Below are 56,191 nucleotides of genomic sequence, written 5' to 3'. Positions count from 1 at the left end.
CGGCCGGGCCGACGTGGTGGGAGTGCTGCTGGAACCGGCGAGCGCGGAGGTGCGCAGCACCCCGCCGGCCGGTGCGACGCCCGGTGCACCGAAGAGCAGGCTCGGGCCGCCCCCGGCGCTCGCGGGCATGGTGGTCGGCCCGGACAATCCGGCCAGTCCGGCCGCCCCGCCGGCGAGCAGGGCCCCGCTGACCAGCGGGTCCGCGCCGGCGAGGGACGTGCCCGGCGCGTCGCTGGCGGCGCCCTCCGGCCCGATGACGACGACCGACGTGCCGCCGTCGTGGCCGGGAACGGAGTCGCCCCCGGCGGTCGGCCCAGGAGCCACGCCCTCGGGTGTCGCGATGGTCGCGTCGCCCCGGTGCGCGGTGAGACCGGTGGCGGTCGGAGCGCCGGACGGCGTCGTGCTGGACGGGCCGCTGCGTGGCGTCGGCCGATCGTCGTTGACCGTGCGCGGCAACTCCACGTCCGGCGGAGGCGGGTCCACCACCCGGTCGTAGGCGGAGAGGTCGTAACCGGCGGCCAGCTCGGCCACGAGGCTCACCATCCGCTGGTGGGCCTTCTCCTGCTCCTCCTTGTCCTGCTGGTGGCCCATGATGCCGCCGACCACCGCGCCGGGCAGGCCGAAGGCGGAGCCCTTGAGCACGCCCGAGATGGCCTGGTCGTTGTCGTCGGTCTCCTCGGGGCTCTCCGCCTTCTTGTGCGCGGCGCGCAGTTGGCCGGCCATCATGGTCAGACCCTGCTTGACGCCGGACATGCCCTCGCCCAGGGCGTCGGAGTGGTCGACGATCAGCGTCAGCCGCCGCTGGAACTCCCGGCCCGCCGGGCCCGTCCAGGTGTTGCCGAGCTTCTGGAGGTCGCCGCTCAACTCACGCCCGAGGCCGTCCAGGATGCCCTTGAGGGCGGCCCACTGGGCGGCGACCCCTTCGATCTGCTCCGGCTTGCCGACCATCACCGCGTCGTACAGCTCCTGGTGGCTTCGACCCTGGTAACGCTGGGTGTACTCAGACACGCCCGTCCCCCTTCGGCTGCAACGCCCGGTCGACCCCGGTCAGCGCCGCGGTGATGTCGGTGGCGTTGGCCGCGTTCCGCGCCTCGGCGGTGCGGTAGTTGGCGAGGATGGTGCCGGTGGCCTGCTGCGCCGCCTGCACCGCCTGCCGGAGCCGTTCGGCCTGCTCCACGTACGACTGGTGGACCTCGCTGTAGCGGCGCGAATTCTGGGTCGCGTCGTCGAACGAGCCCAGGGCCGGCGGAGTGCACTGCATCTCGGTGTTGAGCTTGCGCAGCACCGACTCGGCCTGACTCAGCCGCAACGCGAGGTGCTGGTGGAAGTCCTCAAGGGACAGCAGGTCGACTTCCGTACGCCCGGTCATGGCAACATCCCCGTCGTTCTGGTTGACAACCGTCAGCGGATCCAGGTTAGTCCACGTCCGCGAGCCGGGGCGACCCGTATGAACGGCTCAGTCGTCGGCGCCGGTCGATACCTCGAGGGCTCAGCCGCCGGTGCCGTCACTCGCCGGGGCGCTCGTGCCGGGCGTCGGCGAACTGGACTGCGAGGGCGGCTGCGACGGCGGGGTGGTCGCGCCCGCGTCACCCGGCGCGAACTGCGCGAGCGCGGACTCCTGGTCCAGGGTCGGCCCGGTCGGGATCAACGCGAGCAGCGAGCCGGGCACCGCCAGCGGGGTGACCCCGTCGTAGCCGAGGGCGGACCGCGCCTCGGGTGAGCCGAGCGGGTACCGGACACCCTGGGGGCTGATCAGGTAGACCGTCGTGCCGGCGGCGCCGGAGCCGCTGGTCCCGGCACCGGGTGCAGCCTGGGCCAGTACGCCCTTGCCGCCGGGCAGCAGTACCGACTCGGCCGTTCGCACCGCGTCCCGGGCGCCCTGGCGTACCGGCACCGAACCCGGCTCGGTGCCCGCCAGCTCCGCCGGCACCCGGTCGAAGACCTCCAGCGTGGTGGTCGGCGGGCCACCGGCGGTGCCCTCCCGGTACGTCGCGCAGAGCAGCGTCTGTCCGGCCCGGGCCGGATACAGGGTCGGCAGTGTCCTCGGCATCCCGTCCGCGTCCACCCGCTGCTCCGTCAGGAGACGCCCGGCCTGATCGGGCGTGATGTCGGTGATCCGACCGCCGCCACTGATGAGCAGCAGCGCGGTGATCTCACTGATCGAGACGAGACCCTCGCGCGCCAGCACGTAGTGCTGACCGGCCGCCTGGAAGACCTCGCCGATGGTGGCGGGCCGGCCGGCCACGCTCAACCCGCTGCGCTCACCCAGGCCGGGCAGCGACGGCTTGCGCAGCGGCGGCCCGGCCGGTACGGCGTTGAGCAGCTGCTGCCCGACCGGCAGTGGAGCGGTACCCGTCATCCGTAGCGCCGCGACGGCCTGGTCACCGCCCCGCACCTCCAGTCGGGAGTTGGCGGCGAGCAGGTGCCGCTGACCGTCCACCGTGACCAGAACCGCGCGGTCACCGAGCGGCGTGCCGCCGGGCAGCGCCCGATCGATCACGACGCGGGTGGTGGAGTGACGAGGGTCGACCGGGTCGGGCACGTCGCAGACCGACCACGGCAGACCCGTCAACGACTTGCGGTCCGGCAGCGCGTCCGGCGCTCCGACGATGCCGACGGTACGGCCGCGTGGCCGGTCCCGCAGCGACGCCTGCGACATGGTGCGCACCGTGGGGTCCGGTTCGTTCAGGATCAGCCGCGCGGAGGTGTAGTTGAGCGTCGGGTGCAGCTGCCCCTGGGCGTACACGTAGGTGGCGCCGGTCTCCCGCTCGATGACCAGCGTGTTCTCGTCCAGCGGCGCGGTGTTCCCGGTCAACTGGCCGTACGCGCCCACGCCGCCGAGGACCACCGCTGCGGCGATCACGCTGCCGATGACCGCCATGCCGAGCCGTCGCATCGGCAGGTTGGTGGTCTCCGGATCACCCGACAGCAGCGCGGAGACGATCCGGCGGGTGACGAAGCGGTACGCCTGCACCTGATCGCGGCGGGTCCGCATGACTTACCTCCGGCGGGGTGGATCCGCGACGATGTCCTCGGGGTGCCGTCGCGGGCTTCCCTACGATAAGGGGCCGACGGCCGGTCCTCGGGGCCACCGCCGGACCACCCCGGCTCAGGGCCGTACCGTCCAGGAGGGACAGTCAGCGATGACGCAGGTTCAGGCGCCACCCGCGGATGCCGTCATCAGGCCGTCCGGTGTTCCGGCGCGGGTCACCCCTGCGGCCGACCGGCCGGGCCGGGGGCGCATCGGTCCGGTGCTGGTCGGCCAGCTCGTCGTACTCGAGGTCTGTGCCGTCGCCGTCTGGGCCGCGACGGCCGGTCCGACCTGGGTGCTCGCGACGGTGGCTGTCGTGGCGGCGGTGGTCGTGCTGTCCGCGTTCGCCCGGCGCGGTGGTCGCTGGTGGTTCGAGGACGTGTTGCTGCGCCGCCGGATGCGTCGCCGTCGTGAACGGGCCGCCGCGGCCCTGGCCGGCGGGGCGGCCGCGGACCCTCGGCTGGCCGCGCTGGCGCCCGAACTGGGCGTGATCGAGCTGACCGACCGGGGCACCCGGCTGGGCATCGGGCAGGACGACCAGGGTTGGTTCGCGGCGGTCGCGTTGCAGCCGGCCACCGGTGCCGCGGTCGGCTCGGTGGAGGCGTCGACGGTCGACCGCGCGTTGCGGGTGCTCGCGGAGTTCTCGGCGCCGGTCTCCCGGGCCCAGGTGGTCGCGCACACCCTGGTCTGGTACCCGGCTGCGGGCGCGCCACCGGCCGCGCACCGGACCGTGTGGGTGGCGCTGCGGCTCACGGTCCGCGACGCCCGGGTCGAGACGGTGAGCCGGGGCGGCGGTCTGCCGGGCGTCCACCGCACGCTGGCTGCCGGGATCGGCCGGTTGGGCAAGGCGTTGACGGCGGCCGGGCTGGCCCACCGGCCGCTGGGCCGCGACGAGCTGCGCGCCGCGGTGGTCTCGGCGGCCGGACTGGACCTGGTGCCGGAGCCGCCGGCGGAGACCTGGTCGGGGTTGCGTGGCGGTGGCTGGACGCACCGCTGCCTGACCCTGCGCGGCCGGCCGGGCGCGCCACTCGGCCCGCTGGTGGACGCGATCACCGCCACGTCCGCGCCGTCGCACACGGTGGCGGCGGCGGTGTCGCCCGACGGGCGTGTGGCGGCCCCGCTGCTGCGGGTCGCGGCCATGGACAACCACGTCGAGGCCCTGGTCAAGGTCGTCCGGGACATGGCGCACCGGGCCGGTATGCCGGCCCGGTCGATGGACGGCCAGCACGGGCCGGGTGTCTACGCCAGCGCGCCGGTCGCCTCGGCGCTCGGCGGCGTCAGCCGCCGGCAGCCCCGCTGACCGTTCCTTCCGGGGCCCGTCTGGCAGGGGCATCAACCTGCCGCAGGAGGCGGGGAAGCTGCAGTCAGCAGCCCAGGAAATCTAGTCTCGAAAGGCTAGATTTTCTGGGCGGGGCCGGTTAATGTTGTCCCCGTTGACGACGAAGATCGGTTGAAGACGCCGACGTGACAGGCCGAGCGTCGAAGCAAGGCCCGGATGTTGTCGGGGCCCGCTCGGTGACCGCGGTGGAACCATCACCGCGTGCAAGACGGCACGTGCACGACAAGACCTTGACGTAACTCCAGGTCAGGGCAACCGCAGGCAGGGCCGATGCAATGTTCGGGGCTCCGCCTGATGCAGCAGGGATCCGCCGCACATGCTCGGGGCCATGAAGTCGCGTGGGCTCCGGCATCGACGGATAGCACGGTAGATGGATGAAAGCAGAGGAAAGGGAGGGTTTGACGCCGTTGGATCGCCCGCCGTCGGGACGTAGTTCCAGTTCCGCGGTGGACACCGTAATCACTTTGAACGCGAGGTGGTCTCCGGTCACGCTTATGCGATCCTCGCACCGCCCGCCGATAGCGGCAGGGTGCGGAAACGAGAACCCGACGAACCTGTCGGTAGATGGTGTATTCAACCCGTAACCCTGGGCCCCGGCGTGACACGCGCCGGGGCCCTCGTTCACGAAGAAGGAATCTATGGCCCAACCCGACGACATGCTCAACGATGACGACTACCCCGCTTACACCATGGGCCGCGCCGCCGAGATCGTCGGCGCCTCGCAGGATTTCCTGCGCCGCCTCGACGAGGCGAAACTGATCGTCCCGTTCCGCTCCGCCGGCGGACACCGCCGCTACTCCCGATACCAGCTGCGCCTGGCCGTACGAGCCCGGGAGATGGTCGACCACGGCACCGCTCTGGAAGCCGCCTGCCGGATCATCATCCTCGAAGACCAGCTGGAAGAGGCCCTTCAGCACCACCGCGACCACGTATGCCGCCAGCCGGGCGACGCCGCCTGACCCCCACGCTGCACGGTCCTTCTCGGGGTGGAGAAGGACCGTCTGCCGCCCCCGAAGGGCCGTGGGACCTACGGCAGCGGCTCGTCGAGGTTCTCGCTGGAACTACGGCCGTCCCGTCAGGGGCGCAGGTTGACGATCCAGTCGTACATGCCGCAGACCCAGACGGCGAGCGGCACCAACGCGATGATCAGCAGGATCTCGACGATGTCGAGCAGCCGACCCCACACCGGTGAGATCCGCTTGCCGGCGACGGACAGGCCGTAGATCAGGCTGACCACGGCCGCCAGCAGCAGCCCACCGAGGATCAGGCCGAGCCGGACCGCCAGCGCGCCGCCCGCGAAGGTCGCGGCGGCCGCCAGGCCCAGCCCGACGGTGCCGGCGAGCAGCACCGGAACACGCTGCGCCCGGCCCAGCAGCGGACGCGCCCGCAGCAGCGACAGCAGGGCCAGCACCAGACACAGCAGCACGGCCGCCAGCCTGCCGTCCAGGGTCAGCACCAGCTCCGCGCCGAGGACCAGCAACGACAACGTCCACAGCAGAGCGGTGAGGAACGCGTCGGCGCGGTCGCTGCGCTCGAGCACCCGCCGCCCGTCCACCGTCTCGCTGTCGGTCTTGAGGTCGTCCGGACCGGTGGGGATCGACGGCACCGGCAGGCGGGCCAGCCGGTAGGCCACCATCGGCAGCGCCGGCACCAGGCCGAAGGCGACGGCCGCCACCACCGCCGCACCGGCCGCGGCGTCGATGCCGAGGAGCAGGCACAGCAGCGCGCCCACGCCGGCACCCGCGCCGAGGCCGATCGCGGCGAAGAAGAGGGGGTACCGGTCGTCACCGACGGCCAGCACGGCCACCGCCCCGGCGACCACCACGGCGGTGGCCGCGAGGAGGACGTGTGGGCTGGCCAACTCGGTCAGCTTCCGGTCCCCGGCGAGCAGCAGCAGGCCACCGGTGCCCGCGTAGAGCAGCCCGGCCATCGCCAGCACCGAGCCCGTCCGGCTGTCGCCCATGGCCCGGGCGAGCACCGCTGCGCCGACCAGCAGCGCCACCGCGACCAGCAGGGCGGCCAGCGCCCCGGGCAGGTGCGGAGGGCCGGTGAACAGGGCCGCCACCGCGCCCGCGCCGAACGCCGCCGCGGCGAACAGCACGGCGAACGACCGGGTCGCGTCGACCTGCCAGGAGCCTGGCCGTTGCGTGGTGGCGGTGGCGACCGCGTCGACCACGTCGTCGAAGACGATCTCCGGGGCGGCGGCGGAACGCGGGTTGAAGTACAGCACTTCGCCGTCGCGGACACCGAGCTGCGCGGCGGTACGACCACCGTCCAGAGGGGCCGCGCCGAGGCGGGACAACGCCCAGCCGCCGTGCCGTACCCCGTCGTCGGCCAGGTCCTCCCCCGCGTAGCGCAGCAGGGTGGGCAGCAGGTCGGCCATCGGTACGTCCGACGGCAGCGCCAGGTCCATCCGGGTACGGGGGGCCACAATGGTGATCCGGCTCAGACCGCCGGTCGCCGACTTCGTAGCCACAGTGGCCTCCTGGTGTCCATCTACGATCAGCGGGCCGCGGCGCGACGGAGCGGGTGCACCGCGCCACGGCAGATTACCTACGATGACGGGCACGTACAGTGCCCACCCGCGAGCTTCGCGCCGCGTCGGCACGACGGCAGGGCCGCTTCTGGGGAGGAGACAGCCGTGAGCACGGTGGTGTTCCGCCGACCTCCGCGTCAGCCGGGGCCGGCGTTGCCGCGTGGCGAGGTGGTGCTGGAGTCCCCGCCCGAGCTTCCCGAACCGACACCGCGCGGGATGGGGCAGCTGCTCATGATCCTGCCGATGGTCTGCGGTGTCGGCGCGATGGCGTTCCTCTACGCCGGCCGGGGCGGCGGCATGATGACGTACGTCGCCGGTGGCCTGTTCGGTGTGTCGATGCTCGGCATGGCCATCGGCTCGCTCAGCAACGGTGGCAACGACAAGGCCGAGCTGAACGCCGACCGCCGCGACTACATGCGTTACCTGGCGCAGATGCGCAAGCGCACCCGTCGTGCGGCTGCCCAGCAGCGGGACGCGATGGACTGGCGGCACCCCGAGCCCGACGCGCTCTGGTCGATCGCGGCGTCCCGTCGGTTGTGGGAGCGTCGGATCACCGAGCCCGACTTCGGCGAGACGCGGATCGCAATGGGCCCGCAGCGGCTCGCCGTGGAAATCGTCCCGCCGGAGACCAAGCCCGTCGAGGACCTGGAGCCGATGAGCGCCATCGCGCTGCGCCGGTTCGTCCGCGCGCACACCACGGTGCCCGAACTGCCGACCGCGCTGTCGGTCCGCGCGTTCAGCCGGGTGGTGCTGCGCGGTGACCGGGAACCGGTGCTCGACCTGACACGGGCGGCCCTCGGCCAGCTCGTGACCTTCCACGCCCCCGACGACCTGGTGATCGCCGTGGTCGCCGCGCCCGACCGGCAGTCGGTCTGGGAATGGGTGAAGTGGTTGCCGCACGCCCACCACAGTGGCCGGACGGACGCCGCCGGAGCGCGCCGCCTGGTCTTCGCCAGCCTGGCCGAGGCCGAGGAGTCCCTCGCCGCCGAGCTGGCGGGACGACCCCGCTTCGCGGCCGAGGCGAAGCCGCTGACCACCGCGCCGCACCTCGTCGTGGTGGTCGACGGTGGCGAGATCTCCCCGACCTGCCAACTGGTGGGTCAGGGTCTGCTCGGCGTCACCCTGATCGACCTGTCCGGGACGGTGCCGCGCGACGCCGGCCGCTGGTTGCTCTGCCTGGACGCGGGCGACGGCAACGCGCTCGACCTGATCCGGGGCAATTTGACCTCGCGCCTCGGCCGTCCCGACCGGCTCTCCGCCGAGGCGGCCGAAGGGCTGGCCCGGCAGATCGCGCCGTACCGGCTGTCGCAGCAGCAGACCAGCAACGAGGAGCCGCTGGCCCGCAGCATGGAGCTTCCGGACCTGCTCGGCGTCGGCGACGCCGCGGCGGTGGACGTGCACCAGACGTGGCGGCCGCGCGGTCACCGTGACCGGCTGCGCATCCCGCTGGGTGTCGGCCCGGACGGCAACGTGGTCGAGCTGGACTTCAAGGAGTCCGCGCACGAGGGCATGGGCCCGCACGGCCTGGTCATCGGCGCGACCGGTTCCGGCAAGAGCGAACTGCTCCGCACGGTGGTGGCCGCGCTCGCGGTGACCCACTCGTCGGAGGAGCTGAACTTCGTCCTGGTGGACTTCAAGGGTGGCGCGACGTTCGCCTCGTTGGAGGCGTTGCCGCACACCAGCGCGGTGATCACCAACCTGGCGGACGAGTTGCCGTTGGTCGACCGGATGCGCGACGCGCTCGCCGGTGAGATGGTGCGTCGGCAGGAGTTGCTGCGGGCGGCGGGTAACTATGTCTCGCGGTTCGAGTACGAGAAGGCGCGTGCGGCTGGGGAGCCGTTGGCGCCCATGCCGAGCCTGTTGATCATCTGTGACGAGTTCAGCGAGTTGTTGGCCGCGAAGCCGGACTTCATCGACCTGTTCGTGATGATCGGCCGGTTGGGTCGGTCGTTGGGTGTGCACCTGTTGCTGGCCTCGCAGCGGCTGGAGGAGGGCAAGCTGCGGGGTCTGGACACCCACCTGTCGTACCGGATCGGGTTGCGGACCTTCTCGGCCGTGGAGAGCCGGATCGTGCTCGGCGTACCCGACGCGTACGAGCTGCCGAGCGCGCCGGGACACGGCTACCTGAAGACGGACACCAACACCATGCTGCGGTTCCGGGCCGCGTACGTCTCGGGGCCGTACCGGGCGCCCGGCCAGCAGGCCTCCGCGTCGCAGGCCCTCGTGCAGCGCCGGATCGTGCCGTACGGGGTCAACTTCATCCCCGCGCAGGTTCCGCAGGTGTCGGTGGACACCGCGCCGGAGCCGGAGCAGCCGGCCGACGGCAAGGCCGTGGCGATGCTGGACGTGCTGATCGAGCAGCTCAAGGGGCGGGGCCGACCGGCGCACCAGGTGTGGCTGCCGCCGCTGGCCGACCCACCGGGCCTGGGCGAGCTGCTCGGCCCGCTGGCCGTCGACCCGACCTACGGGTTGTGCACGGCGTCCTGGCCGGGCCGGGGACGGCTGACGGTGCCGGTCGGCGTGGTGGACCGCCCGTACGAGCAGCGCCGCGATCCGATGATGGTCGAGTTGGCCGGCGCGGGGGGCAACGTGGTCATCGTCGGCGGTTCGCTCAGCGGCAAGAGCACCATGCTGCGGTCGCTCCTGGCCTCGTTGGCGCTCACCCACACGTCCCGCGAGGTGCAGTTCTTCTGTCTGGACTTCGGCGGCGGCGCGCTGCGCAGCCTGGAACGGCTGCCGCACATGGCCGGGGTGGCCGGGCGACGGGACGTCGAGGCGGTGCGCCGCACGGTGGCCGAGGTGGTCGCGGTGCTGGACGACCGGGAGACACGCTTCGCCCAGCACGGCATCGACTCGGTGGCGAGCTACCGACGTCGGCGGGCTGCCGGCGAGTTCGCCGACGACCCGTTCGGCGACGTGTTCCTGGTGGTGGACGGCTGGAACACGCTGCGCCAGGACTACGAGGAGCTGGAGCAGACGATCACGACGCTCGCCAACCGGGGCCTCGGCTTCGGGGTGCACGTCGTGCTCACGGCGGTGCGGTGGGCGGAGATCCGGATCAACATGCGAGACCTGCTCGGCACCAAGCTGGAGCTGCGTCTGGGCGACGCCGCCGAGTCCGAGATCGACCGGCGTTCGGCGATGAACGTGCCGGAGAAGTCGCCCGGTCGCGGCCTGACCCGGGACAAGCTGCACTTCCTGACGGCCATCTCGCGGATCGACGGTCGGCGCGACATCGAGGACCTGAGCGAGGCGTCGGTCGCGCTCGCCGGGCACGTGGCGGCGAACTGGCCGGGGCGTCCCGCGCCGAAGGTACGGCTGCTGCCGCGCCGGCTGCCGGTGCCCGAGCTGGCGCGCATCATCGACCGGTCGGCGCCCGGCCTGCCGATCGGTGTCAACGAGTCGGCGCTCGCGCCGGTCTACCTGGACCTGGCGAACGAGCCGCACCTGACCGTCTTCGGCGACGCCGAGTGCGGCAAGACCAACCTGCTGCGGCTCATCGCCCGGGGCATCACCGAGCGGTACACGCCCGCCCAGGCCCGGCTGGTGATCGCCGACTACCGGCGTGGCCTGCTGGGCGCGGTCGAGGGCGATCACCTGCTCGACTACGCGCCGTCCAACCAGGCGTTCGCGCAGGGGCTCGCCTCGATCCGCAGCGCGCTGTCCAACCGTCTGCCGGGCCCCGACGTGACCACCGCCCAGCTGCGGGACCGCAGCTGGTGGAAGGGCCCGGACCTGTACATCCTGGTCGACGACTACGACCTGGTCGCCTCCGGCGGCAGCAACCCGCTGAGCGCCCTGCACGAGCTGCTGCCGCAGGCCCGGGACATCGGCCTGCACCTGATCATCACCCGCCGGGTCGGTGGCGTGGCGCGGGCGCTCTACGAGCCGGTGCTGCAACGCCTGCGTGAGCTGGATTCGCCCGGCCTGCTGATGTCCGGCAACCGGGAGGAGGGTGCGGTGTTCGGCACGTTGCGTCCGAGCCCGCAGCCACCTGGTCGGGGCACACTCGTGCGGCGGCGCGACGGTCAGCAGCTCATTCAGACCGCCTGGTCCGAGCCGGCCTGATCGAGCCGGCCGGGTGGTCCGTACGGGTCGTCCCACCGGTCCGATCCACCATCATCCATCGAGCCGCCCCGGTCAGGGCTGCGGTGGCTGGACGGATTCCGCTACCGTCTCTGGTGGAGTGTCCGTCGGTGGGGTGTTGCTGCCTTGCCGCGGGGGAGGGGCGCGGCAGAGCCGCCGCCACACAACATGACGGAAGGGTGTGAAGCATGGCGTTCGAGGTCTCAGCTGCGAGTCTGCATACTGCCGCGAGTGACGTGCGGTCCACGCGCAGCGAGGTCGACGGCGAGCTGAAGAAGCTGTGGAACGTGGTCGACGACCTGGCCATGGCGTGGAAGGGTCAGGCGTCCACGGGCTTCCAGTCGCTCATGACTCGCTGGAACGAGGACACCGTGAGTCTGCTGACCGCGATGGACAACATCGCGGACCTGCTCGACAAGTCGGGTACGACGCACCAGGTCAACGACGAGGAGCAGCAGCAGATGCTGGACAAGTTCCACTCTGCTCTCAACCCGTGATCCGTAGCCAGCAGAGGAGGAAGTCGTGACGATCAAGGTTGACTACGCGGTCCTCGAGAGCAGCAACCAGCAGATGCAGGCCATCTCGAAGACCATCGACGAAAAGCTGGACACGCTGCGGTCGATGCTGTCCAAGCTCGAGTGGGAGGGCGAGGACCGCACCGCCTACGAGCAGCACCAGGCGAAGTGGGACTCGTCGGTCCGGGACATCAACCGGATCCTGAACGAGATCGGTGGTGCCGTCGGCATCGCCCGCGAGAACTACGTCTCCACCGAGATGAGCAACTCCAAGGTGTGGGGCTGACACAATCACCGATGCGGCTCCGGTCCGGCTCGACCGGGCCGGAGCCGCATCGTGTTGGCGTCGGCGAGATACGGGAGAGCGATGCGTACGGGGAAGCCTTTCCGATCGACACGTGCCGTGGGCGCGGCCGCGCTGGCGCTGTGCGCCGCGCTGGCCCCTGCGGTGACCGTCGCGCCGGCGCCGGCCCGGGCCGCTGACACGGTCCGTGGCCTCCAGTGGTACCTGGACTACCTCAAGATCCCGGCCGCGCACCAGATCACCAAGGGCGCGGGTGTCGTGGTCGCCGTGGTCGACACCGGGGTCGAGGCCAGCCATCCCGACCTGCGCGGCCAGGTGCTCGCGGGGCACGGCACCAACGCCACGGCCGCCGCGGACGGCCGGCGTGACGACGACAAGGAAAAGGGCCACGGCACCAAGATGGCTGGCACCATCGCTGGGCGTGGTGGTGGCGCGATGCACGAGTTGGGCATCGCGCCGGCCGCGAAGATCCTCCCGGTCTCGGTGGGTGCCAGTTCGACGACCGACGACCTTGTTCTGGGCGTCCGGTGGGCCGCGGACAACGGTGCCGACGTCATCAATCTCTCGCTGCACACCGCGGACACGGCGGCGCCTCCGGAGCTGGTGGACGCCATCAACTACGCGTTGAGCAAGGACGCCGTGGTCGTCGCTTCCGCAGGCAACACCGAGCAGGGCGATCGAGAGGTCATGTCGCCGGCCAACATCCCCGGTGTCGTCGCCGTCACCGGATTCGACAAGCGGGGTGGCTTCTTCGCCGGCTCGGTGCAGGGCCCGGAGGCAGTCATTGCCAGTCCGATGGAGAGCATCATCGGGCCGGTGCCGAAGGTCGTCTCACCGAACGGCTACTCCCTCGGCAGCGGTACCAGTTCGGCGGGCGCCATCATCTCCGGCGTGGTGGCGCTGATCCGCTCGAAGTACCCGAAGCTCGACGCCCCCAATGTCATCAGCCGCCTCATCGAGACGGCCCGCGACGCCGGGCCGGCCGGTCGGGACCCGCAGTTCGGCTTCGGCCGGGTCGATCCGGTCGCCGCGCTGACCCGCTCGGTGCCGGCGGTGACGGCGAACCCGCTGTTGAAGGGCGAGGCGGCCGGACCGACCCGTGCCGGCGGCGCGACCCGACCGGGTGATGACGACGGCCCGGCGGTCGAGTTCGGCGTCTCGAACAAGGCCGGCGCGATCGTCCAGGCAGGGCTCTGCCTGGGCGTGCCGATCATCGGGTTGATCGTGCTGTTCGTGGTGCTGCGACGCCGCAGGCGGCGCACACCGCCGGCGGCCGTCGGTCCGTACCCGGGCGCACCCGGCATGCCGCCACCCGGCTGGCCCGCCAACCAACCGCCACCGACGGGTTACGGTCCGCCGCAGCAGCCCGGCCCGGGGTACGGTCCGCCACCGGGCCAGCCCGGGTATCCGCCGCCCGGTCATCCGCCCGCGCCGACCGCGGGCCAGTCCGGCTGGCCGGGCTCGGGCCCGCCGTCACCGGGCCCGCATCAGCAGTAGTGAGCGCACACCACCAGTCAGGGTTTCGGGGAGGGGACCGATGACGGACGACAGGACCACCCAGCCGGAACGGTACGTGAACGACGACCTCTACATCCCGGTTCCGGTGGGCGGGATACCGACGTCGGGCCTCGCCGTGACCGGCCTGGAACTCGACAACGTCAACCATGCCGCCACGCCGGAGGGCCTGATCGCCGCGCCCGGTGAGGCCGGCGTCAAGACCGAGTGGGACGCGACCAGCCTGGACTCGGCCATCACCTGGCTGGAGACCCACGCCGCGTACCTGAACAAGCTCTCCTACGACATGGTCGACATCCAGGACTTGATGGGTGGTGCAGCCAGCGGCGTGGCGGGCGGGGCCGGTGGCCAGCCGAGCCCGCTCGGGGGGTTCGACTGGGCGGCCCGGCTGGCCGCCAAGCACCAGGGGCTCTACCAGGGCACCGAGTCCGGTGTCCGGAAGCTGTCGCAGAGCCTGTACGACGCGGCGGAGGCGCTGCGCCAGGTCAAGCAGAACTACGAGACGGCGGAGGAGCAGAACAGGATGTCCGCCGCCGAGATGCAGCGTGTCTTCGGCGACGTGGCCGGCAACGGCGACGGACGCTAGGACGGGGGAGGACGGCAGATGGGCCTGAGCTGGGAAGAGATGTGCCAGAAGGTCGTCATCGACGGCCGGCCGGGTGACGTGGAGAGCGCCGCCCTCGGTTGGGAGCAACTGCTCAAGAATCTCAACAACGTCAAGCAGAGCCTTGAGTCCAACATCAAGGATCTGGGCACGACCTGGAAGGGCCCGGCGTACGAGGCGTTCAAGGGCCACGTCGACCAGATCTCCAAGGACACCGGGCAGATCGTGGCGGACGCCGAGAAGGGGACCGGTATCGTCCAGTCGCTCAAGACCGCCGCCGACAAGCTCACCGCCGCCCAGCGGGACTTTCCGATCCCGGCGACCTGCGTCAACGACGTGCTGGAGGCACGCAACGCCAAGCTGACCCTCGGCGTCGGCTTCTTCGAGGCGAAGGTCTCGCCGGACTTCCTCGGCTGGTTCGACCCGGTGACGGCGATCGCCGACTGGATCAACGACCAGTCGGACGACGCGGCCCGGGTCTACGAGCAGGTGAGCGGCGACTACCAGTCCATTGCACCGGGCACGCCGGGGGAGGCGAAGCCCCTTACGACGGTCGATCCCAAGAACGAGATTCCCAATCTGGACAACGGTGGCGGCGGTGGCGGCGGTGGCGGCGGCGTGCCGAAGCTCGGCGGCGGTGGCGGCGGTGGCGGCCTGGGTGCCTCGCCCTCGATCGGCACCAGCGACCTGCCGGGCACCGGCAACCTGCCCAGCGGGTCCGGCACCCATCCCGACCTCTCCGGCGGGTACGACACCGGCACGGGCGACTACCCGGGCACCGGCGGCGTGCCGAGCGTCGGTGGCGTGGACGACGAGTTCAGCAGCGGCCTCGCGGGCGCGGGCGGTGGCGGTTCGCCCGGGCTGGGCTCCGGCCTCGGCTCCGGTGGCCTGGGCTCCTCGCCCGGGCTCGGCGGCGGTGGTGGCGGCCTGGGTAGCGCCGGGGGAGGCGTCGGCGCTCTCGCGGGTGGCGGCGCGCTCGGTCGGGCGGTCTCCCCGGGCATGGGCCCGATGATGGGTGGCGGCGCGGCGGGTGCCGGTCGCGGTGGCGGCCGGGGTGCCGGTGGTCGGCTCGGCGCGGGCGGCAAGCTGGCCGGTGGCATGGCACCCGGTATGGGTGGCGTCGCCGGTGGTGGTGGCGCTGGTGCCGGCCGGGGTGGCGCCGGTCGTGGCGCGACGGGTGCCGGGGGGCGTGGTGCGGGTGCGCGCGGCGCCGGTGGCCTGGCCGGCGCGGGTACCGGTGCCGGTTACGGCGAGGAGGACACCGCCCGCAATACCTGGCTGGAAGAGGACGAGGACGTGTGGGGCGCGGACGGCGGCGGCACCTCCGGCATCCTGCGCTGAGCGCTGCGGCACGGCGCTGGTGTGGTCGACCGCATCAGCGCCGTGACCGGGCTCAGCCGGCGACCGGCTCGTCCGTGCGGCGGCCGGCACGCCAGCCGCGTCGGCGGCCCCGCGCCACGATCGGCCGAGTGATCAGCAGCAGTACGGTGAGCAGGGTGCCGACCACGGCTGCCCAGATCGCCGCGGTGCGTTGCCAGCTCAGCGGATCGGCTGTGGAAGCGGGCGGGGCGAGCGCGCCGACCGGCGGGTTGGTGCGGGTGCCCAGCAGGCTCGACACCGCCCGGTACGGGTTGACCACCCCGTACCCGACCTCGGCGTTGCGGCCCTGCGGCGGGTTGTCCGCCGTACGCTCCAGCCGGTCGGCGACCTGGTCCGGGGTGAGGTCCGGGTAGGCGGCCCGGACGAGCGCCGCCGCCCCCGAGACGTACGCGGCGGCGAAGCTGGTGCCACCCGTCGGCTCGGCGCGGTAGCCGGCCCCACCGGGCGCGGGGCCGACGATGTTGAGGCCCGGCGCGGCGACGTCGACGTAGCTGCCACTGACCGAGGTGCCGACGTGCCCGCCCTGCTCGTCCACGCCGGCGACGGCGATGACGCCCGGGTAGGCGGCCGGGTACGCCGGCTTGTCCTCCTGTGTCTCCTGCCGGTTGCCGGCAGCGGCGACCAGGATCACCCGCTTGGCGAGGGCGCGTTCGACGGCCCGGGCCAGTTCGGGGCGGGGCAGGGTCACCAGGGACAGGTTGATCACGTCGGCGCCGTTGTCGACCGCCCAGTCGATGGCCGCGGCGATCTGCCCGGGCAGCGCCTCGTCGTTGGTGCCCTTGGCGTTGGGCAGCACCCGGATGGGCAGGATGCGGGCGGCCGGGGCGATACCGCTGAACGGCGCTCCGGTGCCGTCCTGGCCGGCGATGATGCCGGCGACCATCGTGCCGTGACCGGCCAGGTCGCACTGGCCTCGGTAGTCGGTCAGGTTGTTGAAGTCGCGCCCGGGCAGAACCTGGTTCTTCAGGGCGGGGTGGATTGCCGAGACCCCGGAGTCGATGACCGCCACCGTTACCCCGGCGCCTCGCGAGATCGGCCAGGCCGAGACCGGATCCAGCCGTTGCAGCGCCCACGGCATCTCCACGAGGCCGTCCTCACCGGGCGGGCCGCAGACGGGTGCCGCCGCTGCCGCCGGCACGCATGGGGCCACCACCAGGGTGATCCCGAGCAGGGTCGCGACGGTTCCAGTGAGGACAGCGCGGACGGTACGGCGGGGTGGTTCGGTCGCGCTCGGCGGCAGGCATTCGCGCACCCGCAGAGATTACCGCTGCGCCGCGTCGCGCAGCGGCCCGGCGACACCGGCCGACACCGCGGCGCACGACGGTCGTCAGGGAGTGTCGTCGCCGGGGGTGGGGGTGAACAGCGCGAGGAGGTCACCGACCTGCACCTCGGCCTCGGCGGGGTGCCGGAACCGGCCGGCGGGGTTGAGGGTGTACTCGTTGCGACGCCCGACCCGGGTGCGGTGCAGGTAACCCTCGGCCTCCAGGTCGGCGACGATGGCCTGGGCGGCCCGTTCGGTGACGCCCACCTCCGCCGCCACGTCACGGAGCCGGGCGGTGGGGTCGCGGGCGATGGCGAGCAGCACATGGCCGTGGTTGGTGAGGAATGTCCAGTTCCGGCCGCCTCCGGCCGTCGTGCTCGCCATCGTGGGGGGCCGCCTTTCCGGGTCAACGTATGAAATCTAAATCACGCATATCTTGACGCATCTTGCCGTGCGTGTGACCGTTGAGCGCGAGCCAGCGCCCGCCGCAGGCCCGGTTGAAAAGACCGTTGAGCAGGTCAAACGCGTGGAGACGAGGTGCGGGGATGAGCCGTTCCGGTACGCCCGGCGGGCAGCCGGGCACGCAGCGGACCGTCGAGCAGGCACCGGTCGCGACCGAGCCGGCCCGAGCGTACGCCGAGCTGGTCTCCGGCAACCGTCGCTTCGTCGCCGGCGAGCCGCGCCACCCCAACCAGGATGCCGGGCACCGGGCCGCCGTGGCGGACGGGCAGCACCCCTTCGCGGTGATCGTGGGCTGCTCCGACTCGCGGCTCGCCGCCGAGATCATCTTCGACCGAGGGCTGGGTGACCTCTTCGTCGTCCGGACCGCCGGGCACACCACCGGCCCCGAGGTGCTGGGCAGCGTCGAGTACGCGGTGTCCGTCCTCGGTGCCCCGCTGGTGGTGGTGCTCGGCCACGACTCCTGCGGCGCCGTGCAGGCGGCCCGCGAATCGGCGGCCACCGGCATCGCGCCCCCGGGACATCTCCCAGCGGTGGTCGACGCGGTGCTGCCCAGCCTGCGACGCGCCACGGCCGAGGGCGTGCACGACATCGACGGCATCGTCGACATCCACATCGCGCAGACCGTCGAGACGCTGCTCGGGCAGTCGCCCGTGCTCGCCGACGAGGTGGCGCGGGGGCGGTGCGCGGTGGTGGGGGTGTCGTACCGGCTCGCCGCCGGGGTGGTGCGTCCGGTGGCTGCCGTGCCGGCTGCGGCGGTGGCCGGCGCAAGCACGCCAGTCGCGCCCGCCGCCTGACACGCGACGAGGGCCGTCCCGCTCGACGCGGGACGGCCCTCGAACTGCTGGACGTCGGATCAGAGCAGCGACATGTGTACGTGGTCGGTGTGGTTCGACGGCCCGCTGTACGACTTCCAGCCGGTCGCCGGGAACCAGATCTGCCGGTTCCAGATCACGTAGTAGATGCCGAGCCGGTCGGCGTTGCGGATGAGGAACGCGGCCACGTTGTTGCCGTACATCCGGGTGTCGTCGTTGTGCCACGGGCTGAAGCCGCTCTTCTGCAACGACCAGTCACAGGCGCGACCCTTCGGGTGCTCGTACGGTCCACCGTTGCGGTGGCAGCCGACGAACCGGTTGAACCCGGCCCGCTTGACCTCCTTGTACGCGTGCAGCGTGCGCGGCGTGACGCAGCCGGAGGTGGTCGGGTCCTTCTCGCTGCACGACTGGGGCTTCCAGTCGCCGTCGGCGGTGCGACCCGGGCCGATCCGGGCGACCGGGGAGGTGGCGTCCACCAGGCCGCCGGTGAAGCCCTTTCCGCCGACCAGCGCGAGCGCCTTGTCCGCGTCGCGCTTGTCCTTCGCCATCAGCGCGGTCTGCTTCTGCTGCTCGCGTACCTCCGCGTCGAGCAACAGCTTGGCCTGCTCGGCGCGGGACTTCACCGCGTTGACCTCGGCGAGCTTCTTCTCGTTGACCATGTTCATCTCGTCGAGCGCGGCGGCCCGCTGGACGAACGAGTCCGGGGCGTCGGCCTCCAGCAGCATCGCGATCGCGCCGACCCGCCCGGTCCGGTACGACTGGGCGGCGATCTGCGCGACCTGCGGGGCCAGCGCGGCCAGGTCGGCGTTCGCCCGGTCGACCTCGGCGGCCAGTTCGAGCTGCCGCTTCTTGGACTTGTCCAGTTTGGACTTGGCCGCCACGTAGTCCCGGTTGGTCTTCTCGATGACGTCGGTGAGCAGCTTGGGCTCGTCGCCGTCCTCCTCGTGCCCGGACGGTGTGGGGGTCGTCGGGGCGGCGTGGGCCGGGAGGGGCCCGGCGAGCACGGTCAGCGCAGCGAACACGGCCACCACGGGCGTCAACCAGCGGCGTAGGGGTGCCGTCACAATCTTCCCTTCCGTCGACCGCCGACCGGGTTAGCTGACGGGTTCGGGGCGGAAGTGGCCCCTACCGCTGTCGCGGATTCACCCCAGGTACCTGGGTCCCCGGCTCGCCGGTTGGCGATTGGGCGGTGGCACCGCAGGCGCCGCTGCGCGCCTTCGTCGGTGACCGGCAGCGAGGTTACCCGAGAGTCCACCGCCTGAGCTACGTCCTGATGCCGACTAAAAGCGTCATTTCGCCATGGCGTTGAGTGACCAGTGACGCGGTTCTCAGGGCGGGCGCCCGATCCGGTCACGCTGAGGAGTGTCACCATGCCGTATCCGTGCTCCTGTTCGGCTCTGGCCACCCGATGGTGGCGGTGGATGGGGGTGTGTTCCGCTGTGGATCGGGCCGGTCGGCCCGATCCGACGGCGGGGAACTGAGAGCGGCGAGCGCCTCCGCGCGGTCCGCGCGGGGGCGCGGTGGCGGGGCGTCCGTCGTGGCCGTCGACCCGGCCGCGGTCACCACCGCGGCCAGCCCGGTGGTGAGGGGTACGGCGGCGATCAGGCCGAGCGTGGCGACCGCGCTGCGGACGATCTCCTGTGCGAGGAATTCGCTGGTCAGGATCTGCCCGATGGGGCGCGAGTCGGCGGTGAGCAGAAGCAGCAGCGGCAGTGACGCGCCCGCGTACGCCAGAACGATGGTGTTGACCGTGGAGGCGATGTGGGCCCGGCCGACGCGGGTGGCAGCCCGGTAGAGCTGTCGTCGACTCAGCCCGGGGTTGGCGTTCGCCAGCTCGGTGACGGTGGCGGCCTGGGTGACGGTCACGTCGTCCAGTACCCCGAGTGAGCCGATGATGATCCCGGCGAGCAGCAGGCCGCGCAGGTCCACGTCCGCCTGGAACATCGAGAGCGTGGTGGCGTCCTCGCTGCCGAAGCCGGTGAGGTGGGTGGCGGCCGTGGCGATGGTCGCGAGGACACCGGTGAGCACCAGGCTGCCCAGGGTGCCGAGGACCGCGACTGAGGTCTGCGCGGTTACTCCGTGTGTCAGGTAGAGCACCACGAACATGATCAGGGCCGCGCCGACCACTGCCACCAGCAGCGGTGACCGGCCCGCGCCGATGGCCGGCAACACGAAGGTGAGCAGGATGGCGAAGCTGGCGGCCAGGCCGGCGAGCGCGGCCAGACCCCGCCACCGGCCGAACGCGACGATGGCGGCGGCGAAGACCACCACGAGCCACACCAGCGGCGTCCCGCGTTGGTGCTCGGCGATGTTCCAGGTGCTGATGGTGGGATCGGTCGGATCGGTCAGCTCGACCAGGACGACGTCGTCGCCCACGTCGACCCGAGGCGCTCCGGGGCCGGCGGGGACGGGCGTGCTCACCTGCCGGTCGGCGCGCGGCCCGTCTTCGAGGAGTACGTCCACCGTGCCGCACGGCCCGCTGCTCGGCGTGCCCTCCGGGTTCGTCGAGGGCGGGCACGGTTCGGTCACCACCCGGGTCACCGTGCCGTGGTGGCGTGGCAGGTTCGCGCCACCGCCGTTCTCCGGTGCGCCGTCCCGTGGCCACAGCACCACGGCGGCGACGACGGTGGCCACGAAGAGCGGCACCACCGTCGCGACGAGGATCCGTCGTACCCGGGGCGGGGCGGGACGAGCGGAATGGCTGTGGTCCGAACCCAATGCGAGACTCCCAACGATCCGGTGCGGGGTACGTGCCGGCGGCCTGTGCGGTTCAGTTCCGCCGGACGAACGCGGGCACGAGCGCGTCGGTTCGCCACCCGACGACCCGGCGGGCACGGAGAGTGATGAAGCGGCCCGGTCGGCGCCGTACGGGGCCGCGCCGTGGCGGCGCCGTCGCCCGTCTCGGCGGCGGGATCCGGTGGGTCATCGCCGAACGATGCTAACCAGCGCGCCGGGAGGTCGCAGTTCGGGTGGACGTGTCGGGGGAGTCGAACCGGTGACAACGCCCCGGGCGCAGCGGGATGGTGGAGTCATGCCTGAGCCACCCACCGAGCACCGACAGCACGACGGGCACGACAAGCACGCGGGGCACGACAAGCACGCGGGGCACGACCCGGCCATGTTCCGCCGGCGGTTCTGGGTCTGTCTGGTCCTCACCGTTCCGGTGGTCCTGACCAGTGACCTGGTGGTGGACCGGCTCGGGCTCCGGGACGTGCCGGGTCGCTCCTGGGTGGGGCCGGTGCTCGGTTCGGTGGTGTTCCTCTGGGGTGGCTGGCCGTTCCTGGTCGGCGCGGTACGGGAGATCCGGGACCGCGCGCCGGGGATGATGCTGCTGGTCGCGATGGCGATCACCGTGGCGTACACCGCGTCGTTGGCGACCAGCCTGGGCGCCTTCGACCTGGACTTCTGGTGGGAGCTGGCCGCGCTGGTCACCATCATGCTGCTCGGGCACTGGCAGGAGATGAAGGCCATCGGGCAGGCCCGTGGGGCGCTCGCGGCACTGGCGGCGCTGCTGCCCGACGAGGCCGAGCGGGTGGCGGCGGACGGGCGGGTCGAGCGCGTACCGGTCGACGGGCTGCGGGTCGACGACGTGGTGCTGGTCCGACCCGGGGGTCGGGTGCCGGCCGACGGCCGGGTCGTCGACGGCGACGCGGAGTTGGACGAATCGATGATCACGGGGGAGTCGCGCCCGGTCGCCCGGTCGGCGGGCGATCGCGTGGTGGCCGGCACGGTCGCCACCGATTCGGCGATCCGGGTCCGTGTCGAGGCGCTGGGCGACGAGACCGCGCTCGCGGGCATCCAGCGCATGGTCGCGCAGGCGCAGCGCTCGGGCGGGCGGGCTCAACTGCTCGCCGACCGGTTCGCCGCCGCGCTGTTCTACGTGGCCGCCGGTACCGCCGTGCTCACCCTGGTGGTCTGGACCGCGCTCGGCGAGCCCGACGAGGCGGTGGTGCGTACCGTCACCGTGCTGGTGATCGCCTGCCCGCACGCGCTCGGCCTGGCCATCCCTCTCGTCGTGGCGCTCTCCACGGCGCTGGCGGCACGAAGCGGGATCCTGGTGAAGGACCGGCTCGCGTTGGAGCGGATGCGGTCCGTCGACGCGGTGCTGTTCGACAAGACCGGCACGCTGACCCGGGGCGAGCACGAGGTCACCGACCTGGTGACGGCCCCCGGGGTGGGCCGCGACGAGGCGTTGCGGATCGCCGCCGGCGTCGAGTCCGACAGCGAACATCCGCTGGCCCGCGCGATCGTGGCGGCGGCCGGGCCGGGTGGGCCGGCCCGTGCCGTCGGCTTCCGCTCGCTTCCGGGCCGCGGGGTGCGGGCCACCGTCGACGGTACGGAGTACGCGGTGGGCGGCCCGGCCCTGCTACGCGAACGGGGTGGACCGCTGCCGGACGAGCTGCGGGAGGCGACCGGGCGCTGGTCGTCACGCGGAGCCGTGGTGCTGTATCTCCTGCGGTTGCCGGACACGGTGCTCGGGGCGTTCGCGCTCACCGACGCGGTACGCCCGGAGGCCCGCAAGGCCATCGCCGAGCTGCGGGCGGACGGCGTCCGCACCATCGCCATGATCACCGGGGACGCGCGGTCGGTGGCCGAGTCGGTCGCCGCCGAGCTCGGCTTCCGGGCCGGGGTGGACGAGGTCTTCGCCGAGGTGCTGCCGGCCGACAAGGACAGCCGGGTGGCGGAGCTCCAGCGGCGCGGGCTGACCGTGGCGATGGTCGGTGACGGGGTGAACGACGCGCCGGCGCTGGCCCGCGCCGACGTGGGCATCGCGATCGGGGCGGGCACCGACGTCGCGATCGAGTCCGCCGGGGTCGTGCTGGCGTCGTCCGACCCGCGCGGCGTCGGGGCCGTGGTCCGGCTCTCCCGGGCGTCGTACCGCAAGATGCGGCAGAACCTGGCCTGGGCCGCGAGCTACAACGTGGTGGCGTTGCCGCTGGCGGCGGGGGTGCTCGCCGGGGCCGGGGTGGCGTTGAGCCCGGCGGTGGCGGCCGTGCTGATGTCCGCGTCCACCATCGTGGTGGCGCTCAACGCGCAGTTGCTGCGCCGGGTACGTCTGGGGTCTGTTCCGGAAGAATGACCGGGAGCGGGAGTGCGGCGCTCAGCCGCGCTTCATGAGCCGGCCGACGGCCGCCATCATCTCGGTGGCCATCTCGTCGGCCCGGCCCTCGGCCGCCCCCTCGTGCATGCAGTGCCGGGCGTGCCCGTCGAGCAGGCCGAGGGCCACCTTGTCGAGCGCGGCCTGGATCGCGGAGATCTGGGTGAGCACGTCGATGCAGTAGCGGTCCTCGTCGACCATCTTCTCGATGCCCCGGACCTGTCCCTCCACCCGGCGCAGGCGCGCGAGCAGTTGGTCCTTGCTGGCGGTGTACCCGCGGATCGGTGTGGGTGCGGTCATGGCGACGAGAATAGCGTACCCCTGGGGGGTATAGTAATGTCCGATCCTGCCGGCATACCCCCACCGGGTACCGGTACTACGAGAGGAGACGTCCGATGGTCGACACGACGTACCAGGTTCAGGGCATGACCTGCGGGCACTGCGTCAGCGCGGTCAGCGCCGAGGTGGGCGCGATCGAGGGCGTCCGCGACGTGCGGGTCGACCTCGCCACCGGCCAGGTCACCGTCAGCAGCGAGCAGCCGGTGGACACCGAGGCCGTCCGGGCTGCTGTCGACGAGGCCGGCTACGACCTCGTCGAGGCGTGAGCGGAGGTCCGCGATGACCACGGTGACCAGGCTGGGCGCGTTCGCCCTCGGTCTCGCGGCGGTCTTCGGCGCGGCGTACGGGGTCGGTCGGGTGGTCGACCCGGCCGACCCGGTCGCGCAGAGCCGGCCCGACGTCGCCCACACCTCGGGCCCCATCACGAGCGGCGAGGGGGCCGACCTCGTTCCCGGCGGGTTGCTCGTCTCCGACCGGGGCTACACGCTCCAACACCTCACCGCGCCCGCCGGCCAGTTCGCCTTCCGGATCGACGGCCCGGACGGTCGGCCGGTCACCAGGTACGACGTCGCGCACGACAAGCGGATGCACCTGATCGTCGCCCGACGGGACCTGTCCGGCTTCCGGCACGTCCACCCCGACCTCGCCTCGGACGGCACCTGGCGGGTCGCCACCCCGCTGGCCGGCGCCGGGCAGTGGCGGGCGTTCGCCGACTTCACCCCGACCGGGGGCGAACCGTTGACCCTCGGCGTGGACGTGACCGTCCCCGGCGAGCTGACCGAGCGCATGCTGCCCGCCCCGGCGGCCAGCACCACGGTCGACGGTTACACGGTCACCCTGGCCGGTACGCCGGAGCCGGGCCGGACCTCGGCGCTCACCCTGACGGTGAGCCGTGCCGGGCAGCCGGTCACCGACCTGGAGCCCTACCTGGGTGCGTACGGGCACCTGGTGGCGCTGCGTCGGGGCGATCTGGCGTACCTGCACGTGCACCCGGACGGGACGCCCGGCGACGGACGCACGCCGCCCGGCCCCGCCGTCACCTTCCACGCCGAGGTGCCCTCGGCCGGCGCCTACCGCCTCTACCTCGACTTCCAGCACGGTGGGCGGGTGCACACCGCCGAATTCACCATCGTGGCGGGCGTTGCCCCGGCCGCGACGGGCGAGCCGACACCGACCGGCGGGGCCGACCACGGCACCCCCGGGCACGGGCACGACTGACGGGAACGGACGATGACCACCACCAGCAGCAGACCGTTGCCCGAGGCGCCGAACCGGATCGAATTGGCGATCGGGGGGATGACCTGCGCCGCGTGCGCCGCGCGGGTCGAGAAGAAGCTCAACCGCATGGACGGGGTGAGCGCCACCGTCAACTACGCCACCGAGAAGGCGACCGTCCGGTACGCCGACGACGTCACCCCGGGCGACCTGATCGAGACCGTCCAGAAGACCGGTTACACGGCGGCCCTGCCGACGCCGCCGACCGCCGAGCCGCCGGCGCAGGATCCGCTGCGCGGTCCGCGTACCCGGCTGTGGGTCTCGGCGGTCCTGAGCGTGCCGGTGGTCCTGCTGGCCATGGTGCCGCCCTGGCAGTTCGACTACTGGCAGTGGCTCTCGCTGACGCTGGCCGCCCCGGTGGTGGTCTGGGGTGGGCTGCCGTTCCACCGCGCGGCCTGGACCAACCTGCGGCACGGCGCGGCCACCATGGACACGCTGGTCTCGCTCGGCACGCTCGCCGCGTTCGGGTGGTCGCTGTGGGCGCTCTTCCTCGGTGACGCCGGCATGCCCGGGATGACGCACCCGTTCCGCTTCGCCATCACCCGCGGCGACGGCGCCGGCAACATCTACCTGGAGGCCGCTGCCGGGGTCACGGTGTTCATCCTGGCCGGTCGCTACTTCGAGGCCCGGTCCAAGCGGACCGCCGGCGCGGCCCTGCGCGCCCTTCTCGACCTGGGCGCGAAGGAGGTGGCGGTGCTGCGGGACGGGGTCGAGACTCTGATCCCGGTGGACCGGCTTGCCGTCGGTGACCGGTTCGTGGTCCGCCCCGGCGAGAAGATCGCCACCGACGGTGTCGTCGACGAGGGCACGTCCGCCGTGGACGCGAGCATGCTGACCGGTGAGTCGGTGCCGGTCGAGGTCGGTCCGGGCGACGCCGTGGTCGGCGCGACGATCAACGCGGGCGGTCGGCTGATCGTCACCGCCACCCGGGTCGGCACGGACACGCAGCTCGCCCGGATGGCCGACCTGGTCGAGCAGGCGCAGAGCGGCAAGGCAGCGGTGCAGCGGCTGGCCGACCGGATCTCCGGGGTGTTCGTGCCGATCGTCATCGCCCTGGCCGTGGGCACTCTCGGTTGGTGGCTCGGCACCGGGGCCGGTCCGACCGCCGCGTTCACCGCCGCCGTGGCCGTGCTGATCATCGCCTGCCCGTGCGCCCTGGGTCTGGCCACGCCGACCGCGCTGCTGGTCGGCACCGGTCGCGGGGCCCAGCTCGGTGTGTTGATCAAGGGACCCGAGGTGCTGGAGTCGACCCGCCGGGTCGACACCGTCGTGCTGGACAAGACGGGCACCGTGACGACCGGTCGGATGACCCTGGTGGGCGTGGTGCCGGTCAGTGGCGAGGACCGCGCGGAGCTGCTCCGCCTCGCCGGTGCGGTGGAGGCCGCCTCCGAGCATCCGATCGCCCGGGCCGTCGCGGTGGCCGCCGCCGAAGCGGGCGAACTGCCCCCGGTGACCGGCTTCGCCAACCTCGAAGGGCTGGGCGTGACCGGCACGGTCGACGAGCGGGTCGTGTTTCTCGGCCGGGTCCGGCTGCTGCGCGAACGCGGTGTCGACGTACCGCCGGAGGTCGAGTGGGCCGTGCGGGACGCCGAGGCCGCCGGGCGTACGGCGATCGTCGCGGGCTGGGACGGGCGGGCCCGGGGCGTACTCGCGGTCGCCGACGTGGTCCGGCCGACGAGCCGGGCGGCCGTGGCGCGGCTGCGCGCCCTGGGGCTCACACCGGTCCTGTTGACCGGCGACAACACCACCGTGGCCCGGGCGGTCGCCGCCGAGGTGGGCGTGGACGAGGTGATCGCCGAGGTGCTGCCGGCCGGCAAGGTCGACGTGGTCAAGCGGCTCCAGGCGCAGGGCCGCTCGGTGGCGATGGTCGGTGACGGCGTCAACGACGCGCCGGCGCTCGCCCAGGCCGACCTGGGGCTCGCCATGGGCACCGGCACCGACGTGGCGATCGAGGCGTCCGACCTGACCCTCGTCCGGGGCGACCTGGACGCCGCGGTGGACGCCATCCGGCTGTCCCGGCGCACGCTCGGCATCATCCGGGGCAACCTGTTCTGGGCGTTCGGCTACAACGTGGCGGCCCTGCCGCTGGCGGCCGCCGGGCTGCTCAACCCGATGATCGCGGGCGCCACCATGGCGTTCTCGTCGGTCTTCGTGGTGGCCAACAGCCTGCGGCTGCGCCGCTTCCGTTCGGCCGCCGTGAACCTGTGACGGACGCGATGGTTGGACCGGCGATGACGGGGGTACCTCTGAGTTCGTAGCGACGCTTGCGATGGAGGTTGGCAATGGGATTCGACGACAAGGTCAATAACGCCACCGAGGACGCGGCCGGCAAGCTGAAGGAAGGCGCCGGTCGGGCCACCGACAACGAGCAGCTCGAGGCCGAGGGTCGTGCCGACCAGTCGACGGCCAAGCTCAAGCAGGCCGGCGAGAAGATCAAGGACGCCTTCAAGAGCTGACGTACGACGTAACCCGCACGCCGGGCCGGTGATCATCACCGGCCCGGCGTGCTGTCGTGTCCGGGGCACCGAACCCTGAGATCCCCCTGATTCCGTCTTCGTGCCGCGCCGCGGTGTCGCCGTACCTGCTAACTTCTGTTGGCATGTGCAAGGGCTGGTTATGAGCGCGGCTTCGCCGCCGACCGGCGACGACCTGGTCCGGGTGCTGGCCACGCTGGCCAACCCGCACCGGCTGCGGGTCGTCGCCGCGTTGGCCCGCGAGCGCGCGTACGTCAGTGGGCTGGCCCGGCAACTGGGCATCAGCCGCGCGCTGTTGCAGGTCCACCTACGGAAGCTGGCGGCGGCCGGACTGGTCACCGCCCGCATGGAGTTGTCGGAGGACGGGAAGGCCATGAACTACTACGAGGTGGAGCCGTTCGTGCTCACACTCACCCCCCAGGTAATCGCGGCGGCGATCGAGACGCTCACCGTGCCCGACTCGGGCGAGCAGCCGGAGGCGCGGTCATGAGCGAGCACGACTGGACCGAGGTGGTCGGCGCGTTCGGCGTGTTCGCGCTGCTGATCAGCGTGTTCAGCGTGACCGTCGTGCAGCTCGCCAAGACCCGGCGGGCCCGGTACGAGGCGAACCGCGCGGACGACTACCGCAAACTCGCCGAGACCGCCGCACAGGCGCAGGCGGAGAACGCCCGACTGCTCGCCGCGATGGACGGCCGGCTGGGCGGGATGGAGACCCGGATGACCACGCTCGAACGCGTCCTGCGCGAGGTCGACTGACCCGCGTGTCGAGGTCCCGGGCCGTCGAGCGGCCACTCGACGGCCCGGGTGCAAGCAGCGTCACCTCGCCCGCTGGGCGAGTTTCACCAGCAACGCTCCTTCGAGGAGAGGACAGCACTGCATGCTGCGCGTACGCAAATCCGGAGTCGGCTGGGCGGTGGCCCTGGCCCTCACGGCCGCCGGCCTGACCCCGGCGAGCCCGGCCGTCGCCCGACCCGCCATCGACTGGCACCCCTGCGCCGAGGACGCCCCGGTCCCGCCCGTCGGGGAGGCCCCGCCGGAGTGCGGCACCCTGACGTTGCCGGTCGACTGGAACCGGCCACGGGGGGAGCACTTCGAGCTGGCGTTGGCCCGCCGGGTCGCCACCGATCCGACCGCCCGACAGGGCACACTGGTGTTCGGTCCGGGCGGGCCCGGCGACAGCGGCGTCGACCGGGTGGTGAACGGTATGTCCCGGTTCAGCGCCGACCTGCGCCGCCGGTTCGACATCGTCAGCTTCGACCCGCGCGGCACCGGCGGCAGTCACCCGGTGCGCTGCTCCCGCGACCTGCTCGCCCGGCAGCCCCAGGTGATCGCCGACCAGGCACAGTTCGAGGCCACCCTGACCAACAACGCGTTGCTGCGCGCCGACTGCCGGGCCCGTACGGGCGCGCTCTACGACCACGTGGACACCACAAGCGCCGCCCGTGACCTGGACGCGATCCGTGCCGCGCTCGGCGAACGGCAGCTCACCTTCCACGGCAGCTCGTACGGCACCCTGCTGGGCGAGCGGTACGCCGAGTTGTTCCCCGATCGGGTGCGGGCCATGGTGCTGGAGGCCGCGATGGACCACAGCCTCGACACCCGCGCCTTCCTCGACACCCAGGCCGTCGCCGCCGAGGACGCGTTCGACCAGTTCCTCGACTGGTGTGCCCGGTCCGCCGACTGCGTGCTGCGTGGTCGGGACGTACGGGCGATCTGGGCCGGGCTGCACGCCCGGGCCGAGCGCGGCACGTTGACCGACCCGGACCGGTCGGGCGCCCCGCTCGCCCCCTTCGAGTTGAGCCGCCTCGCCCACAAGCGGCTCTACGAGACCGACCGTTGGCCAGGGCTCGCGCAGTGGATCGACAAGCTGGCGGGTGCCCCGACGCCGGGCGTCACCACGCTGGCGGACGACGCCGTGGTCCCGTACCCCTTCGCGGTCTTCTGCCAGGACTGGAGCCTGCCGGTCCGCGACTACCGGGAGTACGACGCGCATCTGCGCCGCAGCCAACGGCTCGCGCCCGACCTGCGCTACCCGCCGGCGCTGTTCGCCCTGGTCACCTGCCTGGGCACCCCGACGCCGGTCGCCAACCCGCAGCACCGGCTGCGGGTACGCACCGACGTGCCGGTGCTGATCGCCGCCACCGTGCACGACCCAGCGAGCGGCTACGCCTGGGCGCGCGCGGTGGCCCGGCAGTTGGGTCGGCACGGGGTGCTGCTCACCTACCAGGGTTGGGGCCACGGCAGCTACAGCACGAGCCCGTGCGTGGGGCGAGCCGTCGACTCGTACCTGATCGATCAGGTCGTACCCGCCCGGGGCGCGAGCTGCCCAGCGGTCGACCTGTGACGGGCGGGCGGCGCGGCGGTCACCGCCGCGTCGCCACCCGGGCGGCGCGCAGCTCCAGGTACCGCTGCTCGGGCAGGCTCGTGGTGCCGCGAGCCGCCGCCAGGTACGCCTCCCGCGCCGCCGCCGGCTCGCCGGCCAGCTCCAGCAGGTGCGCCCGGACGGCCGCGAGCCGATGGTGTCCGGCCGTACGCTCGTCGGCGTCCAACGGGCCGAGCAGAGCGAGCCCGGCCCGGGGCCCGTCCACCATGGCCACCGCGACCGCCTGGTTGAGCGTGACCAGCGGGTTCGGGGCGATCCGGCCCAGCAGCCGGTAGAGCGCGACGATCTGCCGCCAGTCCGTCTCCGCCGCCGTCGCCGCCTCGGCGTGCACGGCGGCGATGGCGGCCTGGAGCTGGTACGGGCCGGGCGGCGACCAGGTCAACGCCTCGGTGATCAGTGCGACGCCCTCCGCGATGGCGGCGGCGTCCCAGCGGGAACGGTCCTGTTCCGTCAGCGGGACCAGCTCCCCGTCCGCGCCCACCCGGGCCGCCCGGTGCGCGTCGGTGAGCAGCATGAGCGCCAGCAGCCCGGTGACCTCGCCGTCGTCGGGCAGCAGCCTGTGCAGGACGCGGCCCAACCGGATCGCCTCGGCCGTCAGCTCGGCCCGGTGCAGGTCCGGCCCGCTCGACGCCGTGTACCCCTCGTTGAAGATCAGGTAGAGCACTCGCAGCACCGTCCGCAGCCGCTCCTCCCGCTCGGCCGGCCCGGGCATGGCGAACCGCGCGCCGGCCGCCTCGATCCGCTGCTTGGCCCGCCGGATGCGCTGGCTCATGGTCGCCTCCGGCACCAGATGTGCCCGGGCGATCTGGGCCGTGCTGAGGCCGCCCACCGCGCGCAGCGTGAGCGCCACCTGCGCCGACCCGGCCAGCGCCGGATGACAGCAGAGGAACAGCAGGGTCAGCGTGTCGTCCGCGTCCGGCACCGCCGGCTGGGCGTCCGCCGGGGGCGCCACCTGGGCGTACGCCGGCTCGCGCAGCGCCACCGCGACCTCGCGCTGCCGGCGGGCGCTCTCGCTGCGCCACTCGTCGGTGAGCCGGCGGGTCGCCACGGTGAGCAGCCAGGCGCGCGGGTTGTCCGGTACGCCCTGCCCGGGCCACTGCGTCGCGGCGGCCAACAGCGCCTCCTGGACCGCGTCCTCGCATTTGTCGAACTGGCCGTGCCGCCGGACCAGCAGGCCGAGGACCTGCGGCGCGAGTGTGCGCAGCAGGTCCTCGACCGTCCGGTCGTCGGTCACATCTCCGTCCCGGCCTCGTCCATGATCGGGCGGACCTCCATCGCGCCGCCGAAACGCACGTCCGGCCAACGGGCGGCGATCTCGGCGGCCCGCTGCGGGCTGTCGCAGTCCACGGCCAGGTAGCCGGCGAACTGCTCCTTGCTCTCCATGAACGGCCCGTCGACGACCTCGGGGTGACCGCCGGCCAGCCGGACCGTCTGCGTCTGCGACGGGTCGGCCAGCGCCTGGCCGCCGATCAGCTCACCGGTCTCGGTCAGCTCCTTCATGATCTCGTCGACCTCGCCGAACAGGGCGGTGCGGTCCTCCTCGGTCAGGCTTTCGGTGAAGCCGGGCCGGTTCCAGATCAGCAACATGTACTTCACGGGGATGCTCCTCGGTTCCTGGTCGCGCCCCGGCCGGGGTGCGGCTCACCGGAGGGTCGGAGCCGTCACCCCGTTCCCTACCGCATACCGAAGAAGATCCCAGAAACGTCCGGCCGTGGCGTTCCCACGCCGGGCGGATCAGGGTCGGCCCGGCACCTGCCGAGGCGTGGAGCCGCCGCCGACGTCCAGGGACGCCCGGTCGGCGGCCGACGTGCCGGACGACCAGCCCTCGGCGTCACGCACGCTGAGCCGGTGCCGGGTCACGCCGGGGAACAGCGTCTCCAGCCGCTCCCGCACCGCCTCGCCCCGCGCGGCGAGCACCGGCAACAGCCGATCCGCCCCGGCCTCGGTCTGCCCCGCCGCCTCGGTCGCCGCGTCCGTGGCCGTGCGCAGCCGCTCACCGATCCGCAGCGCGAAGGCGTTGAGGAAGGACTCGTCCCACACCTTCGTCCGGCGGCCCGACCCCGGTCGACGCTCGGCCCGCCCGCGCAGCATCGCGGCCGTCGCCTGCACCAGCAGCGACGTGTAGAGCAGCTCCACCGCCACGAGGTCCGCCGGCCACCCCAGCACGGTGGTGAAGCCGAGGTCGTCGGACCAGATCGCCTCGCACCGGTTCGCCGCCGCCACCTCCTGCACGAGCAGCGCCTTCGCCCCGGCGTACGGGGTCTCTACGCCCAGACGCACCCCGCTCGGCACGTCGCCCCGCTCGGTGCCGGCGGCCAGCAGCGCCTCGTCGATGCTGTGCCGGGCGATCAGCTCCTGCGCCTTGCCGGTCAACGCCTCCGCCTCGGCCGGGAAGGTGGTCGACTCCGCCTTCGCCAGCAGCGCGCGTACCCGGTCCAGCATCGGCGACCCGCTGCGGGTCGTACCGGCGGCGCGGGGGAGCGCCGCTCCGGTCGAGCCCGGCGGCGGGCGCAGCACCGCGATCGGCGGCAGGCTCTCCACCAGCGCGAGTACGTCGACCGCCGCGCGCAGCGCGTCGACCCGGTCCAGCCCCTCCGCGGCCGTCCAGGCCGCCAACACCTCCGCGTCGAGGTCCCGGCCCCGGGCGGGCTTCGAGCCCTGGCTGGCGCTTGAGCCCTGGCCTGCGGCGTCCCGGCCCTCGGCGGCGAGCACGCGGAGCTGGTCGTCCCACCAGGCGGGGACCGGCTCGGCCTGCTCGCGTCGCTGCGCGGCCAGCGCGTCGCGGACCAGCCGGGCCGCGCCGGCGTCGAGCCGACGCCGGACGATCCGGTGTACGTCGACCGGCTGCCAGCCGCGCGGCCAGAGCCGTCCGAGGCCGCGAACCAGCCGTCGCGCCAGGGCGGCGTCCACCGCCGTCGCGCCGTCCGCCGCCCCGGTGCCGACCATCAGCCGGTCGAGCTGCCGTTCGGTCTGTCGTACGTCGGTGCCACGCACCGCCGCCAGCGCGTCGGCGACGAGTTCCTCCGCGTCCGGCACCGGCACCTCCTCGGCTCGGGCGGCCCACAGCGGCCCGCCCCCACCATGATCATGCCGTCCCCCACCCGAGACACCCCGAACGGGGATGTCCGGCCCCCGTCCGTGTGCGGTGATCAAGAGGTTGGCGTCACGGCGCGGCCGTTTACTGACGCCAACCTCTTGATCAACGTTGTGGCGGGGTGGCGGCCAGCGCGGCGGACAGTCGGCGGAGGAACGCGCGGATGTCGTCCTCGCTGTGGTGCGTCTCGGCCTGGTCGTTGAGCGGGCCCGACCAGCGCAGCGCCTGATCGATCGCTTCCCGCGTCTCGGCCCGGTCGCCCGGGTAGAGCCCGGCGTCCACCCCGTCGGCGACCCGGGTCACCACCGCGTCATCGAGCGCGCTGTCGAACTGGACCCCGTACAGGATCCCGTTGACGTGGCCCTTCCAACTGTCCGTACCCACGCGCGCTGACTTTACTGCCAGGCGGTCAGGATCTCCTCGACCGGCGACACGTCCCGCTCCGGATCGGGCGCCGGGATCGGCGGGTCCGTCGGCGTACGGTCGAAGCGCGGCGCCGGTGCCGGTTGCACCTCGCCGTCCACCTCGACGAACGTCCCCCGGGCCGCGTTGTGCGGGTGCCGGTGCGCGTCGCCGGGGGCGAGCACCGGGGCGACGCAGGCATCCCGCTCGGCGAAGATCGCCGTCCATTCGTCCCGCGTCCGCTCGGCGAACCGCTCGGTGAACCGCCTGCGCAGCTCGTCCCAGCCGCTCGGGTCGTACTGGTGGGGCAGGTCCGCGTCGGCGAGGCCGAGACCGGCCAGCAGTTCGCCGTAGAAGGCCGGTTCCAGCGCCCCGACGGCCATGAAGCCACCGTCGGCCGTGGCGTACGTGTCGTAGAAGGGCGCTCCTCCGTCGAGCAGGTTTCGCCCCCGCGGGGCCGTCCACAGGCCGGTGCCGAGCAGCCCGTGCAGGAACGAGGTGAGCAGCGCCGAACCGTCGACCATGGCCGCGTCGACGACCTGGCCGAGGCCCGAGCGCTCCCGTTCGAGCAGCGCGGCCAACACCCCCACGGCCAGCAGCATGCCGCCACCGGCGAAGTCGCCGATCAGGTTCAACGGCGCGTGCGGCCGTTCACCGGCCCGGCCCAACGGTTCCAGCGCTCCGGCGACCGCGATGTAGTCGATGTCGTGGCCGGCCCGGGCGGCCAGCGGGCCGTCCTGACCCCAGCCGGTCATTCGCGCGTACACCAGGCGGGGGTTGCGGTCCCGGCAGACGTCCGGGCCGAAGCCCAGGCGTTCGGCGACCCCCGGCCGGTACGCCTCGACCAGCACGTCCGCCCGCTCGACGAGGCGCAGCAGGTCCGCCACACCGGTGGGAGACTTCAGGTCCAGCGCGGTCAGCCGCCGGCCGCGCTGCAACGGTCCTCCGCTCGGCGCGGCCAGCCGACCGGCGCGCGGGCCACCCGGCCGGTCGACGCGCACCACGTCCGCCCCGAGGTCGGCGAGCACCATGCAGCCGAACGGCGCCGGCGCGAGACTGGCCAGCTCGACCACCCGTACGCCGGCCAAGGGTCCGCCCCTGCCGCGTGTGAACGCCTCAGAGGGCACGGGCGATCAGCTCCTTCATGATCTCGTTGGTGCCGCCGTAGATCTTCTGTACCCGGGCGTCGGCGTACATGCGGGCGATCGGGTACTCCGTCGTGTAGCCGTACCCGCCGAAGACCTGGAGGCATCGGTCGACGACCTCGCACTGCCCGTCGGTGAGCCACGACTTGGCCATCGCGGCCGTCGCCACGTCCAGGTCGCCACGCGTGTGCCGGACGACGCAGTCGTCCAGGAAGACCCGACTGACCCGGGTACGCGTCGCGCACTCCGCGAGCACCATCCGGGTGTTCTGGTGGCCCATCAGCGGCTTGCCGAAGGCGGTGCGCTCCTTGGCGTACGCGACGGTCAGCGTCACCGCCCGTTCCATGGCCGCCACCGCGCCGACGCCGATGACCAGGCGCTCCTGCGGGAGCTGCTGCATCATCTGGACGAAGCCCACCCCCTCGACGCCGCCGAGCAGGTTGGCCGCCGGCACCCGGAACTCGTCGAAGAACAGCTCGGCCGTGTCGTTGGCGTGCAGCCCGATCTTGGACAGCAGCCGACCGCGACGGAACCCCTCCGGTTCGCCGCCCACCTCGCAGACCAGCAGTGAGATGCCGGCCGCCCGCTGCTCGGGGTCGGTCTTGACCGCCACGATGACCAGGTCGGCCAGACGGCCGTTGGTGATGAACGTCTTCGCGCCGCTGACCAGGTAGTCGTCGCCGTCGCGGACCGCCCGCGTCCGCATCGCCTGAAGGTCCGAGCCGCCGTCCGGCTCGGTCATCGCGATCGCGCCCACCAGCTCACCGCTGCACAGGCCGGGCAGCCACCGCCGCTTCTGCTCCTCGCTGCCGTACGCCACGAGGTAGCCGGTGACGATGCCACTGTGTACGGCCAACCCGAGGCTGCCCTCCCCGGCGTACGCCTGCTCGTGCAGCACCACGGCCTCGTGGGTGAAGTCGCCGCCCCCGCCGCCGTACTCCTCGGGCACGGACGGGCCGAGCAGCCCAAGCTCACCCGCGCGCCGGTAGTGCTCGCGGTCGGGGTGCCCCTGCGCCAGCAGGCGTTCGGTGTGCGGCAGCACCTCCTTGGTGAAGAAGGCACGGGCCAGCTCGGCGAGATCGTCGTGTTCGGGCCGCCGCCAGGGCGCGGGGGAGCCGTCGGGCGTGGGCATGGCACCACCCTCGCGCCCTGTTGGCAGCATGTCAATAAGCCTTCAACGCCTTGATCCACTCGGGTTCCGCGAAGTCGGGCCATCCGTCCGAGCCGGACGCCCCGCCCTCCCGGAAACCGAGTCGATCACGCAACCAGGCTGGGTGAGGATCGTGCCATGGGAGCAACACCGCCGGCCCGGCTCGACGGAGCCCGGGTCACGATGGTCGCCAGCCTCGCGCCAGGGCAGTTGCCAACCGGGGCGACACGGCACTCCGTCAGCAACTTCGCGGAGGTCGTCGCCCATCTGGCGATCGCCCGCTACGACGAGGCCGACAACGAGTTCTACCTCTTCTATTGCACCCATGACTGGCAGGTCCTGACGGACACCTGGCATCCGACCGAGGCGAAGGCGGTTGCTCAAGCCGAGTTCGAGTTCGGGGACGTGACGTTCACGCGTCTGTGAGGGAGGGCTGCTAAGCCCGCACGCGACCGCACGGGGTGATCCACTCCAGGTTGGCGATGTGGCGGTATTCAGGCGATCGGATACGCCCAGGTCGGCGATCTCGTGTGGATCAGCCGCCGGATGGGTGCTACTCGGCCTCGTCGCCGTCGGTGGGACGCGGCGGGCGGTGCTCGGCGATCCACGCCTCCACGTCAGCACGCAGCCAGACCTTCATGCCCCGCAGCTCCTGGTAGGGCTTCGGAAAGCTCGGCCGCATCGCGAGCTGCTGGAATCGGCTTCGGGACACGTTCAGCCGTTGACCGATCTCGTACGGCCCCATCAGCTCGCCCGGCCCCTTGTCGCCCACACCTGGACATTAGTTCCGGGAAGTCGGGCCGTCCCGCCCGGCCGGACACCCCGCCCTCAAGGAAATCGAGTCGATCAGATGGGTGCTACTCGGCCTCGTCGCCGTCGGTGGGACGCGGCGGGCGGTGCTCGGCGATCCACGCCTCCACGTCAGCACGCAGCCAGACTGTGGTGCCGTGCAGCCTCTGAAATGGCGCGGGGAAGGTTGGGTAGCGGATGAGCTGGCGCATGCGGGTCCGGCTCACGCCGAGCAGGTCTTGCACCTCGTGCGGACCGACCAGTGGACCCGGGACTTCACCCATTACCTGACGGTAGGGCGATCAGGCATGCCAAATCAGGTCTACCTAGTTGCGCAGCCCTTCCGGATGGGTGAGGGTAAACGTGACGGTCCGAGAAGCGATCGGGTGGTGGCGCGGTGTGGCGAGAGATGGGCGCGATGGACCAGGCGACCGAGTTGGCGTGGTTGCGGGAGCGGGTCGGGGGACTGGAGACGGCGTTGCACCGCGCCCGGCGGGAGCTGTTCGACCTGCGGTGTCGGCTGACGTTGATCGGCCGGGTGGTGCAGGACGTCGACCGGGTGCAGCGCGCGCCGGGAGTTGCGGTCGGTGCGATCAACGCGGCGCTCTACTCCGAGACGTCAAACCTGCGGCACCTCGGCCGACACGTGGTCCGCCGTCGCCGGCAGCTGGTGATCACCTGATGCTCACCAGCTGCCGGGAACGCCCGCCGAACTGGTGAGCATCAAGTGATCATTGCCCGGAAGGTGCGCACGCCCCACCGCCTCCGCCGGGCGTCGGGGGAGACGGAGTCGAGACGGAGACGGTGGGGCGCGGGTCTCCTAGCGAGGATGCTTCGGCGGCGTCGGGAACTGCCGCAGCAGCACCGCCACCTCCTGGCGCAGGGCCCCGAGGTAGGGGTGGAAGGCGTCGCCGGGGCACTCGGTCGGATCGGCCCCGATGGTGGCCCAGTCGCGGTGGCCGGAGATGACGTCGACCTTGCCACTCGCTCCGCTGACCGGGTTGACGTAGTCGGTCCGGCCGGCGGGGGCGAGCCGACCCGCGGCGGCGAGACCCGCCAGGACGAACACCAACGACCGGTGCGCGGCGGCGCTGGGTTGGCGGGACGTGAACCGGCCCAGCAGGCAGATGCCGATGTTGCCGGCGTTGTAGCCGCCGACGTGCGCCGCGTTGACCATGAGCGGCCGGCCGTCGCCGCCGAGGCCCGGCCCGTACACCGGGAGGGGTCCCGGGTCGGAGTAGCGGCCCTCGTAGATCCGCCCTGCCTCGTCGATCAGCAGGTGGTAGCCGATGTCGCCGAACTCCTGCAGGACGCACTGGTCGTAGTAGATGGCTCGGACCGTCGCGTCCGGGTCCGGGTCCTCGTTGTGCTCGTACACGCCGCTGTGGTGGACGGTCAGCGTCTGCACCGGAAAGAACTCGGCCGGCCACAGTTCGCTGCCGTCGTCGGCGAGGCGCAGTGACTCGTCCGCGCCCCACCGGGATCGGGGCAGGTACGTCGGCAGCCGGCCACCTCGCGGAACCGGAAGGCTGTTCGTTCGCGGGTTGGCGATCGTCCTCCGGGGGCCGTCGACCATGTTCAGCTCGGCGACGGTGGCGTCGGAGCCGTCGGCGGTCTGCACCTCGTACGCGGTGGCGCCGTTGGCGACGACGACGTTCGAGCGGACCGCTGACCGGCCGCCGTCCCGGCCGTTCTGGCACGCGTTCAGCTCCTGCCAGTCGCTCCACCCCTTGCCGGTGCGCAGGCGTACCGCCGCTGAGGGGCCGTCGTGCCGGATGGACAGGTGGGTCAGCGGGATGGCCGGCGAGGTCACCACCGTCCTGCTCATCAGGCGACCGCGCCGGGCGGCCAGCGGAGATGTCACTTCGGCGGAGGTGGCCGGTGCTGCCGTCGCGGAGCCGGCGAACGTGCCGGCGGCCGACAGGCCCACCGCCGCGCCGGCCGCGCCGGTGAGGACTCGACGTCGAGAAACCACAGTGGTGCTCCCTTGCGTGGTGCGCCAGGCGTCAGCCGGCATGCCAGCCGTCGGCCCGGGCCGTGGTGCCCTGGCGAGTCCTGCCGACACATCGCCAGGATGGGGCACTACAGAGGCTAAAACGGCACTCTGGACTTTTGGTTTATTGCCACTGAAGAGCCGCACGAACTCGTTACCTAGCGTGATCATGGCGAGGGCATGGCTGGCCGGGCGCTGCCGCTAGGGTCGGGCAGATGAGTGTCGAGACCGCTCCCCGCCGCCGCCGGTTGGAGCCGGACGCCCGGCGCGGCCAGATCCTGGCCTGCGCGGTCCGCCTGTTCGGCGAGCAGCCGTACGCCGACGTGTCGACCACCGACGTGGCCCGGGAGGCGGGCGTCGCCCGAGGGCTGGTCAACCACTACTTCGGCACCAAGAAGGACCTCTACCTGGAGGTCGTCCGGGTCATGGTGACCATTCCGGAGGTCGCCCTCGAACGACTGCCCAAGGGTGATCTGCGGACCCGGGTCGACGCCAGCGTCTCGTGGTTCCTCGACGTGGTGTCCCGGCACAGCACCTCGTGGCTCGCGGCGGTCACCGCCCGGGGGATGGGCGGCGACGCCGACGTGGAGCGGGTGCTCGCCGAGGCCGAGGAGGTCGCCGCGGACCGGATGCTGGTCGCCGTCGGGCTGGCCGACGAGGCCGAGGACCACGAGGAACTGCGGGGGATGGTCCGGGCGTACTGCGGGCTGGCGACGTCCACCGCCCGGGAGTGGCTCCAGCGTGACGCGCTCACCCGCGCCCAGGTGCACCTGCTGCTCACCACCACGCTGCTGGCCATCGTCGAACAGGTCATACCGCAGGTCATCGCCGCCGAGCAGCCGATGCGCGAGGTCTAGCGCGTACCGCTCCTGGAATCAGGCCGCCCGGCGGTCGGTCCGCGCCGCCGGGGCGGCGTGCCGGTCGGCGGCCTGCGCGGGGTACGCCCCCGCGTTGACCACCCGCAGCGGCCGTTCGCCCTCGTCGGTGCCGAAGCGCCAGCGCGACGGCGTCGGCTGCCGCTGCGGGGCGGGCCCGCCGGGACGCAGCCCGGGGCGGGAGAGCAGCACGGTGATCAGGTAACCGACCACCAGGAAGCCGTGGCTGACCAGCCGCTCCCCGCTCACCGAGCCGGTGGCCAGGTCGTTGACCGAGAGCAGCAGCAGGGTGCCGACGAACGCGCTGAGCATCGGCAGCAGCCCCGCCGGTGGGCTGCGGCGTACCGCCACGAAGAGGAAGCCGGCCCCGACCGCCACGTTCCAGGCGGCCGACTCGTGCCACAGGTGCTGGCCCGAGGCGTGCAGGTGCTCCGCGGTCGCCCCCTTGCCCACCTGGGCGAGGCCGAGCACCAGTTGGACCGCGCCGAGCAGCCCGAGCGCCGCGCGCAGCCCGACGACCAGGGTGCCGTGTCCGGGCAGGTGGGGCCGCCACCGCGACCGGCGGGCCGCCGGCGCGTCGTCCACCCCGGCGGTAGCAGCGCCCGCCCCGGCGGTGGCAGCGCCCGCCCCGGCGGTGGCAGCGCCGCCGATGGCGGCCATGATCGCGTCGGTCCGGTCGGGGACATCGGTGACCAATCGGGTACGAACGCGGCGCGTCACCGCCACCGCCGTCGCGAACCAGGCCCGGCACTTGGCGCACTCGTCCAGGTGCCCCTGCGCCGCCGCGCGTTCGTCGGCGGTCTCCTCCCCGTCCAGCTGCGCGGACAGGATCTCCCGCCACTGCTCACACCCCATGTGTGGGTAGTCGGTCCGTGCGCCGCTCCGGTTCCCGGCAGTCGTCACCCGCTGTGAAATACTCGCCCGATCATGACGCGCTACGGCCTGCTGATCCTGCCCGCCACCAACCGGGTGTACGCCCGATCCGCCATCGACCTCACCCGGGCCGAGCTGGAGATCTTCGGCCGGTCGGCGCTCGACGGCCGGATCGGCGAGCTGGACACCGAGGTGGTCGGCGGCGCGACGTACGTCACGTTCGCGGCTGACGGGCTGACCGAGCGGGACCTGGCCGTCCTGGGCAACCTCTCCGCCGGGTACGCCCTTTTCGAGATCGTCGGTGACCTGCTGCGCCCGGTCGAGTGGAGCCGGCTGGACCGGTACGACGACGACCTGCTCACCATCCAGAAGTACGTGGGTAAGACCAACGAGCAGTTCACCAAGCTGCTGCTCAACGTCACCCTGCTCGCGTCGGACTGGGCCGGCGAGCTGACCGACCGCCGGTTCCGGGTGCTCGACCCGCTCTGTGGTCGGGGCACCACCCTCAACCAGGCGCTGATGTACGGCTTCGACGCGGCCGGGATCGAGCGCGACCAGAAGGACGTCGAGGCGTACCGGGCGTTCGTCACCACCTGGCTCAAGCAGAAGCGCGTGAAGCACCGGGTGTTGGAGTCGGGGCCGGTGCGGCGCGAGCGCAAGGTGGTCGGCCGGCGGGTACGCATCGAACTGGCCCCGACCCGCGAGGACCACAAGGCAGGCAACACGCAGTTGCTGGACGTGGTCAACGCCGACACCACCCGCGCGGGTGAGTTCTTCCGGCCGGAGACCGTCGACGTGGTGGTCGCGGACGCCCCGTACGGCGTACAGCACGGCAGTCGTACCGCCGACCAGGGCTTGTCGCGCGACCCGCTGGCGCTGCTCGCGGAGGCCGCGCCGGTCTGGGCGCGGGTGCTGCGGCCCGGCGGCGCGCTCGGCATCTCGTGGAACACCCACGTCGCGAGCCGGGACGACGCGGCGGCGGCGTTGGTCGACGCCGGCCTGACCGTGGTCGACGACGAGCCCTACCGCGCGCTGCGGCACCGGGTGGACCAGTCGATCATGCGCGACGTGCTGGTGGCCCGCCGCCCGGCCTGACCGCCCCCCGCCCCCCGGGTCGCCCCCCGACCACCCCTTCGGCCCCTTTGCTCTGCTTCAACCGACGCAACAGCGTCGGTGCCTCGCTGTCGCCTCCGGTGAAGCAGAGCAAAGGACGCGCAACTGCCCCCGGCCTCCCCGGCGCCCGCGCTGCTGTGCCGTGTTTCACCTGACCAGGTGCCGGTGTGAAAACCGCGTCAAGAAATGGTTCGGCACCGTCATGGTCGCGTTATGACCCGTGCCGTGTGACGTGCACGTGGGCTTTGCTTGCCCCGCGCGACCGGAAGGCGGTCGTGACGAACCTTTCCGGTAAGAGGAGTCAGCGTGTCTGACGTGGTGTTCGTGGTCCTCACGGTGGCGCTGTTCGCAGTGCTCGCCCTTGTGGTCCGGGCGGTGGAGAAGCTGTGAACGCGGCAAACGCGGTCGGTCTGGTGCTCGCGATAGTCCTGGGCGCGTTCCTGGTGTTCGCCCTGCTGTTCCCGGAGCGCTTCTGATGACCATGACAACAGCGGGCGTCATCTTCGTGCTGACGCTGGTGGCGGCGCTCGTCGCCGTCTACAAGCCGTTCGGCGACTACATGTTCCGGGCCGTCTCCGGGACGAAGCAGTCGCGCGTCGAGCGGGGGATCTACCGTCTGGTCGGGGTCAACCCGGCCGCCGAGCAGACCTGGGGCGTGTACGCCCGCAGCGTGCTCGCGTTCTCGGCCGTCTCGATCCTGTTCCTGTACCTGTTCCAGCGGGTGCAGAACCACCTGTGGCTGTCGCTGGGCTTCGACCCGGTGGCGCCGCACGGCGCGTGGAACACGGCGGTGTCGTTCGTGACCAACACGAACTGGCAGTCGTACTCGGGTGAGTCGACCATGGGCCACCTCGTGCAGATGGCCGGCCTGGCCGTGCAGAACTTCGTCTCGGCGGCGGTCGGCATCGCGGTGGCGGTCGCGCTGGTCCGTGGCTTCGCCCGCAGCCGCACCGGGCAGCTCGGCAACTTCTGGGTCGACCTGACCCGGATCACGCTGCGGATCCTGGTGCCGATCGCGGTCCTCGGGGCCGTCGTGCTGATGATCGGCGGGGTGGTGCAGAACCTGTCCGCCGGCACCGACGTGAGCACGCTGACCGGCGGGAGCCAGACGATCACCGGTGGCCCGGTCGCCAGCCAGGAAGTGATCAAGGAGCTGGGCACCAACGGTGGCGGCTTCTACAACGTCAACAGCGCCCACCCGTTCGAGAACCCCACCACGTGGACGAACTGGCTCCAGATCTTCCTGATCTTCCTGATCCCGTTCAGCCTGCCCCGGGTGTTCGGCCGGATGGTCGGGCAGAACCGGCAGGGCTACGCCATCGCCGCGGTGATGGGCATCCTCGCGTTCCTCAGCATCGCCATCACCAACGTCTTCGAGCTGGCCGGCCACGGCACGGTCCCGCAGGCGGTCGGCGCGGCCCTGGAGGGCAAGGAGGTGCGGTTCGACGTCTCCAACTCGGCCACCTTCGCCGCCGCCACCACGCTCACCTCGACCGGCGCGGTGAACTCGTTCCACGACTCGTTCACCTCGCTCGGCGGCATGATGACGATGGTCAACATGATGCTCGGCGAGGTCGCGCCCGGCGGCACCGGCTCGGGCCTGTACGGCCTGCTGATCCTCGCGGTGATCACCGTCTTCGTGGCCGGTCTGATGGTCGGTCGCACCCCCGAGTACCTGGGCAAGAAGATCGGGTCGCGGGAGATCAAGTTCGCCTCGCTCTACTTCCTGATCACGCCGATCCTGGTGCTTGTCGGCACGGCTGCGGCGTTCGCGACCGGAAACAACTCCACGGCGCTCAACGTCGGGCCGCACGGCCTCTCCGAGGTGCTGTACGCCTTCACTTCGGCCAGCAACAACAACGGCTCCGCCTTCGGCGGCATCACGGTCAACACCACCTGGTGGGACACCGCGCTCGCGTTGTGCATGCTGCTGGGCCGCTTCCTGCCGCTGATCTTCGTGCTCGCGCTGGCCGGCTCGTTGGCCCGCCAGGCACCCACCCCCGCGTCCGAGGGCACCCTGCCGACCCACAAACCGCTGTTCATCGGGATGGTCGTCGGCGTCACGGTGGTCCTCGTCGCGCTGACCTTCCTGCCCGCGCTCGCGCTCGGCCCGCTGGCAGAAGGGCTCTGACCATCATGAGGAACGAGGACATGTCCGTCACGTCCGCCCCGACAGAGCAGCTTCCCGGCAGCCCGGCGACACAGGGCAACCGGATCGGCGGGGGCCTGCTCGACCCCAAGCAGCTCGTCCGGTCCCTGCCGGACGCCGTACGCAAGCTCAACCCGGCCACCCTGTGGCGCAACCCGGTGATGCTGATCGTGGAGGTCGGCGCGGCCTTCACCACCGTCCTGGCGGTGACCGACCCGTCGGTGTTCGCCTGGGCGATCACCGCCTGGCTGTGGCTGACCGTGGTCTTCGCCAACCTGGCCGAGGCGGTCGCCGAGGGCCGGGGCAAGGCCCAGGCCGCGACCCTGCGGCAGGCGAAGAAGGACACCATCGCCACCCGGCTGGTCGACTGGAAGCCCGGCGCTCGGGCCAACACCTACCGCGACGAGGCGGTGCCCGCGCCGGAGCTGCGCCAGGGCGACGTCGTCCTGGTCGAGGCCGGCGGGATCATCCCGGGCGACGGCGACATCGTCGAGGGCATCGCCAGCGTCGACGAGTCGGCCATCACCGGTGAGTCGGCCCCGGTCATCCGCGAGTCCGGCGGCGACCGTAGCGCGGTCACCGGCGGCACCAAGGTGCTCTCCGACCGGATCATCGTGAAGATCACCCAGAAGCCGGGGGAGAGCTTCATCGACCGGATGATCGCCCTGGTCGAGGGTGCCAACCGGCAGAAGACGCCGAACGAGATCGCGCTGAACATCCTGCTCGCCGCGCTCACGGTCATCTTCCTGCTGGCCGTGGTCACCCTCCAACCGCTGGCGATCTTCTCCAAGGCGTACCAGGCCGCCGCGCCGGACAGCGGGGCGATCACCGGGTCCGGTGTGACCGGGGTCGTGCTGGTCTCGCTGCTGGTCTGCCTGATCCCCACCACCATCGGCGCGCTGTTGTCGGCCATCGGCATCGCCGGCATGGACCGCCTCGTCCAGCGCAACGTGCTGGCCATGAGCGGCCGGGCCGTCGAGGCGGCCGGCGACGTCAACACCCTGCTGCTGGACAAGACCGGCACCATCACCCTGGGCAACCGGCAGGCCGCCGAGTTCGTCCCGGTCGAGGGGGTCGACGCCGCGACCGTGGCCGACGCCGCCCAGCTCTCCAGCCTGGCCGACGAGACCCCGGAGGGGCGCTCGGTGGTCGTGTTGGCGAAGAACGAGTTCGGGCTCCGCGAACGCGAACCCGGCGTCATGCCACACGCCACCTTCGTACCGTTCACCGCGCAGACCCGGATGAGCGGCGTCGACCTCACCCCGGACGCCAGCGTGGACGGCGGCGCGTCGGGCACCGCCCGCCGGGTCCGCAAGGGCGCCGCCGCAGCCGTCATGAAGTGGGTACGCGAGAACGGCGGTCATCCGACCGAGCAGGTCGGTGAGATCGTGGACGCGATCAGCGGCACCGGCGGCACCCCGCTCGTCGTCGCCGAGCACGTCGACGGTCAACCCGCCCGCGCGCTCGGTGTCATCCACCTCAAGGACGTGGTCAAGTCCGGCATGCGCGAGCGGTTCGACGAGATGCGTCGGATGGGCATCCGGACCGTGATGATCACCGGCGACAACCCGCGTACCGCGAAGGCCATCGCCGAGGAGGCCGGGGTGGACGACTTCCTGGCCGAGGCGACGCCGGAGGACAAGCTCGCGCTGATCAAGCGGGAGCAGGAGGGCGGCCGGCTGGTCGCGATGACCGGTGACGGCACCAACGACGCGCCGGCGCTCGCCCAGGCCGACGTCGGGGTGGCGATGAACACCGGCACGTCGGCCGCCAAGGAGGCCGGCAACATGGTCGACCTCGACTCCGACCCGACCAAGTTGATCGAGATCGTGGAGATCGGCAAGCAGTTGCTGATCACCCGCGGTGCGCTGACCACGTTCAGCATCTCGAACGACATCGCGAAGTACTTCGCGATCATCCCGGCCATGTTCGCCGGCCTCTACCCGAGCCTGGACGCCCTGAACATCATGCGGCTGGCCAGCCCGGAGTCGGCGATCCTGTCCGCCGTCATCTTCAACGCCCTGGTGATCATCGCGCTGATCCCGCTCGCCCTGCGCGGCGTGCGGTACCGGCCGGCCGCCGCGTCGAAGCTGCTCAGCCGCAACCTGCTGGTGTACGGCCTGGGCGGCATCATCGTGCCGTTCATCGGGATCAAGCTCATCGACCTGCTCATCCAGTTCGTCCCGGGGATTTCGTGATGCGTCTACCCACCTGGATCGCCCAACACCTCGCCGCCCTGCGCGCCCTGCTCGTCTTCACGGTGCTGCTCGGCCTGGTCTACCCGCTGGCCCTGGTCGCGCTCGGTCAGCTACCCGGCCTCCACCACAAGGCCGACGGCTCGCTGGTCACCGTGGGCGGCAGCACCGTCGGCAGCTCGCTGATCGGCCAGTCCTTCACCGACGCGGACGGCAACCCCGTCGCCCGCTACTTCCAGTCCCGCCCGTCGGCCGCCGGCGACGGGTACGACCCGACGTCGACCTCGGCCAGCAACCTCGGCCCGGAGAGCGTCGTCGACACCATCGCCACCGACCCGGAGGACTCCAGCGAGAGCCTGCTCACCCAGGTCTGCGCACGCAGCAAGGCGGTCGGGGAGCTGGACGGCGTCGACGGGCGACGCCCGTTCTGCACCGACGACGGGGTGGGCGCCGTGCTCGCCGTCTTCCGTGCCGACGGCCTGACCGGCCCGGTCACCCGGGTGGTCAGTGTCAACCAGGTCGCTCCGGCGACGCCGTTCGTCTCCTCGTACCAGGGGGTCACCGTGGAGCTGGCCAAGCCGGGTGAGGACTACGTGGCGGCCGGCGGGGTGGTCACCCCGATCCGGGGCGACGCGCCCGCCAAGCCGGCGGTGCCCGCCGACGCGGTCACCGCCAGCGCCAGCGGTCTCGACCCGCAGATCAGCCCGGCGTACGCCGAGTTGCAGGTCAACCGGGTCGCGCGGGAGCGCGGCGCGGACCCGGCGGCGGTCCGCGAGCTCATCAAGGAGCACACCGACGGGCGGGGGCTCGGGTTCATGGGTGAGCCCGGCGTCAACGTGTTGGAACTCAACCTCGCCCTCGACAAGCGCTTCGCGGCGCGCTGAGCACATCGCGGGCGGGGCCGTGCCGACCGGGCGCGGCCCCGCCCGCCACCTTGACCAGGGAGGATGGTTCCCGTGCCACGCGGAGAACTACGCATCTACCTCGGGGCCGCTCCCGGCGTCGGCAAGACGTACGCGATGTTGGAGGAGGCCCAGCGGCGTGCCGCGCGCGGCACCGACGTGGTGATCGGCTTCGTGGAGACGCACGGCCGGCAGCACACCGCCGCGATGATCGGCGACCTGGAGCAGGTGCCCCGTCGGACGATGACCTACCGGGACGTCGAGTTCACCGAGATGGACGTGGACGCGGTGCTGGCCCGCCGGCCGGAGATCGCGGTCGTCGACGAGTTGGCCCACAGCAACGTGCCCGGCTCCCGGCACGACAAGCGCTGGCAGGACGTCCAGGAACTGCTGGACGCGGGGATCGACGTGCTGTCCACGGTCAACGTGCAGCACCTGGAATCGGTCAACGACGTCGTCGCGCAGATCACCGGCACCACTCAACGGGAGACCGTGCCGGACGAGATCGTCCGCGCCGCCGAGCAGGTCGAGCTTGTCGACATGACCCCGGAGGCGCTGCGTCGGCGGATGGCACACGGCAACATTTACCGTCCCGACAAGATCGACGCCGCGCTGGGCAACTACTTCCGGGTCGGCAACCTCACCGCGCTGCGCGAACTGGCGCTGCTCTGGCTGGCCGACAAGGTCGACGAGCAGCTCGACAGGTACCGCAGCCAGCAGGGCATCGCCGCCACCTGGGAGGCCCGCGAGCGCGTCGTGGTGGCGCTGACCGGCGGCCCGGAGGGCGAGACGCTGATCCGCCGGGCCGCCCGGGTCGCGGCCCGCAGCAAGGGCGCCGACCTGCTCGCCGTGCACGTGGCCCGCAGCGACGGCCTGGCCGGCGCCGACCCGGCCCAGCTCGCCCGCCAACGGGTGCTCGTCGAGAGCCTGGGCGGCACGTACCACCAGGTGCTCGGCAGCGACGTGCCGGCCGCGCTGCTCGACTTCGCCCAGGGCGTGAACGCCACCCAACTGGTGCTCGGGGCCAGCCGGCGGGGCCGCCTCGCACAGATCTTCGCCCGGGGCGTCGGGGTGACCACCACCGCGCTGTCCGGCTCGATCGACGTACACCTGGTCACCCACAAGCAGGCCGGCAAGGGCCGCCGGGCGGCAGCGGTGCCGGCGGCGCTGTCGCGACGTCGTCGGCTGCTCGGCTTCGGCCTCGCGGTGCTCGGCATGCCGCTGCTCACCCTGCTGCTGAAGACGCTGCCCGACCTGACCCTGACCAACGACATCCTGCTGTTCCTCGCCGGGGTGGTCGGGGTCGCGCTGGTCGGCGGGGTGTGGCCGGCGCTGGTCGCCGCGCTCGGCGGGTCGCTGCTGCTCAACTGGTTCTTCACCCCGCCGTTCCGGACGCTCACCATCGCCGAGGCCGACAACCTGCTCGCGCTCGCCGTCTTCGTCGGGGTTGCCCTCGCGGTGAGCTGGATCGTCGACGTGGCCGCCCGGCGGACCCGCGAGGCCGCGCGCGCCGCCGCCGACGCGCAGACCCTCGCCGCCGTCGCCGGTGGGGTGCTGCGCGGCGAACGCCCGCTGGCCGCCCTGCTCGACCAGCTCCGCGAGACGTTCGGGCTGCGCGCGGTGAGCCTGCTGGAGCTGGCCGAGGAGGCGAGCGGCCGCCCCGAGCGGGCCCGCGAGGAACACGCCTGGTGCGTCGTCGCCAGCGTCGGTGAGCAGCCGGCCTGCACGCCGGACGACGGCGAGACGGCGGTACCCGTCGACGAGCGGATCACCGTCGTGCTGAGCGGCCGGCGGTTGCAGGCGGCCGACCGGCGGATCGTCGAGGCGTTCGCCGCCCAGGCCGCCGTCGCGCTCCGCCAGGAACGGCTCGCCGAGGAGGCCGCCACCGCCCGGCCCCTCGCCGAGGCCGACCGGATGCGTACCGCGCTGCTCGCGGCGGTCAGCCACGACCTGCGTACGCCCCTGGCGTCGGCGAAGGCCGCGGTGACCAGCCTGCGCAGCCACGACATCGAGTTCGACGAGGCCGACCGCGAGGAGTTGCTGGAGACCGCCGAGGAGTCGCTCGACCGCCTCGCCCGGCTGGTCGCGAACCTGCTCGACATGAGCCGCCTCCAGGCCGGCGCCCTGGGCATCACGTCGACGACCATCGGCCTGGAGGACGCCGTACCCCTGGCCCTGGACGAACTTGGCCCGGCGGCCGCGACCGTCGCCACGGACATCCCGGCCGACCTGCCGGCGGCCACCGCCGACCCGGGCCTGCTGGAACGGGTGCTGGTAAACGTCATCGCCAACGCGCTGCGCTACAGCCCGCCCGACCAGCCGCCCACGATCACCGCCAGCGCGCACGCCGGCCAGGTCGAGCTGCGGATCATCGATCGAGGGCCCGGCATTCCGGAGGACAAGTGGGAGCACGTCTTCCTGCCGTTCCAGCGCCTCGGTGACCGGGACAACCAGACCGGTGTCGGCCTCGGGCTCGCCCTGTCCCGGGGACTGGCCGAGGCGATGGGTGGCACCATCACCCCCGAGACCACGCCCGGCGGGGGCCTCACCATGGTGCTGCGGTTGCCCGCCGCCGCCCAGAGCAGCCCGGAGGAGCCGCAGGAATGACGCGCATCCTGGTCGTCGACGACGAACCGCAGATCCTGCGGGCCCTGCGGATCAACCTGCGCGCCCGCCGGTACGACGTGGACGTCGCCGCCACCGGGACCGCCGCGTTGAAGGCCGCCGCCAGTCACCCGCCCGACCTGGTGGTCCTCGATCTCGGCCTGCCCGACATCGACGGCGTGGAGGTGATCCGGGGTCTGCGCGGCTGGACGGCCGTGCCGATCATCGTGCTCTCCGGGCGGGCCGGCAGCGAGGACAAGGTCGCGGCGCTGGACGCGGGGGCGGACGACTACGTCACCAAGCCGTTCGGGGTGGAGGAGCTGCTGGCCCGCATCCGCGCGGTGACCCGGCGGCTCGGCGCGCCCAGCGAGGCCGTGCCGGCGCTGCGGATCGGCCGGCACACCGTCGACCTGGCCGACCATCGCGTGTGGCGCGACGACGACACCGAGGTCAAGCTGACCCCCACGCAGTGGAGCGTGCTGGAGAAGCTGCTGCGCCACCCCGGCAAGCTGGTCAGCCAACGCCAGCTCCTGCAGGAGGTGTGGGGGCCGGAGTACCAGAACGAGACCAATTACCTGCGGCAGTACCTGGCCCAGCTCCGGCGCAAGTTGGAGGACGATCCGGCCCGTCCCCGCCACCTCATCACCGAGCCGGGCATGGGCTACCGCTACCGCCCCTGACCGTTGACACCCGCGCGCGGAGATTGAAGAATTTCGCTAGCAGCGGCAGCGGCGTGCTTCTGTAACCGTCCCCTCCGGTTACCCCCTGGGAGTTCGCCGTGTCCCTGCCCCTGTCCCGTCGCCGGCTGTTGACCGCCGGTGGCGCCGGCCTCGTCCTGGCCGGCCTGGCCGACCCGTTCCGCGCCAGCCCCGCCCGAGCTGCCGTCACCACCGCCGACCTGGTCGTCTACGGCGCCACGTCCGGCGGGCTGGCCGCCGCGATCACCATGCGCCGACTCGGCCGCACCGCCGTGGTGGTCGAGCCCACGAGCCACGTCGGCGGGCTGAGCACCGCCGGACTCGGGGCCACCGACACCGGCGTCCAGGCGTCCATCGGCGGGCTGGCCGCCGAGTTCTACCGCCGGGTGTACGTCAAGTACCACGGCGGGACGCTCACGCCGACGTCCCCGCTGCGGATGACCTTCGAACCGCACGTCGCCACCGAGATCTTCGCCGAGATGCTGGCCGAGGCGGGCGTCCCGGTGGTCGTCGGGGCCCGACTGTCCAGCCTCGGCCGCGCCGGCAACCGGATCACCGAGCTGCGCACCGAGGACGGCTCGGTCTACGTGGGTGGCGTGTTCGTCGACGCCACCTACGAGGGTGACCTGCTCGCCATGGCCGGCGTGAGCTTCACCGTCGGGCGGGAGTCCAACGACACGTACGGCGAGACGATCAACGGGGTGCAGTCCCGCAACACCCACCAGTTCGTCTACCCCGTCGATCCGTACGTGACGGCCGGCTCGCCGGCCAGCGGTCTGCTGCCGGGCATCTCCGCCGCCCCGCTCGCCCCGCAGGGCAGCGGCGACGACCGGATCCAGGCGTACTGCTTCCGGATGTGCCTCACCCAGGCCGCGAACCGTATCCCGTTCGCCAGGCCGTCCGGCTACGACCCGATCCGGTACGAGCTGCTGCTGCGCCACATCCAGGCCGGCTACACCGGGCCGTACTTCACTACCCACTCGATCGGCGGCGGCAAGACCGACTCCAACAACAACGGCGCGGTCTCCACCGACGACATCGGCTTCAACTACGCGTACCCGACCGCGAGCTGGGCCGCCCGGGAGAGCATCATCGCCGAGCACCGCACGTACCAGCAGGGGCTGATGTGGTTCCTGGCCAACGACCCCCGGCTGCCGGCGACCGTGCGCGACTCGACCGCCCGCTGGGGGCTGCCCGTCGACGAGTTCACCGGCACGGGTGGCTGGCCGCCGCTGCTCTACATCCGCGAGGCCCGCCGGATGGTCTCCGCGTACGTGATGACCGAGGCCGACTGCCGGGGGCGGACGCGCGCCACCGACTCGGTGGGCCTGGCCAGCTACACGATGGACTCGCACAACTGTCAGCGGGTGGTGGTCGACGGCCGGGTCCGTAACGAGGGGGACGTGCAGATCAGCGTCCCGCAGCCGTACCCGGTGAGCTACCGCGCGATCGTCCCGCACCAGAACCAGTGCGCCAACCTGCTCGTGCCCGTCTGCCTGTCGTCCAGTCACATCGCGTACGGATCGATCCGGATGGAGCCGGTGTTCATGATCCTCGGGCAGGCGGCCGCCACCGCGGCGTCGCTGGCGCTCACCGGCGACCTCGCCGTGCAGGCCGTCTCCGTACCCGCCCTCCAGGCCCGGCTGCGCCAGGACGGCGCGGTGCTCGACTGGGGAACGCCCGGCGAGGTGATCGTGGACAACGCCTCGACCAGCGGGATCACCCGGTCCGGGACGTGGCTGCGCAGCACCAGCATCGGCGGCTACTACGGCGCGGACTACGAGCACGACGGCAACACCGCCAAGGGCGTCAACCGGCTACGGTTCCGCCCGACGCTGCCCACCGCCGGCTCGTGGACCGTGCACCTGCGCTGGACCGCCGACCCGAACCGGGCGACGAACGTGCCGGTGGACATCGCGTACTCCGGTGGGGTGACCACCCGGACCGTCGACCAGCGGCAGTCCGGCGGCCAGTGGGTGTCGCTCGGCACCTACCCGTTCGCCGCGGGCAGCGACGGGAGCGTGCTGATCCGTACGGAGGACACCGACGGCTACGTGATCGCCGACGCGGTGCGCTTCGTACCGGCCTGAACGGGCGCGGTCGGCGTGGCCCGGTTGCCGACCGGCGCTGCCAGGGGGCCGACGCTCTCCTCGAGCGGCGGCGCCACCAGCAGTGGGTCGACCTGGATCCGGTCGATGCCGAGCGGGCGCAGCATGCCGCGCAGCGCCGACTCGCACAGCACCTCCCAGGGCTGGTCCGCGCCCATCGCGGTGACCAGCAGGTCCGGTCGGGTGAAGGCGATGCCCACCCGCTCGCCCTGCGGTGTGCGGCCGGTCCGCACCGTACCCACCAGCCGTCCCGGCAGCTCACGCACCGGAACGGCGTAGGTTATCGGGCCGTCGTCCATGGTCGGGGTGGTCCTCTCCGGTCGTGCCGGACCGTTGGCGGTCATCGGCTGAGTTGTTCGAGGTCGCGGGTGAACTGGCGGATCGTCGCGGCCCGCGCCCACGCGGGGGCCGGCACCGCGACGACCGGCACGACGGCACGCCGTACGCAGTACCGGGTCACGTGCCCGCGCGACCGGCCGAACCGGCCACGGCCGGGGCTGCCGACGACGAGCAGGTCGGATTCCCGGTCCGCGTGGTCGACGAGAACCTGCCCGGCGTACCCCTGTGTGGTCACCAGCCGAACCGGAATGTCCCGGGGTACGCCGCCCATCGTGGCGTCGAAGACGCCGCGCAGGTAGACCAGGGCGGCGCGGTCGCACTCGTCCTGCCAGCGCCACGTCAGCGTGCCGGGCCGCCAGGTCGGCGCGAAGACCCACGCGCGTACGGCGTCCACCTGCGCGCCCTCGCGGCGGGCGAGCTGCATCGCGCGGCGCAGCGCCTGCATGCCGGCGAACGAACGGTCGACGCCGACGACGATCCGGTGGGCAGCGGCGGGGCGGCTCATGCGGCGGACACCGCCCACGCCGGAACGTCACCGCGGGGCTCGGCCGGCCCGGACAGGTCGAGCGCGCGGAGGATGTAGTTGGCCTCGACCACCTCCACCCCGGCACGCAGACGCAGGTCGGCCACGGCCCGGTGCAGCATGGTCACGCTCGGCGCGGAGAGCCGCACCACGGCGTCGACGTCGGCGGCGATCCACCACGCGTCGACGGCGCACGGCTCGTGCCGCAGGTACTCGACCAGGTGGCTGCCGGGCGCGGCCGGGCCGAGTCGAACGCTGACCAGCGCCTCGTGTCGGCGTTCCGGCCCGCCCGCGCCGGAAGTCGGCTCGATCGGGTCGCTGTCGGGCGGTAGGTTTCCGCGTTCCCAGCGTGTCATCCGCCAAGGACTCATGGACCCATCGTTCCCGCCCGACGGCGGCGAGGAGCCCGCCGATACGCCCTTTCGACGGGCCTGCGCCGATTCTTGACGCGCCGTTCACACGGGCATGTTCCCGCTCAGTACTCGACGCCGACCAGCCGCTCCGAGACGGTCCAGAGCCGGGCCGCGTCGTCGGCGCGGCGGGCCGCACGGTAGACGGTCAACTCGGTTGGCGCGCCGGTGAACTGCCCCAGACCGTCCGGCCCGTAGAACCGGCCGCCCTGCGCCCGCTCGCTGGTGGCCGCGTAGAGGGCGGGCCGCAGGCCGGCGTCCACCGACTGCACCAGGACGCCCCAACGGGCCAGCCGGCTCATCAGGGCATGGTGCGGCGAGGGCCGGCTGCGGCCCAGGTTGGGCCCGGACGCGTACAGGTTGGTCATCGTGGTGCCGGGGTGCGCCACGTTGCTGGTGACGCCCCAACCGCCGGCCCGACTGCGCCGGTCGAACTCCAGCCCGAAGTGCAGCGTGGCCAGCTTGGAGGCGTTGTACGCGCGGACCGCCCCGTACCGCCGGGTGCTCTGCAGGTCGTCCCAGTCCAGCCTGCCGGAGCGGGCGGCGCTGCTCGACATGGTGGTGACCCGGGCCCGTCCGGCCCGCAGCAGCGGCAGCAACCGTCCGGTCAGCGCGAAGTGGCCGAGGTGGTTGGTGCCGAACTGCAGCTCGAAGCCGTCGGCGGTGGTGTGTCGGGTGGGGGGCGTCATCACACCGGCGTTGTTGATCAGGAGGTGGATCGGTCGCCCCTCGCCGAGCAGTGTGGCGGCCAGTGCGGCCACCGAGTCCAGCGAGGCGAGGTCCAGATGCCGGGTCGACACGGTGGCGCCCGGCGCGGCGGCCCGGACGGCGTCCAGCGCGGCGTCACCCTTGGCCGGGTTGCGCACCGGCAGCACCACCTCCGCTCCGGCACGGGCCAGCCGCTTGGCCAGGGCGAGCCCCAGCCCGTCACTGCCGCCGGTCACCACGGCGAGCTTCCCGGTCAGGTCCCCAACGGTCTCATCGAGCACGACAACCTCCACGTCGCGGCGTCCTTCATCGGTCACCGACAACACTGGGCCGGTTCGCGCCCGGTATTCAGGGTGACCTCGTCCAGGGATCGCCGATCCCTGGCTCGCCCACCCGCGTCGGGCACCCAGGCAGGGCGAGTAACGTTCCGCACGGACCAAGATCGGCGTACGAGGAGGCTCGATGCAGACGACGACGGTGGACATCCCGACCAGCGACGGAACGGCGGACGCGAGCCTGACCCGGCCCGACGGTGAGGGCCCGTTCCCGGCCGTGCTCCTCTTCATGGACGCCTTCGGCCCCCGGCCCCGACTGGTGGAGATGGCCGAGCGGATCGCCGAGCGCGGTTACCTGGTGCTCACGCCCCACCTGTTCTACCGGGCCGGCCGGGCGCCGCTGTTCGACCTGTCCCGGCTCGGTGAGGCCGACCAGCGAGGGGCCCTCTTCGAGAAGATCGTCCCGCTGATCGGGGCGCTGACGCCCGACGTGATCAGCCGGGACAGCGCCGCGTACCTGGACTTCCTGGCCGCTCGCGACGACGTCCGGCCGGGCCCGGTCGTGATCACCGGTTACTGCATGGGCGGCACGAACGCGCTGCGGGCCATGGAGGCGCACCCGGACCGCATCGCGGCCGTCGCCAGCTTCCACGCCGGGCGGGTCGTCACCGACGCGCCGGACAGCCCGCACCTGGGCGTCGGCTCGATCACCGGCGAGCTGTACTTCGGGCACGCCGACGCGGACCAGTCCATGACGCCCGAGCAGATCGCCACCCTGGAGAAGGCGCTCGACGCCGCCGGGGTGCGCTACCGCTCCGAGGTGTACGAGGGCGCGCACCACGGCTTCACGATGGCCGACACCCCGATGTACCACGAGCAGGGCACCGAGCGGCACTGGGCGGCCCTGTTCGACCTGCTGGACCGTACCCTGCCGGTGCGCTGACGCGGGCGGCGCGCAGGTCAGCCGAGGCCGCCCTGCGCGTCACGCGGCCGGCCGGGCGTACGCGTGGTGACGCTGAACCGCCCGTCGGCCTCCATCCGCACCTCGCGGACCTGGTCGAGATCGACGACACCCTGCTCGCGCAGCAGGGTGTGCAACTCCTCGTCGGTGATCAGCTCCCGGCGCATGTTCTCCCGTACGATCCGCCCGTTCCGTACCAGCACCAGCGAGCCGGGCCGGATCAGCCGGGCGGCGGCCGGCCAGCGGTACGCGACGGCGTTCAACAGGTACGACCAGCCGATGATCACCCCGACCAGCAGCACCCCGTCGGTCACCGAGCGGTAGCCGCCGGACATGCCGTTCTGGGCGGCGTCGGCGAGCAGCACGATGACCAGCAGGTCGGTGACGCCGGTGGTGCCGCTCTCCCGCTTGAGGATGACCCGCAGGAGGATGAACAGCGCGAGGTACATGACGCTGCCCCGAACCACGATCTCCACCAACGGGGTGTCCGGGACGAACAGCTCATGCCAGTCGGCCACCCGACGGGCTACCCGCCGCCCGCGCGGCCATGCCTGCCCCGGTCAGGGGCGCAGCAGCACCGGGCCGGCGTCGATCCTCACCCGGAACAGCGCGTACGGCTTGCGTCGCAGGTCCCGGCCCCGCTGGTACTGCGGCTGCCGGTGCAGCTGGTTCGCGGTCACGTAGAGGTGCCCGTCGACGGCCACCGACATGGTGTCGGGCCACAGCAGGCGCGGGTCGTGTACGAAGGTCTCGTACTCGCCGTCCGGCAGCCGCCGCAGCACGGCGTTGTGTTCGTACGAGGTGAAGTAGAGCCGCCCCTTGTCGTCGGACTCCAAGCCGTCCGACCCGGTGCCCTTGTCCCCCTCGTCGACGACGGTCGCCGCGACCGCCTCCTGCGTCACCGACGGGTCGGCCAACGCCTCGGCCGAGACGCTGTGCAGGTGCCGGGACAGCAGCGGGGAGTAGTACAGCCGCTCGCCGTCGGCCGAGATGGCGATGCCGTCGGAGCCCATCGCCAGCGGCTTCGGCGGGCCGTCCGGCGGGCGGTTCATGAGCGGACGACCCTCGACGAAGGGGCGGAAGGCCGATACCGGGTCCGCCTTCGTGGACGGGTGATCGTGCAGTCGCCGCCAGGAGGCCCCGCTGGCCAGGTCCACCACGATGATCCCGTTCGGCCCGGAGTCCGTCGAGTCGGTGATGTACGCGACCCCGGCCTCGCCCCGACGCAGGTCGAAGCGGACGTCGTTGAGGTACGTCGTCGGCGGCGCCACGTCCTGCGGAAAGGTGATCACCTGGGCCACGGTGTCGCTGTCCAGGTCGATCCGCACCAGCTTTGGCCCACCCGGCTTGGTGGGCTGGAACTTCGGGCTGCCGGTGTCCACCACCCAGAGCCGGTCCGCCGGGTCCACCACGATGCTCTGCACCGACACGAACGCGCCCGCGTCGTCGATGCCGGACGGGCTGTTCCACG

At 72.4% G+C, this 56,191-nt stretch carries 54 protein-coding genes and 1 riboswitch (2 of these 55 running past the window's edge); of the genes, 29 read left to right on the top strand and 25 right to left on the bottom strand.

The window, feature by feature from the left end:
• The 3 genes from ACIA3K_RS14135 to eccB form a co-directional block, all read right to left on the bottom strand.
• On the bottom strand, positions 1-1,008 hold the 5' portion of the coding sequence (locus ACIA3K_RS14135; RefSeq protein WP_396801260.1) for a hypothetical protein. The gene continues 261 nt to the left of window position 1, outside the view; 1,008 of the gene's 1,269 nt are visible here — the first part of the coding sequence; its start codon is at positions 1,006-1,008; the stop codon falls past the left edge of the window.
• Positions 1,001-1,369 carry a hypothetical protein gene (locus tag ACIA3K_RS14130; RefSeq protein ID WP_396801259.1) on the bottom strand — a complete coding sequence of 123 codons (369 nt, stop codon included), beginning with the start codon at positions 1,367-1,369 and terminating at the stop codon, positions 1,001-1,003. The genes ACIA3K_RS14135 and ACIA3K_RS14130 overlap by 8 nt, the downstream gene beginning before the upstream one ends.
• Before the next feature lie 120 nt (positions 1,370-1,489).
• Positions 1,490-2,995, bottom strand: coding sequence for a type VII secretion protein EccB (eccB, locus tag ACIA3K_RS14125; protein ID WP_396801257.1), 1,506 nt, complete (start codon positions 2,993-2,995; stop codon positions 1,490-1,492).
• Positions 2,996-3,143: 148 nt separating this feature from the next.
• On the opposite strand from eccB, the gene ACIA3K_RS14120 reads away from it, so the two are divergent.
• Positions 3,144-4,331, top strand: a complete 1,188-nt coding sequence (locus ACIA3K_RS14120; RefSeq protein ID WP_396801256.1) for a type VII secretion protein EccE — start codon at positions 3,144-3,146, stop codon at positions 4,329-4,331.
• 677 nt (positions 4,332-5,008) lie between these two features.
• A complete protein-coding gene (locus ACIA3K_RS14115) occupies positions 5,009-5,329 on the top strand; it encodes a MerR family transcriptional regulator (RefSeq protein ID WP_396801254.1) in 321 nt (106 codons plus the stop codon).
• A gap of 116 nt (positions 5,330-5,445) precedes the next feature.
• Here the strand turns inward: ACIA3K_RS14115 and eccD are convergent, their stop codons facing one another.
• The gene (gene eccD, locus ACIA3K_RS14110) at positions 5,446-6,846 is read right to left on the bottom strand and encodes a type VII secretion integral membrane protein EccD (RefSeq protein ID WP_396801252.1); all 1,401 of its coding nucleotides are present in this window, start codon (positions 6,844-6,846) and stop codon (positions 5,446-5,448) included.
• A gap of 165 nt (positions 6,847-7,011) precedes the next feature.
• On the opposite strand from eccD, the gene eccCa reads away from it, so the two are divergent.
• The 6 genes from eccCa (at position 7,012) to ACIA3K_RS14080 (ending at position 15,271) form a co-directional block, all read left to right on the top strand.
• On the top strand, positions 7,012-10,974 hold the full coding sequence (gene eccCa / locus ACIA3K_RS14105; protein WP_396801251.1) for a type VII secretion protein EccCa: 3,963 nt from the start codon (positions 7,012-7,014) through the stop codon (positions 10,972-10,974).
• Between the two features lie 206 nt (positions 10,975-11,180).
• Entirely contained in the window at positions 11,181-11,489 is a 309-nt protein-coding gene (locus ACIA3K_RS14100; RefSeq protein ID WP_396801250.1) for a WXG100 family type VII secretion target, read from the top strand.
• 25 nt (positions 11,490-11,514) lie between these two features.
• On the top strand, positions 11,515-11,793 hold the full coding sequence (locus tag ACIA3K_RS14095) for a WXG100 family type VII secretion target (RefSeq protein WP_007454922.1): 279 nt from the start codon (positions 11,515-11,517) through the stop codon (positions 11,791-11,793).
• Positions 11,794-11,910: 117 nt separating this feature from the next.
• The gene (locus tag ACIA3K_RS14090; protein WP_396801249.1) at positions 11,911-13,308 is read left to right on the top strand and encodes a S8 family serine peptidase; all 1,398 of its coding nucleotides are present in this window, start codon (positions 11,911-11,913) and stop codon (positions 13,306-13,308) included.
• A gap of 40 nt (positions 13,309-13,348) precedes the next feature.
• A complete protein-coding gene (locus ACIA3K_RS14085) occupies positions 13,349-13,912 on the top strand; it encodes a hypothetical protein (protein ID WP_234590012.1) in 564 nt (187 codons plus the stop codon).
• An 18-nt stretch (positions 13,913-13,930) separates the two neighbouring features.
• The gene (locus ACIA3K_RS14080) at positions 13,931-15,271 is read left to right on the top strand and encodes a WXG100 family type VII secretion target (protein WP_396801247.1); all 1,341 of its coding nucleotides are present in this window, start codon (positions 13,931-13,933) and stop codon (positions 15,269-15,271) included.
• A 52-nt stretch (positions 15,272-15,323) separates the two neighbouring features.
• On the opposite strand, the gene mycP is transcribed toward ACIA3K_RS14080, so the two are convergent.
• Positions 15,324-16,562 carry a type VII secretion-associated serine protease mycosin gene (mycP, locus tag ACIA3K_RS14075; RefSeq protein WP_396801246.1) on the bottom strand — a complete coding sequence of 413 codons (1,239 nt, stop codon included), beginning with the start codon at positions 16,560-16,562 and terminating at the stop codon, positions 15,324-15,326.
• A 75-nt stretch (positions 16,563-16,637) separates the two neighbouring features.
• Positions 16,638-16,955 carry a MarR family winged helix-turn-helix transcriptional regulator gene (locus ACIA3K_RS14070; RefSeq protein ID WP_357124040.1) on the bottom strand — a complete coding sequence of 106 codons (318 nt, stop codon included), beginning with the start codon at positions 16,953-16,955 and terminating at the stop codon, positions 16,638-16,640.
• A 161-nt stretch (positions 16,956-17,116) separates the two neighbouring features.
• On the opposite strand from ACIA3K_RS14070, the gene ACIA3K_RS14065 reads away from it, so the two are divergent.
• Positions 17,117-17,827 (top strand): carbonic anhydrase, encoded by a 711-nt coding sequence (locus tag ACIA3K_RS14065; RefSeq protein WP_396801245.1) that lies wholly within the window; start codon positions 17,117-17,119, stop codon positions 17,825-17,827.
• Positions 17,828-17,886: 59 nt separating this feature from the next.
• Here the strand turns inward: ACIA3K_RS14065 and ACIA3K_RS14060 are convergent, their stop codons facing one another.
• Both ACIA3K_RS14060 and ACIA3K_RS14055 read right to left on the bottom strand, forming a co-directional pair.
• Positions 17,887-18,909, bottom strand: coding sequence for a coiled-coil domain-containing protein (locus tag ACIA3K_RS14060; protein WP_396801244.1), 1,023 nt, complete (start codon positions 18,907-18,909; stop codon positions 17,887-17,889).
• Between the two features lie 3 nt (positions 18,910-18,912).
• Positions 18,913-19,044: riboswitch (cyclic di-AMP (ydaO/yuaA leader) on the bottom strand.
• Positions 19,045-19,210: 166 nt separating this feature from the next.
• Positions 19,211-20,563, bottom strand: a complete 1,353-nt coding sequence (locus ACIA3K_RS14055) for a YibE/F family protein (RefSeq protein ID WP_396801242.1) — start codon at positions 20,561-20,563, stop codon at positions 19,211-19,213.
• A 313-nt stretch (positions 20,564-20,876) separates the two neighbouring features.
• On the opposite strand from ACIA3K_RS14055, the gene ACIA3K_RS14050 reads away from it, so the two are divergent.
• Positions 20,877-22,925 (top strand): copper-translocating P-type ATPase, encoded by a 2,049-nt coding sequence (locus ACIA3K_RS14050; protein WP_396801241.1) that lies wholly within the window; start codon positions 20,877-20,879, stop codon positions 22,923-22,925.
• Between the two features lie 21 nt (positions 22,926-22,946).
• On the opposite strand, the gene ACIA3K_RS14045 is transcribed toward ACIA3K_RS14050, so the two are convergent.
• Positions 22,947-23,243, bottom strand: coding sequence for a metal-sensitive transcriptional regulator (locus ACIA3K_RS14045; protein WP_007454936.1), 297 nt, complete (start codon positions 23,241-23,243; stop codon positions 22,947-22,949).
• Between the two features lie 95 nt (positions 23,244-23,338).
• On the opposite strand from ACIA3K_RS14045, the gene ACIA3K_RS14040 reads away from it, so the two are divergent.
• From ACIA3K_RS14040 to ACIA3K_RS14010, 7 genes are all read left to right on the top strand, one after another.
• Positions 23,339-23,548, top strand: a complete 210-nt coding sequence (locus tag ACIA3K_RS14040) for a heavy-metal-associated domain-containing protein (protein ID WP_396801239.1) — start codon at positions 23,339-23,341, stop codon at positions 23,546-23,548.
• A gap of 13 nt (positions 23,549-23,561) precedes the next feature.
• On the top strand, positions 23,562-24,500 hold the full coding sequence (locus ACIA3K_RS14035) for a hypothetical protein (RefSeq protein WP_396801238.1): 939 nt from the start codon (positions 23,562-23,564) through the stop codon (positions 24,498-24,500).
• Between the two features lie 12 nt (positions 24,501-24,512).
• Positions 24,513-26,765 carry a heavy metal translocating P-type ATPase gene (locus ACIA3K_RS14030; protein WP_396801237.1) on the top strand — a complete coding sequence of 751 codons (2,253 nt, stop codon included), beginning with the start codon at positions 24,513-24,515 and terminating at the stop codon, positions 26,763-26,765.
• A gap of 74 nt (positions 26,766-26,839) precedes the next feature.
• Positions 26,840-27,013, top strand: coding sequence for a CsbD family protein (locus tag ACIA3K_RS14025; RefSeq protein WP_278150219.1), 174 nt, complete (start codon positions 26,840-26,842; stop codon positions 27,011-27,013).
• Positions 27,014-27,173: 160 nt separating this feature from the next.
• Positions 27,174-27,521: an ArsR family transcriptional regulator gene (locus ACIA3K_RS14020; RefSeq protein WP_357171964.1), complete on the top strand. Its 348-nt coding sequence runs from the start codon at positions 27,174-27,176 to the stop codon at positions 27,519-27,521.
• The gene (locus tag ACIA3K_RS14015) at positions 27,518-27,787 is read left to right on the top strand and encodes a hypothetical protein (RefSeq protein WP_396801236.1); all 270 of its coding nucleotides are present in this window, start codon (positions 27,518-27,520) and stop codon (positions 27,785-27,787) included. The genes ACIA3K_RS14020 and ACIA3K_RS14015 overlap by 4 nt, the downstream gene beginning before the upstream one ends.
• Before the next feature lie 121 nt (positions 27,788-27,908).
• Entirely contained in the window at positions 27,909-29,375 is a 1,467-nt protein-coding gene (locus ACIA3K_RS14010; RefSeq protein WP_396801235.1) for an alpha/beta hydrolase, read from the top strand.
• Between the two features lie 19 nt (positions 29,376-29,394).
• Here the strand turns inward: ACIA3K_RS14010 and ACIA3K_RS14005 are convergent, their stop codons facing one another.
• From ACIA3K_RS14005 to ACIA3K_RS13980, 6 genes are all read right to left on the bottom strand, one after another.
• Complete coding sequence (locus ACIA3K_RS14005) at positions 29,395-30,648, bottom strand: RNA polymerase sigma factor (RefSeq protein ID WP_396801234.1); 1,254 nt, start codon at positions 30,646-30,648, stop codon at positions 29,395-29,397.
• Positions 30,645-31,001, bottom strand: coding sequence for a YciI family protein (locus ACIA3K_RS14000; RefSeq protein ID WP_355049324.1), 357 nt, complete (start codon positions 30,999-31,001; stop codon positions 30,645-30,647). Before ACIA3K_RS14000 ends, ACIA3K_RS14005 begins: the two co-directional genes overlap by 4 nt.
• Positions 31,002-31,148: 147 nt before the next feature.
• Positions 31,149-32,450 (bottom strand): DUF2786 domain-containing protein, encoded by a 1,302-nt coding sequence (locus ACIA3K_RS13995; RefSeq protein ID WP_396801233.1) that lies wholly within the window; start codon positions 32,448-32,450, stop codon positions 31,149-31,151.
• Between the two features lie 163 nt (positions 32,451-32,613).
• Positions 32,614-32,892, bottom strand: coding sequence for a hypothetical protein (locus ACIA3K_RS13990; RefSeq protein ID WP_396801232.1), 279 nt, complete (start codon positions 32,890-32,892; stop codon positions 32,614-32,616).
• A gap of 11 nt (positions 32,893-32,903) precedes the next feature.
• Positions 32,904-33,998 carry a CaiB/BaiF CoA transferase family protein gene (locus ACIA3K_RS13985; RefSeq protein WP_396801231.1) on the bottom strand — a complete coding sequence of 365 codons (1,095 nt, stop codon included), beginning with the start codon at positions 33,996-33,998 and terminating at the stop codon, positions 32,904-32,906.
• 28 nt (positions 33,999-34,026) lie between these two features.
• Positions 34,027-35,187, bottom strand: coding sequence for an acyl-CoA dehydrogenase family protein (locus ACIA3K_RS13980; RefSeq protein WP_396801230.1), 1,161 nt, complete (start codon positions 35,185-35,187; stop codon positions 34,027-34,029).
• Between the two features lie 156 nt (positions 35,188-35,343).
• Between ACIA3K_RS13980 and ACIA3K_RS13975 the strand changes: the two genes are divergently transcribed.
• Complete coding sequence (locus ACIA3K_RS13975; RefSeq protein WP_396801229.1) at positions 35,344-35,631, top strand: hypothetical protein; 288 nt, start codon at positions 35,344-35,346, stop codon at positions 35,629-35,631.
• A gap of 127 nt (positions 35,632-35,758) precedes the next feature.
• Here the strand turns inward: ACIA3K_RS13975 and ACIA3K_RS13970 are convergent, their stop codons facing one another.
• Positions 35,759-35,977 carry a hypothetical protein gene (locus tag ACIA3K_RS13970; protein ID WP_357124095.1) on the bottom strand — a complete coding sequence of 73 codons (219 nt, stop codon included), beginning with the start codon at positions 35,975-35,977 and terminating at the stop codon, positions 35,759-35,761.
• An 85-nt stretch (positions 35,978-36,062) separates the two neighbouring features.
• Positions 36,063-36,278, bottom strand: a complete 216-nt coding sequence (locus ACIA3K_RS13965) for an AlpA family transcriptional regulator (RefSeq protein WP_110564596.1) — start codon at positions 36,276-36,278, stop codon at positions 36,063-36,065.
• A 134-nt stretch (positions 36,279-36,412) separates the two neighbouring features.
• On the opposite strand from ACIA3K_RS13965, the gene ACIA3K_RS13960 reads away from it, so the two are divergent.
• A complete protein-coding gene (locus tag ACIA3K_RS13960) occupies positions 36,413-36,676 on the top strand; it encodes a hypothetical protein (RefSeq protein ID WP_396801227.1) in 264 nt (87 codons plus the stop codon).
• A gap of 138 nt (positions 36,677-36,814) precedes the next feature.
• Here the strand turns inward: ACIA3K_RS13960 and ACIA3K_RS13955 are convergent, their stop codons facing one another.
• On the bottom strand, positions 36,815-37,969 hold the full coding sequence (locus ACIA3K_RS13955) for a peptidoglycan recognition family protein (RefSeq protein ID WP_396801225.1): 1,155 nt from the start codon (positions 37,967-37,969) through the stop codon (positions 36,815-36,817).
• A 233-nt stretch (positions 37,970-38,202) separates the two neighbouring features.
• Here ACIA3K_RS13955 and ACIA3K_RS13950 point away from each other — a divergent pair, with 233 nt between their 5' ends.
• On the top strand, positions 38,203-38,844 hold the full coding sequence (locus ACIA3K_RS13950) for a TetR/AcrR family transcriptional regulator (protein ID WP_396801224.1): 642 nt from the start codon (positions 38,203-38,205) through the stop codon (positions 38,842-38,844).
• A gap of 18 nt (positions 38,845-38,862) precedes the next feature.
• Here the strand turns inward: ACIA3K_RS13950 and ACIA3K_RS13945 are convergent, their stop codons facing one another.
• On the bottom strand, positions 38,863-39,717 hold the full coding sequence (locus ACIA3K_RS13945; protein ID WP_396801223.1) for a zf-HC2 domain-containing protein: 855 nt from the start codon (positions 39,715-39,717) through the stop codon (positions 38,863-38,865).
• A gap of 72 nt (positions 39,718-39,789) precedes the next feature.
• Here ACIA3K_RS13945 and ACIA3K_RS13940 point away from each other — a divergent pair, with 72 nt between their 5' ends.
• The 8 genes from ACIA3K_RS13940 (at position 39,790) to ACIA3K_RS13905 (ending at position 51,486) form a co-directional block, all read left to right on the top strand.
• Positions 39,790-40,830, top strand: coding sequence for a TRM11 family SAM-dependent methyltransferase (locus ACIA3K_RS13940; protein ID WP_396801222.1), 1,041 nt, complete (start codon positions 39,790-39,792; stop codon positions 40,828-40,830).
• A 404-nt stretch (positions 40,831-41,234) separates the two neighbouring features.
• Complete coding sequence (gene kdpF / locus ACIA3K_RS13935; RefSeq protein WP_355049123.1) at positions 41,235-41,324, top strand: K(+)-transporting ATPase subunit F; 90 nt, start codon at positions 41,235-41,237, stop codon at positions 41,322-41,324.
• Complete coding sequence (gene kdpA, locus ACIA3K_RS13930; RefSeq protein WP_396801221.1) at positions 41,324-42,979, top strand: potassium-transporting ATPase subunit KdpA; 1,656 nt, start codon at positions 41,324-41,326, stop codon at positions 42,977-42,979. The genes kdpF and kdpA overlap by 1 nt, the downstream gene beginning before the upstream one ends.
• 20 nt (positions 42,980-42,999) lie before the next feature.
• Positions 43,000-45,195, top strand: coding sequence for a potassium-transporting ATPase subunit KdpB (gene kdpB / locus ACIA3K_RS13925; RefSeq protein WP_396801219.1), 2,196 nt, complete (start codon positions 43,000-43,002; stop codon positions 45,193-45,195).
• Positions 45,195-46,076 (top strand): potassium-transporting ATPase subunit C, encoded by an 882-nt coding sequence (locus ACIA3K_RS13920; protein WP_396801218.1) that lies wholly within the window; start codon positions 45,195-45,197, stop codon positions 46,074-46,076. Before kdpB ends, ACIA3K_RS13920 begins: the two co-directional genes overlap by 1 nt.
• 72 nt (positions 46,077-46,148) lie before the next feature.
• Complete coding sequence (locus ACIA3K_RS13915; protein WP_396801217.1) at positions 46,149-48,701, top strand: DUF4118 domain-containing protein; 2,553 nt, start codon at positions 46,149-46,151, stop codon at positions 48,699-48,701.
• Positions 48,698-49,378, top strand: a complete 681-nt coding sequence (locus ACIA3K_RS13910) for a response regulator (RefSeq protein WP_396801216.1) — start codon at positions 48,698-48,700, stop codon at positions 49,376-49,378. Before ACIA3K_RS13915 ends, ACIA3K_RS13910 begins: the two co-directional genes overlap by 4 nt.
• Positions 49,379-49,476: 98 nt before the next feature.
• The gene (locus ACIA3K_RS13905; protein ID WP_396801215.1) at positions 49,477-51,486 is read left to right on the top strand and encodes an FAD-dependent oxidoreductase; all 2,010 of its coding nucleotides are present in this window, start codon (positions 49,477-49,479) and stop codon (positions 51,484-51,486) included.
• Here the strand turns inward: ACIA3K_RS13905 and ACIA3K_RS13900 are convergent.
• The 4 genes from ACIA3K_RS13900 to ACIA3K_RS13885 all read right to left on the bottom strand — a co-directional run bounded on the left by ACIA3K_RS13900 (position 51,447) and on the right by ACIA3K_RS13885 (position 53,801).
• A complete protein-coding gene (locus tag ACIA3K_RS13900) occupies positions 51,447-51,848 on the bottom strand; it encodes an SAV_915 family protein (protein ID WP_396801213.1) in 402 nt (133 codons plus the stop codon). The genes ACIA3K_RS13905 and ACIA3K_RS13900 overlap by 40 nt on opposite strands.
• Positions 51,845-52,348, bottom strand: coding sequence for a universal stress protein (locus tag ACIA3K_RS13895; protein WP_396801212.1), 504 nt, complete (start codon positions 52,346-52,348; stop codon positions 51,845-51,847). The genes ACIA3K_RS13900 and ACIA3K_RS13895 overlap by 4 nt, the downstream gene beginning before the upstream one ends.
• Positions 52,345-52,737 (bottom strand): hypothetical protein, encoded by a 393-nt coding sequence (locus tag ACIA3K_RS13890; RefSeq protein ID WP_396801210.1) that lies wholly within the window; start codon positions 52,735-52,737, stop codon positions 52,345-52,347. Before ACIA3K_RS13890 ends, ACIA3K_RS13895 begins: the two co-directional genes overlap by 4 nt.
• 104 nt (positions 52,738-52,841) lie before the next feature.
• Positions 52,842-53,801, bottom strand: coding sequence for an SDR family oxidoreductase (locus ACIA3K_RS13885; protein ID WP_396801208.1), 960 nt, complete (start codon positions 53,799-53,801; stop codon positions 52,842-52,844).
• Between the two features lie 145 nt (positions 53,802-53,946).
• Between ACIA3K_RS13885 and ACIA3K_RS13880 the strand changes: the two genes are divergently transcribed.
• A complete protein-coding gene (locus ACIA3K_RS13880) occupies positions 53,947-54,702 on the top strand; it encodes a dienelactone hydrolase family protein (RefSeq protein WP_396801207.1) in 756 nt (251 codons plus the stop codon).
• Positions 54,703-54,719: 17 nt separating this feature from the next.
• On the opposite strand, the gene ACIA3K_RS13875 is transcribed toward ACIA3K_RS13880, so the two are convergent.
• Together ACIA3K_RS13875 and ACIA3K_RS13870 are read right to left on the bottom strand one after the other, a co-directional pair.
• The gene (locus ACIA3K_RS13875; RefSeq protein WP_396801205.1) at positions 54,720-55,238 is read right to left on the bottom strand and encodes a DUF421 domain-containing protein; all 519 of its coding nucleotides are present in this window, start codon (positions 55,236-55,238) and stop codon (positions 54,720-54,722) included.
• Positions 55,239-55,280: 42 nt separating this feature from the next.
• On the bottom strand, positions 55,281-56,191 hold the 3' portion of the coding sequence (locus tag ACIA3K_RS13870) for an L-dopachrome tautomerase-related protein (protein WP_396801203.1). 193 nt of this gene lie beyond the right edge of the window; 911 of the gene's 1,104 nt are visible here — the last part of the coding sequence; the start codon falls outside the window, past its right edge; the stop codon is at positions 55,281-55,283.

The sequence above is a fragment of the Micromonospora sp. NPDC051543 genome (assembly GCF_044454415.1).
Lineage (GTDB): Bacteria > Actinomycetota > Actinomycetes > Mycobacteriales > Micromonosporaceae > Micromonospora.
Note: the sequence above shows the minus strand (reverse complement) of the source record. Positions and strands in the feature narration are given on the sequence as shown.

Coding starts and splice junctions, on each gene's coding strand:
- ACIA3K_RS14065 (WP_396801245.1), top strand. CDS start 17,117: ATGAGCCGTTCCGGTACGCCCGGCGGGCAGCCGGGCACGCAGCGGACC.
- ACIA3K_RS13940 (WP_396801222.1), top strand. CDS start 39,790: ATGACGCGCTACGGCCTGCTGATCCTGCCCGCCACCAACCGGGTGTAC.
- ACIA3K_RS13880 (WP_396801207.1), top strand. CDS start 53,947: ATGCAGACGACGACGGTGGACATCCCGACCAGCGACGGAACGGCGGAC.
- kdpA (WP_396801221.1), top strand. CDS start 41,324: ATGACCATGACAACAGCGGGCGTCATCTTCGTGCTGACGCTGGTGGCG.
- ACIA3K_RS14000 (WP_355049324.1), bottom strand. CDS start 31,001: ATGTTGCTGATCTGGAACCGGCCCGGCTTCACCGAAAGCCTGACCGAG.
- ACIA3K_RS14050 (WP_396801241.1), top strand. CDS start 20,877: ATGCCTGAGCCACCCACCGAGCACCGACAGCACGACGGGCACGACAAG.
- ACIA3K_RS14040 (WP_396801239.1), top strand. CDS start 23,339: ATGGTCGACACGACGTACCAGGTTCAGGGCATGACCTGCGGGCACTGC.
- ACIA3K_RS14080 (WP_396801247.1), top strand. CDS start 13,931: ATGGGCCTGAGCTGGGAAGAGATGTGCCAGAAGGTCGTCATCGACGGC.
- ACIA3K_RS13900 (WP_396801213.1), bottom strand. CDS start 51,848: ATGACCGCCAACGGTCCGGCACGACCGGAGAGGACCACCCCGACCATG.
- ACIA3K_RS14070 (WP_357124040.1), bottom strand. CDS start 16,955: ATGGCGAGCACGACGGCCGGAGGCGGCCGGAACTGGACATTCCTCACC.
- ACIA3K_RS14100 (WP_396801250.1), top strand. CDS start 11,181: ATGGCGTTCGAGGTCTCAGCTGCGAGTCTGCATACTGCCGCGAGTGAC.
- ACIA3K_RS14015 (WP_396801236.1), top strand. CDS start 27,518: ATGAGCGAGCACGACTGGACCGAGGTGGTCGGCGCGTTCGGCGTGTTC.
- ACIA3K_RS13965 (WP_110564596.1), bottom strand. CDS start 36,278: ATGGGTGAAGTCCCGGGTCCACTGGTCGGTCCGCACGAGGTGCAAGAC.
- ACIA3K_RS14030 (WP_396801237.1), top strand. CDS start 24,513: ATGACCACCACCAGCAGCAGACCGTTGCCCGAGGCGCCGAACCGGATC.
- ACIA3K_RS14020 (WP_357171964.1), top strand. CDS start 27,174: ATGAGCGCGGCTTCGCCGCCGACCGGCGACGACCTGGTCCGGGTGCTG.
- ACIA3K_RS13920 (WP_396801218.1), top strand. CDS start 45,195: ATGCGTCTACCCACCTGGATCGCCCAACACCTCGCCGCCCTGCGCGCC.
- ACIA3K_RS13910 (WP_396801216.1), top strand. CDS start 48,698: ATGACGCGCATCCTGGTCGTCGACGACGAACCGCAGATCCTGCGGGCC.
- ACIA3K_RS13895 (WP_396801212.1), bottom strand. CDS start 52,348: ATGAGCCGCCCCGCCGCTGCCCACCGGATCGTCGTCGGCGTCGACCGT.
- ACIA3K_RS14130 (WP_396801259.1), bottom strand. CDS start 1,369: ATGACCGGGCGTACGGAAGTCGACCTGCTGTCCCTTGAGGACTTCCAC.
- ACIA3K_RS13980 (WP_396801230.1), bottom strand. CDS start 35,187: ATGCCCACGCCCGACGGCTCCCCCGCGCCCTGGCGGCGGCCCGAACAC.
- ACIA3K_RS14010 (WP_396801235.1), top strand. CDS start 27,909: ATGCTGCGCGTACGCAAATCCGGAGTCGGCTGGGCGGTGGCCCTGGCC.
- ACIA3K_RS14045 (WP_007454936.1), bottom strand. CDS start 23,243: ATGACCGCACCCACACCGATCCGCGGGTACACCGCCAGCAAGGACCAA.
- ACIA3K_RS14035 (WP_396801238.1), top strand. CDS start 23,562: ATGACCACGGTGACCAGGCTGGGCGCGTTCGCCCTCGGTCTCGCGGCG.
- ACIA3K_RS13960 (WP_396801227.1), top strand. CDS start 36,413: ATGGACCAGGCGACCGAGTTGGCGTGGTTGCGGGAGCGGGTCGGGGGA.
- eccB (WP_396801257.1), bottom strand. CDS start 2,995: ATGCGGACCCGCCGCGATCAGGTGCAGGCGTACCGCTTCGTCACCCGC.
- kdpB (WP_396801219.1), top strand. CDS start 43,000: ATGTCCGTCACGTCCGCCCCGACAGAGCAGCTTCCCGGCAGCCCGGCG.
- ACIA3K_RS13890 (WP_396801210.1), bottom strand. CDS start 52,737: ATGAGTCCTTGGCGGATGACACGCTGGGAACGCGGAAACCTACCGCCC.
- ACIA3K_RS13950 (WP_396801224.1), top strand. CDS start 38,203: ATGAGTGTCGAGACCGCTCCCCGCCGCCGCCGGTTGGAGCCGGACGCC.
- ACIA3K_RS14085 (WP_234590012.1), top strand. CDS start 13,349: ATGACGGACGACAGGACCACCCAGCCGGAACGGTACGTGAACGACGAC.
- ACIA3K_RS13975 (WP_396801229.1), top strand. CDS start 35,344: ATGGGAGCAACACCGCCGGCCCGGCTCGACGGAGCCCGGGTCACGATG.
- ACIA3K_RS14115 (WP_396801254.1), top strand. CDS start 5,009: ATGGCCCAACCCGACGACATGCTCAACGATGACGACTACCCCGCTTAC.
- ACIA3K_RS14120 (WP_396801256.1), top strand. CDS start 3,144: ATGACGCAGGTTCAGGCGCCACCCGCGGATGCCGTCATCAGGCCGTCC.
- ACIA3K_RS14025 (WP_278150219.1), top strand. CDS start 26,840: ATGGGATTCGACGACAAGGTCAATAACGCCACCGAGGACGCGGCCGGC.
- ACIA3K_RS13945 (WP_396801223.1), bottom strand. CDS start 39,717: ATGGGGTGTGAGCAGTGGCGGGAGATCCTGTCCGCGCAGCTGGACGGG.